General features: G+C 47.8%; 59 protein-coding genes and 2 pseudogenes (2 of these 61 running past the window's edge). 16 read left to right on the plus strand and 45 right to left on the minus strand.

The features are described 5' to 3' along the window. Positions 1-205 carry the 3' portion of a YesL family protein gene (locus tag DW642_RS08870; RefSeq protein WP_242991158.1) on the plus strand. It extends 611 nt beyond the left edge of the window, so the window shows 205 of its 816 coding nt (coding positions 612-816); its start codon lies beyond the left edge, outside the window; its stop codon occupies positions 203-205. Positions 206-309: 104 nt separating this feature from the next. Here the strand turns inward: DW642_RS08870 and DW642_RS08875 are convergent, their stop codons facing one another. Both DW642_RS08875 and DW642_RS08880 read right to left on the minus strand, forming a co-directional pair. After that, positions 310-2,988 (minus strand): sensor histidine kinase, encoded by a 2,679-nt coding sequence (locus DW642_RS08875; protein WP_117509947.1) that lies wholly within the window; start codon positions 2,986-2,988, stop codon positions 310-312. 16 nt (positions 2,989-3,004) lie between these two features. After that, positions 3,005-3,700, minus strand: a complete 696-nt coding sequence (locus tag DW642_RS08880; protein WP_022461396.1) for a response regulator transcription factor — start codon at positions 3,698-3,700, stop codon at positions 3,005-3,007. A gap of 248 nt (positions 3,701-3,948) precedes the next feature. Here DW642_RS08880 and DW642_RS08885 point away from each other — a divergent pair, with 248 nt between their 5' ends. The 5 genes from DW642_RS08885 (at position 3,949) to DW642_RS08905 (ending at position 9,420) form a co-directional block, all read left to right on the plus strand. Beyond that, on the plus strand, positions 3,949-4,350 hold the full coding sequence (locus DW642_RS08885) for a GGDEF domain-containing protein (protein ID WP_179965882.1): 402 nt from the start codon (positions 3,949-3,951) through the stop codon (positions 4,348-4,350). A 419-nt stretch (positions 4,351-4,769) separates the two neighbouring features. Further along, the gene (gene mgtE, locus DW642_RS08890; RefSeq protein WP_022461398.1) at positions 4,770-6,164 is read left to right on the plus strand and encodes a magnesium transporter; all 1,395 of its coding nucleotides are present in this window, start codon (positions 4,770-4,772) and stop codon (positions 6,162-6,164) included. Positions 6,165-6,365: 201 nt separating this feature from the next. Continuing rightward, positions 6,366-7,754: an alanine/glycine:cation symporter family protein gene (locus DW642_RS08895; protein WP_055226893.1), complete on the plus strand. Its 1,389-nt coding sequence runs from the start codon at positions 6,366-6,368 to the stop codon at positions 7,752-7,754. Between the two features lie 60 nt (positions 7,755-7,814). Beyond that, positions 7,815-8,720, plus strand: a complete 906-nt coding sequence (locus DW642_RS08900; protein WP_117509949.1) for an alpha/beta hydrolase — start codon at positions 7,815-7,817, stop codon at positions 8,718-8,720. Position 8,721: 1 nt separating this feature from the next. Continuing rightward, positions 8,722-9,420 carry a sensor histidine kinase gene (locus tag DW642_RS08905; RefSeq protein ID WP_242991159.1) on the plus strand — a complete coding sequence of 233 codons (699 nt, stop codon included), beginning with the start codon at positions 8,722-8,724 and terminating at the stop codon, positions 9,418-9,420. Positions 9,421-9,591: 171 nt separating this feature from the next. Here DW642_RS08905 and DW642_RS08910 read toward each other — a convergent pair whose 3' ends face one another. Beyond that, a complete protein-coding gene (locus DW642_RS08910; protein ID WP_199596437.1) occupies positions 9,592-10,089 on the minus strand; it encodes a phosphoesterase PA-phosphatase in 498 nt (165 codons plus the stop codon). Positions 10,090-10,231: 142 nt separating this feature from the next. After that, on the minus strand, positions 10,232-10,858 hold the full coding sequence (locus tag DW642_RS08915) for a GNAT family N-acetyltransferase (RefSeq protein ID WP_117509950.1): 627 nt from the start codon (positions 10,856-10,858) through the stop codon (positions 10,232-10,234). A gap of 682 nt (positions 10,859-11,540) precedes the next feature. Here DW642_RS08915 and DW642_RS08925 point away from each other — a divergent pair. Beyond that, positions 11,541-12,275 carry an ATP-binding cassette domain-containing protein gene (locus DW642_RS08925; protein WP_117509952.1) on the plus strand — a complete coding sequence of 245 codons (735 nt, stop codon included), beginning with the start codon at positions 11,541-11,543 and terminating at the stop codon, positions 12,273-12,275. 227 nt (positions 12,276-12,502) lie between these two features. After that, a pseudogene (locus tag DW642_RS08930) lies at positions 12,503-13,108 on the plus strand (ATP-binding cassette domain-containing protein); the annotation flags it as partial. 109 nt (positions 13,109-13,217) lie between these two features. Here DW642_RS08930 and DW642_RS08935 read toward each other — a convergent pair. The 4 genes and pseudogenes from DW642_RS08935 to DW642_RS08950 form a co-directional block, all read right to left on the minus strand. Further along, positions 13,218-13,823: an NUDIX hydrolase gene (locus tag DW642_RS08935; protein ID WP_055219153.1), complete on the minus strand. Its 606-nt coding sequence runs from the start codon at positions 13,821-13,823 to the stop codon at positions 13,218-13,220. A 26-nt stretch (positions 13,824-13,849) separates the two neighbouring features. Then, positions 13,850-14,107: a hypothetical protein gene (locus tag DW642_RS08940; protein ID WP_055265559.1), complete on the minus strand. Its 258-nt coding sequence runs from the start codon at positions 14,105-14,107 to the stop codon at positions 13,850-13,852. A gap of 103 nt (positions 14,108-14,210) precedes the next feature. Beyond that, a pseudogene (locus tag DW642_RS08945) lies at positions 14,211-14,639 on the minus strand (glycoside hydrolase family 3 N-terminal domain-containing protein); the annotation flags it as partial. 30 nt (positions 14,640-14,669) lie between these two features. Continuing rightward, positions 14,670-15,308 carry a bifunctional 4-hydroxy-2-oxoglutarate aldolase/2-dehydro-3-deoxy-phosphogluconate aldolase gene (locus tag DW642_RS08950; RefSeq protein ID WP_117509954.1) on the minus strand — a complete coding sequence of 213 codons (639 nt, stop codon included), beginning with the start codon at positions 15,306-15,308 and terminating at the stop codon, positions 14,670-14,672. A gap of 204 nt (positions 15,309-15,512) precedes the next feature. Between DW642_RS08950 and DW642_RS08955 the strand changes: the two genes are divergently transcribed. Beyond that, positions 15,513-16,388: an AraC family transcriptional regulator gene (locus tag DW642_RS08955; protein ID WP_055265553.1), complete on the plus strand. Its 876-nt coding sequence runs from the start codon at positions 15,513-15,515 to the stop codon at positions 16,386-16,388. Positions 16,389-16,442: 54 nt separating this feature from the next. Then, on the plus strand, positions 16,443-16,706 hold the full coding sequence (locus DW642_RS08960; RefSeq protein ID WP_055219147.1) for a hypothetical protein: 264 nt from the start codon (positions 16,443-16,445) through the stop codon (positions 16,704-16,706). 147 nt (positions 16,707-16,853) lie between these two features. On the opposite strand, the gene DW642_RS08965 is transcribed toward DW642_RS08960, so the two are convergent. The 3 genes from DW642_RS08965 to DW642_RS08975 form a co-directional block, all read right to left on the minus strand. Continuing rightward, positions 16,854-17,810 (minus strand): D-2-hydroxyacid dehydrogenase, encoded by a 957-nt coding sequence (locus tag DW642_RS08965; protein WP_022461361.1) that lies wholly within the window; start codon positions 17,808-17,810, stop codon positions 16,854-16,856. A gap of 175 nt (positions 17,811-17,985) precedes the next feature. Then, on the minus strand, positions 17,986-18,771 hold the full coding sequence (locus DW642_RS08970; protein ID WP_117509955.1) for a hypothetical protein: 786 nt from the start codon (positions 18,769-18,771) through the stop codon (positions 17,986-17,988). A gap of 490 nt (positions 18,772-19,261) precedes the next feature. Further along, positions 19,262-19,960, minus strand: coding sequence for a 5'-methylthioadenosine/adenosylhomocysteine nucleosidase (locus tag DW642_RS08975; RefSeq protein ID WP_022461363.1), 699 nt, complete (start codon positions 19,958-19,960; stop codon positions 19,262-19,264). A gap of 304 nt (positions 19,961-20,264) precedes the next feature. Between DW642_RS08975 and DW642_RS08980 the strand changes: the two genes are divergently transcribed. Continuing rightward, positions 20,265-20,507, plus strand: a complete 243-nt coding sequence (locus DW642_RS08980; protein WP_022461364.1) for a TIGR03905 family TSCPD domain-containing protein — start codon at positions 20,265-20,267, stop codon at positions 20,505-20,507. Positions 20,508-20,691: 184 nt separating this feature from the next. Here the strand turns inward: DW642_RS08980 and DW642_RS08985 are convergent, their stop codons facing one another. The 3 genes from DW642_RS08985 to DW642_RS08995 form a co-directional block, all read right to left on the minus strand. Then, positions 20,692-22,314 (minus strand): MBL fold metallo-hydrolase RNA specificity domain-containing protein, encoded by a 1,623-nt coding sequence (locus DW642_RS08985; RefSeq protein WP_117509956.1) that lies wholly within the window; start codon positions 22,312-22,314, stop codon positions 20,692-20,694. Positions 22,315-22,965: 651 nt separating this feature from the next. After that, complete coding sequence (locus DW642_RS08990; RefSeq protein ID WP_117509957.1) at positions 22,966-23,463, minus strand: DUF6147 family protein; 498 nt, start codon at positions 23,461-23,463, stop codon at positions 22,966-22,968. A gap of 58 nt (positions 23,464-23,521) precedes the next feature. Continuing rightward, entirely contained in the window at positions 23,522-24,475 is a 954-nt protein-coding gene (locus DW642_RS08995) for a DUF4367 domain-containing protein (RefSeq protein ID WP_117509958.1), read from the minus strand. 83 nt (positions 24,476-24,558) lie between these two features. Between DW642_RS08995 and DW642_RS09000 the strand changes: the two genes are divergently transcribed. After that, positions 24,559-25,626: an undecaprenyldiphospho-muramoylpentapeptide beta-N-acetylglucosaminyltransferase gene (locus DW642_RS09000; RefSeq protein WP_117509959.1), complete on the plus strand. Its 1,068-nt coding sequence runs from the start codon at positions 24,559-24,561 to the stop codon at positions 25,624-25,626. A gap of 3 nt (positions 25,627-25,629) precedes the next feature. Here DW642_RS09000 and DW642_RS09005 read toward each other — a convergent pair whose 3' ends face one another. Both DW642_RS09005 and DW642_RS09010 read right to left on the minus strand, forming a co-directional pair. Next, entirely contained in the window at positions 25,630-26,181 is a 552-nt protein-coding gene (locus tag DW642_RS09005) for an RNA polymerase sigma factor (protein ID WP_055226618.1), read from the minus strand. Between the two features lie 32 nt (positions 26,182-26,213). Then, on the minus strand, positions 26,214-26,630 hold the full coding sequence (locus tag DW642_RS09010) for an HIT family protein (RefSeq protein ID WP_172680766.1): 417 nt from the start codon (positions 26,628-26,630) through the stop codon (positions 26,214-26,216). 203 nt (positions 26,631-26,833) lie between these two features. On the opposite strand from DW642_RS09010, the gene DW642_RS09015 reads away from it, so the two are divergent. Then, positions 26,834-27,517, plus strand: a complete 684-nt coding sequence (locus DW642_RS09015; protein ID WP_055219129.1) for a two-component system sensor histidine kinase NtrB — start codon at positions 26,834-26,836, stop codon at positions 27,515-27,517. On the opposite strand, the gene DW642_RS09020 is transcribed toward DW642_RS09015, so the two are convergent. The 16 genes from DW642_RS09020 to DW642_RS09095 form a co-directional block, all read right to left on the minus strand. After that, the gene (locus DW642_RS09020) at positions 27,492-28,166 is read right to left on the minus strand and encodes a rhomboid family intramembrane serine protease (protein WP_226906363.1); all 675 of its coding nucleotides are present in this window, start codon (positions 28,164-28,166) and stop codon (positions 27,492-27,494) included. The genes DW642_RS09015 and DW642_RS09020 overlap by 26 nt on opposite strands. Positions 28,167-28,473: 307 nt before the next feature. After that, entirely contained in the window at positions 28,474-29,967 is a 1,494-nt protein-coding gene (locus DW642_RS09025) for a DUF6382 domain-containing protein (protein ID WP_117509960.1), read from the minus strand. A 16-nt stretch (positions 29,968-29,983) separates the two neighbouring features. Next, positions 29,984-30,409, minus strand: coding sequence for a TadE family protein (locus DW642_RS09030; RefSeq protein WP_256359694.1), 426 nt, complete (start codon positions 30,407-30,409; stop codon positions 29,984-29,986). A 2-nt stretch (positions 30,410-30,411) separates the two neighbouring features. After that, a complete protein-coding gene (locus DW642_RS09035) occupies positions 30,412-30,843 on the minus strand; it encodes a prepilin peptidase (RefSeq protein WP_022461943.1) in 432 nt (143 codons plus the stop codon). A 100-nt stretch (positions 30,844-30,943) separates the two neighbouring features. Next, positions 30,944-31,681, minus strand: coding sequence for a hypothetical protein (locus DW642_RS09040; RefSeq protein ID WP_147326115.1), 738 nt, complete (start codon positions 31,679-31,681; stop codon positions 30,944-30,946). A gap of 166 nt (positions 31,682-31,847) precedes the next feature. Then, positions 31,848-33,380: a DUF5702 domain-containing protein gene (locus DW642_RS09045; RefSeq protein WP_117509962.1), complete on the minus strand. Its 1,533-nt coding sequence runs from the start codon at positions 33,378-33,380 to the stop codon at positions 31,848-31,850. 156 nt (positions 33,381-33,536) lie between these two features. Beyond that, entirely contained in the window at positions 33,537-33,704 is a 168-nt protein-coding gene (locus DW642_RS09050; RefSeq protein WP_022461946.1) for a Flp1 family type IVb pilin, read from the minus strand. A gap of 50 nt (positions 33,705-33,754) precedes the next feature. Beyond that, on the minus strand, positions 33,755-35,053 hold the full coding sequence (locus DW642_RS09055) for a type II secretion system F family protein (protein ID WP_055226608.1): 1,299 nt from the start codon (positions 35,051-35,053) through the stop codon (positions 33,755-33,757). Between the two features lie 71 nt (positions 35,054-35,124). Continuing rightward, a complete protein-coding gene (locus DW642_RS09060; protein ID WP_055265537.1) occupies positions 35,125-35,925 on the minus strand; it encodes a type II secretion system F family protein in 801 nt (266 codons plus the stop codon). Then, positions 35,922-37,100 carry a CpaF family protein gene (locus DW642_RS09065; RefSeq protein ID WP_117509963.1) on the minus strand — a complete coding sequence of 393 codons (1,179 nt, stop codon included), beginning with the start codon at positions 37,098-37,100 and terminating at the stop codon, positions 35,922-35,924. Before DW642_RS09065 ends, DW642_RS09060 begins: the two co-directional genes overlap by 4 nt. Next, complete coding sequence (locus DW642_RS09070; RefSeq protein WP_226906364.1) at positions 37,097-38,134, minus strand: hypothetical protein; 1,038 nt, start codon at positions 38,132-38,134, stop codon at positions 37,097-37,099. Before DW642_RS09070 ends, DW642_RS09065 begins: the two co-directional genes overlap by 4 nt. After that, complete coding sequence (locus DW642_RS09075) at positions 38,131-38,658, minus strand: A24 family peptidase (protein WP_022461951.1); 528 nt, start codon at positions 38,656-38,658, stop codon at positions 38,131-38,133. Before DW642_RS09075 ends, DW642_RS09070 begins: the two co-directional genes overlap by 4 nt. A gap of 339 nt (positions 38,659-38,997) precedes the next feature. Continuing rightward, complete coding sequence (gene ybaK / locus DW642_RS09080; RefSeq protein WP_117509964.1) at positions 38,998-39,480, minus strand: Cys-tRNA(Pro) deacylase; 483 nt, start codon at positions 39,478-39,480, stop codon at positions 38,998-39,000. Continuing rightward, on the minus strand, positions 39,480-40,352 hold the full coding sequence (locus DW642_RS09085; protein ID WP_055226602.1) for an alanyl-tRNA editing protein: 873 nt from the start codon (positions 40,350-40,352) through the stop codon (positions 39,480-39,482). The genes ybaK and DW642_RS09085 overlap by 1 nt, the downstream gene beginning before the upstream one ends. Positions 40,353-40,371: 19 nt before the next feature. Further along, positions 40,372-40,899: a cysteine hydrolase family protein gene (locus tag DW642_RS09090; protein ID WP_117509965.1), complete on the minus strand. Its 528-nt coding sequence runs from the start codon at positions 40,897-40,899 to the stop codon at positions 40,372-40,374. A 27-nt stretch (positions 40,900-40,926) separates the two neighbouring features. Continuing rightward, positions 40,927-41,748 (minus strand): alpha/beta hydrolase, encoded by an 822-nt coding sequence (locus DW642_RS09095; protein WP_022461955.1) that lies wholly within the window; start codon positions 41,746-41,748, stop codon positions 40,927-40,929. A gap of 207 nt (positions 41,749-41,955) precedes the next feature. Here DW642_RS09095 and DW642_RS09100 point away from each other — a divergent pair, with 207 nt between their 5' ends. Then, on the plus strand, positions 41,956-42,216 hold the full coding sequence (locus DW642_RS09100) for a DUF1292 domain-containing protein (RefSeq protein ID WP_022461956.1): 261 nt from the start codon (positions 41,956-41,958) through the stop codon (positions 42,214-42,216). 142 nt (positions 42,217-42,358) lie between these two features. Here DW642_RS09100 and DW642_RS09105 read toward each other — a convergent pair whose 3' ends face one another. Together DW642_RS09105 and DW642_RS09110 are read right to left on the minus strand one after the other, a co-directional pair. After that, a complete protein-coding gene (locus DW642_RS09105; RefSeq protein ID WP_117509966.1) occupies positions 42,359-42,811 on the minus strand; it encodes a GNAT family N-acetyltransferase in 453 nt (150 codons plus the stop codon). A 16-nt stretch (positions 42,812-42,827) separates the two neighbouring features. Then, entirely contained in the window at positions 42,828-44,162 is a 1,335-nt protein-coding gene (locus DW642_RS09110) for a carboxylesterase/lipase family protein (protein ID WP_117509967.1), read from the minus strand. A 326-nt stretch (positions 44,163-44,488) separates the two neighbouring features. Here DW642_RS09110 and DW642_RS09115 point away from each other — a divergent pair, with 326 nt between their 5' ends. Continuing rightward, the gene (locus tag DW642_RS09115) at positions 44,489-45,547 is read left to right on the plus strand and encodes a benzoate/H(+) symporter BenE family transporter (protein WP_117509968.1); all 1,059 of its coding nucleotides are present in this window, start codon (positions 44,489-44,491) and stop codon (positions 45,545-45,547) included. A gap of 26 nt (positions 45,548-45,573) precedes the next feature. Continuing rightward, complete coding sequence (locus DW642_RS09120; protein WP_117509969.1) at positions 45,574-46,143, plus strand: phosphoribosyltransferase family protein; 570 nt, start codon at positions 45,574-45,576, stop codon at positions 46,141-46,143. 87 nt (positions 46,144-46,230) lie between these two features. On the opposite strand, the gene DW642_RS09125 is transcribed toward DW642_RS09120, so the two are convergent. The 11 genes from DW642_RS09125 to DW642_RS09175 all read right to left on the minus strand — a co-directional run. Then, positions 46,231-46,554: a branched-chain amino acid transporter permease gene (locus DW642_RS09125; protein WP_117509970.1), complete on the minus strand. Its 324-nt coding sequence runs from the start codon at positions 46,552-46,554 to the stop codon at positions 46,231-46,233. Then, complete coding sequence (locus tag DW642_RS09130; protein WP_117509971.1) at positions 46,509-47,087, minus strand: AzlC family ABC transporter permease; 579 nt, start codon at positions 47,085-47,087, stop codon at positions 46,509-46,511. The genes DW642_RS09125 and DW642_RS09130 overlap by 46 nt, the downstream gene beginning before the upstream one ends. Before the next feature lie 128 nt (positions 47,088-47,215). Further along, positions 47,216-48,910, minus strand: coding sequence for an AAA family ATPase (locus tag DW642_RS09135; protein WP_117509972.1), 1,695 nt, complete (start codon positions 48,908-48,910; stop codon positions 47,216-47,218). A 67-nt stretch (positions 48,911-48,977) separates the two neighbouring features. Beyond that, on the minus strand, positions 48,978-49,496 hold the full coding sequence (locus DW642_RS09140; protein ID WP_117509973.1) for a VanZ family protein: 519 nt from the start codon (positions 49,494-49,496) through the stop codon (positions 48,978-48,980). A 395-nt stretch (positions 49,497-49,891) separates the two neighbouring features. Next, the gene (locus DW642_RS09145; protein ID WP_055219311.1) at positions 49,892-51,181 is read right to left on the minus strand and encodes a glycoside hydrolase family 125 protein; all 1,290 of its coding nucleotides are present in this window, start codon (positions 51,179-51,181) and stop codon (positions 49,892-49,894) included. 111 nt (positions 51,182-51,292) lie between these two features. Further along, positions 51,293-52,744: an ABC transporter substrate-binding protein gene (locus DW642_RS09150; RefSeq protein ID WP_117509974.1), complete on the minus strand. Its 1,452-nt coding sequence runs from the start codon at positions 52,742-52,744 to the stop codon at positions 51,293-51,295. Positions 52,745-52,839: 95 nt separating this feature from the next. Next, the gene (locus DW642_RS09155; RefSeq protein ID WP_117509975.1) at positions 52,840-53,772 is read right to left on the minus strand and encodes a carbohydrate ABC transporter permease; all 933 of its coding nucleotides are present in this window, start codon (positions 53,770-53,772) and stop codon (positions 52,840-52,842) included. Positions 53,773-53,784: 12 nt separating this feature from the next. Further along, complete coding sequence (locus DW642_RS09160) at positions 53,785-54,672, minus strand: ABC transporter permease (RefSeq protein ID WP_055265684.1); 888 nt, start codon at positions 54,670-54,672, stop codon at positions 53,785-53,787. A 55-nt stretch (positions 54,673-54,727) separates the two neighbouring features. Next, positions 54,728-55,783 (minus strand): LacI family DNA-binding transcriptional regulator, encoded by a 1,056-nt coding sequence (locus DW642_RS09165; protein WP_117509976.1) that lies wholly within the window; start codon positions 55,781-55,783, stop codon positions 54,728-54,730. Positions 55,784-56,173: 390 nt separating this feature from the next. Further along, on the minus strand, positions 56,174-56,401 hold the full coding sequence (locus tag DW642_RS09170; protein WP_117509977.1) for a hypothetical protein: 228 nt from the start codon (positions 56,399-56,401) through the stop codon (positions 56,174-56,176). Positions 56,402-56,876: 475 nt separating this feature from the next. Further along, positions 56,877-56,909: the 3' end of a hypothetical protein gene (locus DW642_RS09175; RefSeq protein ID WP_117509978.1), read on the minus strand. It continues 534 nt past the right edge of the window; 33 of the gene's 567 nt are visible here — the last part of the coding sequence; its start codon lies beyond the right edge, outside the window; it ends in the stop codon at positions 56,877-56,879.

The raw sequence follows: 56,909 nt of genomic DNA on the forward strand, positions 1-56,909 counted from the left end.
CTATATGCCTGAGGAAGAAAACAAGGTTCTGACACCGGAAGAAGAATCCTTGCGGGCACTGGAAGCAATGGACAGACCAAGCCCGCTGACTGAACGTTCCGATGACGCTGCTCCGGCTGAAACTACCGATGCTGCAGAAACTGCTTCGGAAGAGGAATCTGCAAGCCCGGCTGAACAGACAGAAACAGACGAAACAAACGAATAAATAAACTGCATTTCATAAACAACTCCCCGCCGGGAACCGCATCTGCTGCGTGTTTCCCGGCGGGGAGTTGTCGTTTTCTATTCTCTTTTATTTTTCAACACTTCTCAGGCATCCTGCTGTGCTTCCTCCTGTACCGCTTCCGGTACGATCATCGGAGGCATCGGTTTTTTCTCCTTTACAGCTTCATCAAACGTAATCGTAACCTTGAACAGGTCGCCGTCCAGATAAATGTTGAAGCTTCCATGCTGCAATACCGTCAGGTTCTTTGCGATTGAAAGACCCAGGCCGCTGCCCTCGGTGCTCCGGCTGACATCGCCGCGGATAAAACGCTCCGTCAGTTCATCTGCCTGGAAGTTCAGCGGGTTCTCGGAAATGTTCTTAATCGAGAGCTGAATCTTTCCGTCTTTTTTGATGGCATCCACATAAACCCGTGTTCCCGGCATGGCATATTTGCAGACATTTACGTACAGGTTCTCAAGCACGCGCCAGATGCGGCGGCTGTCCGCACGGATCAGAAGCGGTTCCGGCTGGAGAATACAGATCAGGTCGAGATTGCGGCCTTCGAACCGCTCCGCAAATTCTCCGTTCACCTGCTGTACCAGTTCATTCAGGTTCAGGTTCATGAATTCCAGTTTAATATTTCCGGAGCTGATCTTCGATGCCTCGACAAGGTCCTCCGTCAGCTGTTTCAGGCGCTGTGATTTTTCGTCGAGTACGCGGATATAATCTTTCGCTTTCTCGTTTTCAATATTTTCCCGTTTCAGCAGATCGACATAATTAATAATAGAAGTAAGCGGTGTCTTGATATCGTGGGATACGTTGGTGATCAGATCCGCTTTTAAGCGCTCGCTCTTCATCTGCTCCTGCACTGCCGCTTTCATTCCCTCTCCGAGCGAATTGACAATTCCGGCAAGCTGAAGGTTGTCTTCCCCCTGCAGCTCCGTCAGGTCAATCTTGTAATCCAGATCGCCCGCAGCAATCTCTTTTAAGCCATGTTCAATCTGTTTTCTTCCGGATGCCTCGCGCAGCAGAAGAAGCAGCACTGCGGCATCCATCACCAGGGTAAGGAATACGCCGAACATTCCGAAGCCGCAGCAGAGAATGATCTGCACGCCGCAGAAAACGCAGAACATAAGGATCGTTCGCTCCGACTCCTGTCTGCCTTCATAGAAGGTTCTTCCGGCAGACACGATCCGGTGGCCGACGCAGTACAAAAACGACTGTTTCCAGACGTTGCGTGCTTTGATCCGGCGCACCAGTGAGCAGTACGGAATCAGTGTGATCAGAAATCCGGCGAGGATGCCCGATGCGGCCACCAGGCTTCGCCATGTATCTGCTTCATTTCCATAGGATCCGCTGTAGATGTAGTTTCCGTCAAAATTCTGGATATAATGAACGCCGCCGTAGGAAAGTTCGATGCAGACAGCAACGATTCCAACTGCTCCCATCACAATCAGGATGGCGGCTGCAGCTGCGATTTCCGTGTACCACTGATCGAAAAAGTAAAGGCGGATTTCTTTGTTTTTTCCATTTCTTCCTGCCTGCAGTGTGAACAGGACCAGGCAGACCAGCGTTCCGATTCCGCCAACTGCAATCATCAGAAGAAGGAGCTGCATTTTCGGAAGCCACTGGCTGTAGATCTCACTGTACTGGGAGAAATAGTCGCTTGCTGCCAGATCCGGATCCAGTGCAACAAAGATCTTCTGATAATTATCTGCAATCTGATTGTTCAGTAGATAGCTTCTCGCTGCTTCCACGGCCGGGCTGTTTTTTCTTGTTGCATAAGAACGGACTTTGTCGGCACCGCCGGTCCGGTCAACAGCAAAGGCGAACGGATAGGGCGATTTCTGCGCAATGGCTGTTGTGTAACCATTTTTCCAGGAATCCACATTCGTATAGATATTTCCTTCTTTATCCTCCAGACAGTACCAGAGATTGGCATCGTCCGCATCGACGCTGATGCCGCTCTCCTGGTTTTTAAAAGCAGCAACTTCTTCCGTGACCCCGGAAAGTGTCATATACAGATCGCGGATGGATACCTTTTTCAGATTTGCCGCCGCGTACTCATAGAGGTACGTTCCCGCTTTCGTTTTCTGCGTTTCCAGGCTCATTCCCTGATCGTATAGATACAAAAACTGGGAGGAAACATCAGCAGGATCAATTTTTTTCTCTTTCAGGCTTTTCACTGCATTATCGGAAGGAAAGTAGACCTCGCCGTCCGGGGAAAAGCTGTCAAACGTCTCTGCATCTGCCGCGCTCACTTCTTCGGTGAGTGCGGCTACATCCGTCTCTTCTGTTTCCTGGCTCACGTCAGTTCCATCTTCGTATGCAAGATAGGCTTCTTTGTCAATTCCGGCATCGTTCGTCGCATAATTGTCCGCAGTATACGCTGCCACCTCATTGAGGTCTGCGCTGCTGCCGTCATCGTACATCTTGACAAGCTGGTCAATGGTGTACGTTGTACTTATCCCGCCGCTTCCCTCTCCATCGGTTGCAAAGGCACGGTAATCAATCTCTTTTGTTCCGTCGTATCGACCGTTTGTGCCGAATTTACTCATATCATTATAGTAGCTCATGACGTTATGAAGCTGCCGCTGCACCAGTGTGCCGCATGCGGTGGTTTCTTCAAACGCATACTTTTTTGCTGCCGCATTCGGCGTCAGGCCGACGCTGGAAAGCATCAGTGTCTGAATGCCCCCGAACAGCGCACTGGCGGCAAAAACGATCAGCAGAAGAAAAACGATCAGCTTCCCCGTCAGGCTGTAGAGTTTTCGTTCTTTCACAATTATTCACTCCTTATTATTGTTTCTCAATCTTATACCCAATTCCCCATACAACTTTCAGATAGCGCGGCTCCTTCGGGTTGATTTCGATTTTCTCGCGGATGTGACGGATATGAACCGCAACTGTATTATCCGCACCAATCGCTTCCTCGTTCCAGATACTCTCATAAATCTGCTCAATCGAAAATACCTTGCCTGGATTTTTTACCAGCAGCAGGAGAATGTTGTATTCGATCGGGGTCAGTTTGACTGGTTCGCCCTCGACGCTGACTTCTTTTAAATCGTCATTGACGAGAAGCCCGCCGACCTGATACACATTTTCTCCGTCGTCCGCCGGAAGATTTCCAAGTTTCGTGTAGCGCCGCAGCTGAGATTTCACCCTCGCCACCAGCTCGAGCGGGTTGAACGGCTTCGTCACGTAATCATCCGCGCCGATGTTCAGTCCCAGAATTTTGTCTACGTCCTCTGATTTCGCAGACAGAATAATGATCGGAATACTGCTCTTTTCTCTGATTTTCAGCGTCGCACGGATGCCGTCCAGTTTCGGCATCATGACGTCGATAATCAGCAGCTGAATCTCCTCCCTCTCGAGCATCTGGATGGCCTGCATGCCGTCATATGCTTTAAGCACATGATAGCCCTCCTGGGTCAGATAAATCTCAATGGCGTCTACAATCTCTCTATCATCATCACATACTAAAATGTTGTACATTTCTTCTTTCTCCACCTTTCATTTTTTCTTTTCCGGCACTTTTTTTCCGCGCCGGACCTCCCACATGATTCAAAGATGATTGTACCGCAAATTCCCTCAAGTTGCCAGATGTCTTTTGTTTTCATCCTTACTGTACCAAAGGAATCTTTAGGTCCGCAAAGGAAAATCTTAAGTTTCTATAAAGTTTTGTCTGTGAATTCAGAGCTCAAACATTTTTTAGACAATTGCAATTATTTTCTTAGCACATCCTGCTTGCCGTCTATGCGGATCTCAATAATTTAAAGATCATCAACGACCGATACGGGCATGAAGAAGGGGACTTCTCCATCCGCCTTGTCGGACAGTTTCTGCAGGATTCCATCGGCAAACGCGGTGTCTGCGGACGCATCGGCGGCGATGAATTCGCATGTCTTGTTCCGTGTTCCGACGAAACAATGTCCAGGGATCTGTACCGGACGCTGCACTCCGCATTCGACATTTTTAATAGAACGAACGAAAAAGCATATAATATTACCGTTTCCACCGGCTTTTATCTGCTTCCGAAAGACATGGATTCCACACTTCCGGAGATGCTCGCGCATGCGGATGCAATGCTTTACGAGGAGAAACAGAAACGAGATAAGAATGTTGCGAAAATTTTACCAAAATAGGAATTGATTTTTTTCTGGAAAGCAGTTAGAATACTTGAGGGATGATTTTTGAATCCCGTATTTCAAGCGAAACAGACCGGCAAAAACGGCTGTTTGATCAAAAAATTTCTAAAAAAAGGCAGGTGAACAGAATGGATAGTTGTGATTCTCATGGGCGAAGTACCAGCATAGGACGGGAACCGGAAAATATGCAGGATGACGGCCATCCTTCTGTCCTGCTTTAATCTTAAATATTTTCCCTTCTTATCCTATGAAAACCCGAAGTAAGACACATGATCCAAACCAGTTTTGAAACGTAATTCTCTGGTTCTTTTTTCGTGTGCTTTTACTGCCCTGTGAGGGTTCCAACATGCTTTTTCGCACCGACAGCACGCATGTTTTTTTCTGCTGTCAAAAAAAGAATGGAGGATAACGAAAAAATGGAAAAACGAGTACAGGATTATACCCAGGAGATCCTGGATACAATCCGCAGTAACTCTTCTCCGGCTGTCATGGGCAGCCGCCTGGAAGATTACCACGAAAATGACCTGGCAGATGTTCTGCCGCTTTTAACGGTTCCGGAGCGATGCAAACTGTACCGCATTCTGGACACGGACATGCTGTCCGATATTTTTGAGTATGCTGAATCCGACAACGTAGCCGAGTACCTCGAAGAGATGGATGTCAAAAAAGCCGCTTCCATCCTCTCCAAAATGGAGACCGATGCACTGGCCGAGGTTCTGCAGAAACTCGACAAAGCAAAGAAAAAACTTCTGATCGAACTGCTCGATCCGGAAGTACGCCACGATATTGAGATGATCGCCTCCTTCGATGAAGATGAAATCGGTAGCCGCATGACGACAAACTGCATCATCATCCGCGAGGATCTGAATGTCAAACAGGCGATGAGCAGCCTGATCGATCAGGCCGCAAAGAACGACAACATCTCTACCATCTTTGTTGTCAATGCGCAGCAGAAATTTTACGGAGCGATCGATCTGAAAAACCTGATCATCGCAAGACGCGACGAGACGCTCGAGGATCTGACCGTAACTTCTTACCCGTACGTATATGCAGAGGAGCCGATCAACGAGTGTATCGAAGAACTGAAGGATTATTCCGAGGATTCTATTCCGGTCCTCGACAATGACAACCGCCTGCTCGGTGTCATCACATCATCAAACATCATCGACCTGGTTGATGATGAGATGGGTGAGGACTACGCGATGTTCGCAGGTCTGACCGCAGAGGAGGATTTAAAAGAGCCGTTAAAAGACAGTATGAAAAAACGTCTTCCATGGCTGATCATCCTGCTCGGTCTTGGCATGCTGGTTTCTTCTGTAGTCGGTATTTTCGAACAGGTTGTCACAACCCTTCCGATCATCATGACCTTCCAGTCCCTGATCCTCGACATGGCCGGAAACGTTGGTACCCAGTCCCTGGCTGTTACCATCCGTGTCCTGATGGATGAGTCCCTGACCGGAAAACAGAAATTACAGCTTGTTTTCAAGGAAATGCGCATCGGTTTCTGCAATGGTCTTCTGCTTGGTGTTCTGTCCTTTGCTGTCATCGGACTTTTCATCTTCTTATTCAAGGGAAAGACCATGATGTTCGCATTTTCCGTTTCCGCCTGCATCGGCATCGCACTGCTGCTGGCAATGCTGATTTCCAGTGCAGTCGGCACCTGCATTCCGCTGTTCTTCAAAAAGATCCACATCGATCCGGCGGTTGCTTCCGGTCCGCTCATCACGACGGTCAACGACCTTGTCGCTGTCGTTACATTCTATGGCCTGAGCTGGCTGTTCCTGATCGAGATGCTGCATCTCGCAGGCTGATCTTTTGATACGACTGAAAAATTTTTAAGAGGCAGATATCAACTTTTTCTGGTTTCGGAAAAAGCTGATATTTGCCTCTTATCTTTTCTCTTCCCTTCTTTACATTCCAAACAGAAACCGATATAATAGCAGGTAACGGTGCTTTTATGCTTTGACGTTTCACAGTGCCGCAAATATTTTGAAATGAGGGTTTTTGAAAACATGATTGTCAATCTCATCACCACAGTCTACAACTTTCTCTGGGGCGATCTTTTTACGATTCCGCTCCCGGGCGGCGGCAGTCTCGGAATCTCCCTTCTGATTCTTCTGCTGATCCCAACCGGCATCTATTTTACGATCCGGACACGTTTTCTTCCTATCCGTCTGTTCCCGGACATGATCCGTGCCCTGTCGGAAAAGAAAAATGAAAAAAGCAGCCTTTCTTCTTTTCAGACACTGATCGTTTCCACCGCAACGCGTGTCGGTATGGGAAATCTGGTCGGCGTTGTCGCTGCAGTCTCCGCCGGAGGCGCAGGTGCTGTGTTCTGGATGTGGGTGACGGCTATCATCGGCTCGTCTACCGCGTTTATCGAAGCTACGCTCGCACAGCTTCACAAAGAAGAAGATCCTCTGTACGGCGGCTACCGCGGCGGTCCTGCCTACTACATTCACGATCTGGTTGAAGACCACCTCAAGAAGAAAAAACGATACGTTCTGCCGGCTGTTCTGTTTGCCATTGCCGGTCTGATCTGCTGGTGCGGTATCAGTCAGGTAATCAGCAACTCCGTGGCTTCTTCTTTTAAAAATGCATTTTCCATTCCGCCGCTTTACACCAGTATCATGCTGGTGATTCTTTCTGCAATCATCGTACTGCGGAAAAATGCAACCGTAAAGGTGCTGGATTTTATAGTTCCTGTCATGGCAGTCTGCTATTTCTTTATCACACTGTTTATCATCGCAGTCAACCTCCGTCAGATTCCTTCTGTGTTTGCACGCATTTTTGAGGAAGCCTTCGGACTTCGTCAGATGGCAGCCGGCGGTTTTGGTGCTGTTCTGATGAACGGTGTAAAGCGTGGTCTGTTTTCGAATGAAGCCGGTTCCGGCTCCGCTCCATGCGCCGCTGCCGCCGCAGAATGTGACCGTCCGGCCAAAGCAGGCCTTGTACAGGCGCTCGGCGTTTTCGTTGACACGATCGTCATCTGCAGCTGCACCGCAATGATTATGCTGCTTGCACCAAAGGATCTGATTAATGGCCTTTCCGGCATGGATCTTTTGCAGACCGCCATGCAGTATCATCTGGGAAAATTCGGTGTGATTTTTATCGCACTTACGCTGTTTTTGTTCAGCTTTTCCACGTTCCTCGGCATTTTGTTCTATGCAAGAAGCAACGTTGCCTACCTGTTCGGTGACAAGTGGTGTTTCCAGACCGCTTACAAGGTTCTTGCACTTGTAATGCTGTTTATCGGCGGTATTGCCGCATACACTTTTGTGTGGGATCTTGGTGATGTCGGCATCGGGCTGATGACAATTTTCAACATTATTGCACTGTATCCACTTGCAGGTGAGGCGCTTTCCGAGTTAAAATCATATGAGGAGTCGAAGAAATTGTAAATCCTGTGGATTGCTGTTTCGGACCGAAAAAGGGGTTTTAGAAAAAGGAGGTTTTTACACATGATCATTGAACCATCAAACTACACGTATGAGACAATGCCGGACTACACAGACGCGGTAGACGGCGCCGTGGAAATTCCGGTGACCGGAGAGGAAATTGAGATCCGCTATGCGCATGAAGTTGTCTACGACGAGGCGCACAATCTTCATCTGGAAATTTTCACACCATTCCAGATGACGCACCCGGAGCGCACCTGGCCGTGCATCACATTTATTCAGGGATCCGCCTGGATGAAACAGTATGTCTACCAGAAGGTCGGCATGATCGCCCGTCTGGCGCAGCGCGGCTACGTTGTTGCAATCGTCGAATACCGTCACAGCGGAATCGCACATTTCCCAGCGCAGATCATCGACGCAAAAAATGCGGTACGTTTTCTGCGTGCGCATGCGGAGGAATACAAGCTGAATCCATCGCAGATGTTCCTGATGGGAGATTCTTCCGGCGGACAGGTTTCTTCCGTTGCCGGCATGACCGCAAAGAGCGGAAAACTTGACGAGCCGATCAATGAGGAAAGCTGCGAGGTATGCGGTATTATCGATCTGTACGGAGCTGTTGATGTGACACTGCCGTACGGCTATCCGATAACGCTGAACCATCAGAAACCAGACAGCCCGGAGGGCATGCTGATGGGCTATGACATTACCGAGCATCTTGAGGAGGCTAAGGCAGCCTGCTCCAAAACATACGTGAACGAGGATTTCCCGCCGATGCTGATCGCACACGGCACCAAGGACACGATGGTGTTCTGCCAGCAGAGTGTCGATCTCTACCACGCATTAAAGGATGCCGGAAAAGATGTACAGCTGTATCTTCTTCGCGGCGCAGACCACGGCGGTGCAGCATTCTGGACCGAGGAAATGATTACCGTTTACGATAACTTCTTCAAAAAATGTTTGGGTGAATAACATGAGAATTGCTTACTGCGAAGATGAACCGGCGCAGCGTTCCCGGATGGAAATGCTGCTCCGCACCTTTGCGGAGCGAAAAAATATTGAATACCGGAACCAGCTTCTCGCCCGCCAGGTCGAGGAGGTGCAGAACATCTATCTGACGATGCGCGGCTGGCGCCATGATTATCACAATCATCTGCAGCCGATGAAGGCGTATGTCGAGATGGGGCAGTATGATAAACTGCAGGAGTATCTGGGACTGCTGGAAAACGATCTCGATCAAGTCAACCAGCTCTGCGATTCGGGGAATGTCAATCTCGATGCGATTTTAAATTCCAAAATTTCACTCGCCGAAAAGAACGGCATCCGCGTGGATTACAAGGCAGCCTGCCCGGCCAATCTTACGGTGAGTGATATTGATCTCTGCGCGCTGATCGGAAATCTGATTGACAATGCGGTGGAAGCATGCGAGGGCCTTGCGGATCCCTATATCCGGCTTTATATTGGTGTGCTGAAAAACCAGCTGTATATTTCCGTTACGAATGCAACAAAGGATACTGTGCGGAAGCTGGACAGCGAGTATATCACCACGAAGCGCGGAAATCACGGGCATGGGATGAAACGGATCAATCTTGTTGTGGAAAAGTACGAAGGATATATCAACCGGCAGAATGGGCCCGGCGTTTTCGTGACGGAGATTATGCTGCCGCTGTAAAAAGCTCTTTCCAGGATTTTTTGATTTTGTCCGATGATTCTACAGAGAAATTTTGCAGAACGTGAACACTTTTTTTGCTGTTCGGGGTTTGTCAAGTTTTTTGTGTAAGTTTTGAAAAAATATTTTGGGGAGGGAAACCTCCCCATTCTTATGCTGAGCTACTTTCTGGAGTTAATTCATTAAAGCGTTCTTTAAAAGTTCTTCCATCTCATCGTTCAATTCTCGTGCTTCTTGATAAGCAGCAATCAGGCGCTCATATGGATAAGACGCCTCCATAAATCCTTCAATGAGTATTGGTCTGTAATTGATTGGTATCATTTCAAAAATCAGATACCCAAAAACTACTAAAACGTAATATATCCCTAAAAGAATAATATCATAGTCCACTTTAAACAAACTTCTTCCTTTCATCAATTGAACACAACCAATCCCACCAAATATCATACAAATAAAAATCGGAACAAGTCCTAACCAGTCTGTGATAGTATAAATTTCCATATGCACACCAGTTAATTGATGAAACCAGCAGTTAATTGTTGCAAAACCTATATCAGTCCCATTTACTCCCAAAGTCTGCACATCTACCCTTTGTATCAATACTGTCCAGATAACAAATCCTACAACGAATATACTTCCTATACCTAAAAATCTTTTTCCCTTTTCTTTCATTATTCGTAGTCCTTTCTCTTTTCGTTTTGCCTATCGGCTAATTTCAAAGTAGCAAAAGACTCCCTAAGCATAAAGAAACGCAGTGTCACATACGTGACACGATTCGTGTCACGCATGAAAACACTGCTTCTTACTCGTTTAATTAGAAAAGTTGTCCCGGAAGTTTTAGTTTCTCTTTATAAGAAAATCCTTTATCAAATTCTTCTGCTTCGTCTTCATCCACAAAATATCCTTGCGGTGGTGTATACTCACCCGTCACTCCACTTAAATATCCCGGAATCAGTTCCCTACAAAGGAAGAATGATGCATCTGCATCTTCAGGTAAATCATGATAACGAATACCAAACTCGCTTGCGAATGTAAATCCACTTTTTCCATAAAAGTTGATATCACCTTCAAAGCACAACGCTCCACAACCAAGTTCCGCTGCTTTATTCAAAGAATAATCCAACAATTTTTTTCCAAATCCCTGTCTTTTCAACTCTGGTGTAATGCAGATTGGTCCCATTGTCATAATAGGAATATCTCGTCCATCATCTGCTTTGATGTTTGCACGCATGAACATATTTTGCCCAATCAACTGTCCGTCCCTCTCCATCACAAAGTCGAGTTCAGGTACAAATGCCTCATCGTTTCTTAATTGATTCAGCACATAATGTTCTAAGCAGCCCGGACGATACACATTCCAAAAGGCTTCTCTTACTAAATTTTCAACTTCTCTGTATTCTTCTTCTCTTTCTAAACGTATAATATAGTCATTTTTATTCATTAATTTTTCCTCCTGATGATTGTTGACTGCAATGCTAGGAGGTTACGATTCGATTGTTATTCATAACCTCCCGGTTACGCTACAATCTCCAAGGTGTTGTTTTTTCTCAAACAGCAATCTCCTTAAAATATAATATTTATAATCAAGCCTTTCGGCTGGATTAACAGAAATGAAAATTCTAATTTATCGTTTTCTTTCAGTATATCATAATTATAATCTTTCCACAAAACAAAAAATTTTAATTCCTACGGATTTTTCTACAAAGCATATAAACACATATTATTACACTTCATCAGAAAAATTTTCTCAATCTATATTGAAAAATCGTAGCAGAATATCCGACATTCTATCTATCAATAGTTTCTCTTTAGTAAATATAATCTTAGTACGGTATCCTGTTCCATCCTGTGCAAATTTTACTATACTTCTTATAGCTTCAAAAGCAAACACACCAACTACTTTCTCACTAAAAAAGACTAGAAGAGACATTTTCCTCTAAGCCTTTATACTTTATCATAGAATACTTTTTACTTTTATATTTCCTCATGGTCACGAGGCTTTTTTCGCTTAAATCCTACCTTTTCAACACAGGATATTGCATGTAAAGATCTTACCCCTACTAAAGACTCTTACCTCACCTCATAAACAACCTTCACAAAAGCACCTCTTTTGTTACATCTATATGGGCGGATGGATTGATGGTGTCTACCGACAGATCAACAAACGATACCAGAAAATCCTGTTTCACATCCGCAGTGCCTACTTCGCGAACGATCTGCTGACCCTCACGCTGCAGCTTCTGCGCGACGGCATCTGCTATGGCTTTCTGATTTACCGCCTCGCACACGGAACCATGACTGTCTCCGGCTTTGTGCTGGTGCTCGGCGCGGTTTCCGGTTTTTCTTCGTATTTTAACGAGATTACTTCCAGTCTTTCGAAATCGGTACTCTGTCTCGAACAGATCCGGTGGATGCGGGAATTTCTTGATCTGCCGCTCCCGGCCGGCCACTGGGAGAAAATTGCAGGTCTGCCGCAGAAAGAGGAAACATATCTCGGCAAGGATATGACTGACGACGGCGTCACTCTCTCCGGCGGTGAGATGCAGAAACTCATGATGGCGCGGGCTCTCTACAAAAACTGCCGTCTGCTCCTGCTCGATGAGCCGACCACTGCGCTCGACGCAATCTCAGAAAATGAAATGTACGAAACCTACAGCACCCTGCTGAAAAATAAGACTGCGCTCTTCATCTCGCACCGCCTCGCGTCGACACGGTTCTGCGATACGATTCTGTTTCTCGAAAACGGAAAAATCAAAGAGCGCGGAACCCACGACGAACTGCTCGCCCTCGGCGGATCGTATGCGCATATGTTGGAAGTACAGAGCCAGTATTATCAGGAAACGGAGGAACACATCTGATGAAAATGAAAGAACGGTTTCATGCCGTCTGCCGCTTTTTAAATATGATCAGCCAGGGCAATCACCGCGTGCTGTTCTGGCTGTTCGGAAGCGCTTTTGCCGCTGCCACACTTCCGTATCTCTCCTTGTTTTTCTCAGCGCGGATTCTGAATCTGCTGCTTGCAGAATCGTACCGCGCCTGTCTGTATACCGTCGTCGTCTTTCTGCTCGTGCAGTATGGACTTGGGCTGTTTGAAAAGATCTGCCGCCTGTATGAGCCGACCTCAGGCTATATTACCTTAAACGGCATCGACATCCGCAAATACAATTACAAAGAGTACACCCAGGCCTTCTCCGTGGTTTTCCAGGATTTCCACCTGTTCTCCCTTCCGCTCGACGAAAACATCGCCGCAGGGACTACGATTGATGAAGCTGCTTTGCAATCCTCTCTTGCAAAAGTCGGTCTCACCGACCGTGTACAGCAACTCCCGCAGGGCGTCCGCACCCGCCTTTACAACAACAACGGCTCCGGTGTCGACCTTTCCGGCGGCGAGGCCCAGCGCACCGCCATCGCCCGCGCCCTCTACAAGGATGCCCCGTTCGTCATCCTCGACGAGCCGACCGCAGCCCTCGACCCGATCGCTGAGGCTGAAATCTACGAACAGTTCAGCCAGATGACCGCCGGCAAAACCGCTGTCTACATCTCCCACCGCATGAGCAGCTGCAAATTCTGCGACCGCATCATCGTCCTCGACCACGGCCGCATCGCCGAAGACGGAACCCACGACACCCTCCTCGCAAACCACGGCATCTACGCCAATCTTTACGAAACCCAGGCCCAATACTACACCTGAGTCCTCACCCTCCCGTCCCCCACAACGTAAATGGGAGTCAGAAAAACACAACCCCTGGCAGTTCGTGCTAAGAACTTCCAGGGGTTGTGTTTTTCTGGCTCCCCTCCACTTATTTCAGGAATGCAAACGGCTCCTCATCATGAATAAAATGCATCAGATGATAAGAACACATAATTGCTACATTTTCTTCCTTTAAGATTCTCTTTGCCTCCTCGCGGTCAGCAAGGACAACTTCGATCACTTCGCTCTCTTCGAGGTATTTGCGGCTGATCTCGCCCTCGCACCAGCCGTAAACGGCAGAGCATGCTTCATCGGTCAGGCCGATTGTGGTGAAGAACGGTTTCTCGTAGCAGGGATCTACTTTCAACGGGTGAAACGTAAGACCGGTCTCCTCATGCATCTCGCGCACGGCAGCCTCATGGAACTCCTCGCCCGGTTCCACCAGGCCTGCCGGGAATTCGTAAATGTAGTCATCAATGGAAACGCGGTACTGGCGCACCAGGACAATTTTGTCGCGCTTTTCCCCGTACAGACTGTACATCAGCACGCCGTCCGGCGTATTTTTTCTTGTTTTGATCTTCATCTGCTCGATGGATTTTGCGCGGGAAGCCACATAATAGCGGAAGTGATGGTTTACTTTGTTTGTTCCTTCCACCAGGTAAAGATTTACGAACGGATTTTCCGTCTGTTTTGTGATTTTTTCAACATTCGGCATAAGTAACAACCTCTTTCTTTTCTCTTTTACTGGTCAAAATCTGTCTCAAACACGCCCTCCGGGGTGCGCATCGTCAGCACGCCGAGGTTGAATTCATCATCCATCACCGTGATGTGGTACTCGAAAATCACATCATCATCAAATTTCGATAATACCACATAGGAACCGTTCTCTTTTCCCTCGATCTGGTCGCAGATGTCATCGTAAACATCGCTTCCCGAAATCGGCCGCGGATAGCCGGATTCTTTGATTTTCTTTTCAATCATTTCATATAATTCGTTCATGTTCTGCCCTCGTTTTTCTTTTTATCGGTTATGTTTCATTGTACCACGAAAAGACCCGCGGGGACAATCCATTGCGGCGATTCACCGTGAACTTTTTTTATTTTCATACATCTTCTGGTCCGCCTGTTTCATGATGACGGATTCCGAGATTTCCATGTTTTCCCGGACCATTCCGGCGCCGGCGGTGGTGGTTCCTTTCATGACCATGTTCAGGCGGCCCGACGGTGCCGTTGATTCTGTTGTACGCCGTCATGATGCCCTCTGCGCCGCTCTCCTCAATACATCTGCGGAACGGCTCGAGATACAGCTCATATTTATTCCGCGGGTCAATTGAAGAGTTCTTCCAGCCGCGGCCGACCTCGGTGTTGTTTCCATAGAAGTGTTTCAGGGTTGATGCACAGCGCAGATATTTTGGATCGTCGCCCTGCATTCCCTCGATGTAAGCGCCGGCCATTTTTCCGGTCAGCACAGGGTCCTCGCCGTAGCCCTCCTCGTTTCTTCCCCATCTCGGATCACGCTCGAGGTCAACGGTCGGTGCCCAGCGGCTGCGGGAAGGATGTCGTCACGTCCGGCTTTCCTTTACGATCTCAACCGCCTCTTTCACCAGCTCTTCGATGCGGTCGAATTCGTTGTTTTCAATCATCGTATTTTTTACCATCCAGCTTCCGCCGCATGCTGCGATGCGGTCGTATGCCAGGTATTCTCTTACATTCTGCGGGTTGATGCCGCCGGTCGGCATGAATTTCATCATGGTGTACGGTGCTGCGATGGCACGGATGTATTTCAGTCCGCCTGCCGGTTCTGCCGGAAAGAATTTCACCATGGTGAGCCCAAGACCGATTGCCTGCGCCATCTCAGTCGGGGTCACGATGCCCGGGATCACTGGTACTTCGTGTGCCTGGCACCATTTTACTACCTCCGGGTTGAGGCCCGGGCTGACGATAAATTTTGCTCCGGCTTTCACGGCGCGGTCCGCCTGCTCGGTTGTGAGCACAGTTCCGGCTCCCACCAGCATCTCCGGGAATTTTTCGCTCATAATGCGGATGGATTCTTCTGCCGCATCGGTGCGGAAGGTCACCTCGGCGCAGGCAAGTCCGCCCTTGCAGAGAGCTTCGGCAAGCGGCTCTGCTTTTGCTGCATCCTGTAAAACGACAACCGGCACAATGCCGTATGTTCCAAGCTGTTCGAGAATCTGATTCATGATAGCTGTTCCTCCGTTTTGATCTTTATCTGAAATTTATTCTGCATTCTGTTTTTATTTTATTCCCTTGTATCATAACCGGACAAGTTGTTTTTTTCTATTGTGCGAATTGCCGAATACATTGTAAAACTTGCTGTTTTGTGATATGCTGGGAATTGTTGCTATGGTTCAAAAATATCATTTTTTTGCAAGGATGCTTTTATTATGAAAGAAAAACTGCAGACGAAATTTGCCACCCGGCAGTACATGATTTCGGATACGTTTGAGTTATACTATTACAGCACCGACGATGTGCCCGGCGTAAAAGAACATACGCATACGCATTATGAGTTCTATCTCTTTCTCGAAGGGGCGATCTCACTGGAAATCGACGGAGTGCTCTACACACCGACGCCCGGCGATCTTCTTCTGATTCCGCCCGGCGTGCCGCATCATCTGGTGATGCACGACCTGTCTGTGCCGTACCGCCGCTTTGTGTTCTGGGTCAGCGCCGCTTTTGCAGAGCAGCTCCGCGCCCGTTCCGCCGACTACGTTTACCTGATGGAATACGCTGCCGAAAATCAGAAATATCTGTTCCCGCTCGATTCCGTCGAGTTCAACACGATCCAGTACCGCACCATCCGCCTGATCGAAGAAATGCGGTCCGATCATTTTGGAAAAGAGACGCAGATTTTTCTCTACGTCAGCGACCTGCTGATGCAGATCAACCGAACGGTGTATGAGCAGCATCACCCGCTCACCCGGAAAGCACAGCTCTCGCTGTATGAACAGCTCTGTTTCTATATTGATGAGCACCTGTCCGAGGATCTGTCGCTCGAACGGCTGGCGGCGGAACTTTTTGTGAGCAAATATCACATTGCACACGTTTTCAAGGATGAAATCGGCATGTCGATCCACCAGTACATTTCCAAAAAGCGGCTGGCAAGGTGCCGTGAAGCGCTGCTCGGCGATGTACCGGTCACGAAGGTGTATCTGCTGTTCGGATTTCACGACTATTCGAGTTTTTACCGCGCGTTTAAAAAAGAGTACGGGATCTCGCCGAAGGATTTTAAAGAACTGCATACCGTTACCAGCGATTAACACGGTCGTTCCAAATGCACTGTTTACTTTGTACTTTTCAGGAGGATTTTTAATATGTTTCAGATGTGGGGAAAATTAGTGGAAAACAATCATATTCTTCAGGATCTTACCGTCTGCATCGACGATGAGGATACCAGAACGCACAAGGTCTTCCGTGCGCTCGATGAAATCTGCGATGCCTGGAATCTGGCGAAGCCGATCTGGCTCGATACGAATATTTCGGAGTTTAAACGGAGATCGAAAACGCGGTTCACACAGGATAATTTTATTGAATCGCTGGAGTTTGATTATCTGGAAATTCAGATTACAGAGGAATAATGTTCTCTCGTTTTTGCAGCGAATAAAGCAAATGTAAAAGCCGGGCATCCGGCGGAACTTGGGAGCGGCTGTTCTTACAGCCCCCTCTGCGGTTCCGTCGGATGTCCGGCTCTTTTTATGTATTTTGTCCCTGGCTTTGTATCCCTTTTATACCACGCGGTTTTCCATGCCGCCTTCCAGGTACGAAGCAATATTTTTCTGCACCAGTCCGATCAGGCGCGTGCGGGCTTCCTTCGATGCCCAGGCGATGTGCGGCGTGATGTACAGGCGGTCGTCGTCCGCCATTTTCAGCAACGGACTGTCACTGCGGATCGGCTCGCTGGAAAGTACATCGAGCGCTGCTCCGGCGATCAGGCCTTCGCGCAGGGCACAGCAGAGGTCACGCTCATTCACGATCGAGCCGCGGCCGACGTTGATCAGAATTGCGTTCCGCTTCATGTTGGCAAACGTTTCGATATTCATCAGGTTCTCGGTCGCCTCATTTAACGGGGCGTGGATGGAAACCACATCAGAATCCTTCAGCAGACGATAGAGATCGACCCGCTCGTAGTCCGGATCGTCGTGTGCACCGGAGGTGGAGTAATAGATCACACGGCAGCCGAATGCCTGTGCAATCGAAGCCACTTTTCTGCCGATCGCGCCAAGGCCGATGATGCCCCACGTCTTGCCCTCCAGCTCGGTGAACGGTCTGTCCATGCAGGTGAAAAGGCTGCTGGCGGCGTAGCTGCCGTTTTTTACGTAATCATCGTAATAACGGAGTTTTTCTGCCAGATAGAAGTACATCGCAAAGGTGTGCTGGGCCACGCTGACGGTGGAATAGCCGGCGACGTTCGTCACGGCGATGTTGTGGCGCTTCACATAATCGAGATCGATGTTGTTGATGCCGGTTGCGGTGACGCAGATCAGTTTCAGGTTCTCCGCGCCGGACAGGGTGCGGCTGCACATGCGCACCTTGTTGCAGATGACGATATCCGCCTCCCGCACACGCTCCGGGCATTCCTCCTCCGTTGTTTTTTCATATACTGTCACTTCTCCAAAACGGGAAAAGCCGGACAGATCCATGTCCTTTCCCAGTGACTCTGCCTCAAGAATTACAAGTCTCATGTTGGTTCCTCCTTTTGCAGATGATGATTCTGCTTTATCCGGGAAAGCAGTGCCGCCTGTCTGTTTTGAAAGACGGCACTGCCTGAAATATTTTTATCTTAGATACCTGCGGACTGCCGATTCGGAAATATGGTCATGTCGATATGCCATGCTCCCCGGCCTGATCCCCTGGTATTTACACGTATTCGCTGATAATTTCCCTCATCAGCTTCTCTTCCTCGGGCGTCAGCATTCCGGCAAACCTGCTCTCGGCCGCGGCGGTCTGGCGGATGCCCTCCCTGACTTTCGAAATCCTCGCTTCTTTTTCCGGGTCTGCGAACAGTTCATTCCGCTCTTTGGCGGACTCGCTTCCCGCAGTCTGCGGTTTTGCTTTCGCCGCTCCGGTTCCTGCCTGTGCCATGGTTTCCGCCTGCACCGGCTGCCATTCGGTCTGCTGTACGGTTTCCAGCACCGCACTCTGTTTCGTCGCTGCAAACTCATTTTCCAGATAGTCTGTCCAGCCGTTCAGCAGAATTTCCTCTTTTCCGCCGAAATCCAGACAGAGCCGGAAAAAGACAAGGCCTCCGGCGAGCGCGATGCCCGTTCCGAGGTAGCGCATCAGCTCCGTCTCTCCATAACGGTATCGGTAGATCGCCCACAGCGAAAGAATCGACAGCGCCAGAACCGTGAGGATCATATTCTGGCTTCCGCGCAGAAGCGTCGGGACTGCCATTCCCGCTGACCTGCCCTGTGCAATCTGGCTGCGCATAAACGCCCCGGCATTCGAAAAGGGATGCGCTTTTCTCTGACACGTTTCCAGCACCGACCTGGTCCATTTCGACTTTGGTTCCTTCAGCCTTCCGAGATCGCGGATGGCCCGGGTGTAGAAACGGTTATTCCAGAACAGGCACCACACACCGGCGATTCCTGCTGCTATCATTGCGTATAAGAACACATTTTGTTTCACACAAAACTCCAGCATTCTTATTCCCCCTGATGATTTTTGAATTTGCCTGTCATGATCATATGCCGGTGCTTCCGTTGCGGTGCATCGGCGGATGCCGCGGCAGAATTTGCGCGCACAGGATTCTTCCGCTGGCATATCGGCAGTGGAGACGTGTTACAGTTCACAGGTACCTGGGAACTGTAACATTCGCAGCCCTCATTGAAAATTTTGCTTCGCAAAAGGAGGGCTGCTCACACCTGAATCACTTTCTTACGCAGCAAAACAGCAAGTGTTTTACTGCTGAGCAATCCGTAGTGAGCATCTTCTTGTTCCGATGTGCCACAGTATAGCACTGCCGGAAAAATTTGGAAACAAAAAACGTTCGTCAAATTCTTTGTGATTCTGTGCTTTTTCGCGTGAATTTTTATTTTTCGTTCCTTCAGGGGACTGCTTTCGTGCCGGTTCGCGTGGTTTCGCTGGTTTTCGCCTGTCCGTTTGTCGATTTTTTCTTCTTGCTTTTTTTAGATTACAGGCGTTTTACCATTTCCTGCAGCAGGTTGACACAGTGGCGGGCTGCCTCACTCTCAAAGGTCGGGTAGTCCATCGTTGCGCTGTCGTCTGCTTTGTCGGAGATGGCGCGGAGTACGACGTATGGAATCTTGTTCAGATAAGCGCCCTGCGCAATCGCAGCGCCCTCCATCTCGGCGCAGGAACCGTTGAATTCCTCGATCAGATGGTTTTTCACTTCTTTGCTGGAAATAAACTGGTCACCGCTGACCACGCGTCCGCGGAATACCTGGATTTCCGGATTGACTTCCTTGCAGACTTCCTCTGCCACCTCTGCGAGGTGCTCGTCTGCCGGGAAGCTTAAAACACCCATCTGCGGAATCTCGCCGAGCGGGTATCCGAAGATGCGCACATCCATGTCGTGCTGAACAGCATCGGTCGAAATGACGATATCGCCGATGTTAATTTCATTCCGCAGGGAGCCTGCAATTCCGGTGTTGATGACACAGTCCACGCCGTAATCATCTACAAGAATCTGGGTGCAGATACCGGCGTTTACTTTGCCGATTCCGCTGCGCACAACAACCACTTCTTTTCCGTTCAGGTAACCGTGGTTGAACTCCATGGATGCCTTCGTGCGGATTGTAACATCCGTCATCATTTCCTTTAAGCTTGCAACTTCAACTTCCATTGCACCGATAATTCCGATTAACTTCATGTTTATGATATCCTCCAATAACTTTACATGTACTCCCCGATTCTTTCTGTTCTTGCTTTTATGAAATCATTTTTGTCAGCGGTCAGCCGCTAAAGTAAGAACGGAAAACTCCGGGAGTCCATTTTCTTTTCCTTCTGGTTTCTTTGTAATTCCTGTTACAGTATACAATAAATTTGGGATCTGTGGTATCTTTTTTCTTTGCTGTTTTCGTAATCTATGATATAATAGCAGGAACCGAAGAATTATCGTGGCTGAAGTTCACGATAATGTTCTAATTTTTTATTCACAAAGGAGGATCCTATCGATGGAATATACAACAAAAGGTACCTGTTCCAGAAAAATTCTGTTTGAGGTAGAAGACGGTAAAGTACACAACGTACAGTTCGTAGGCGGATGCAACGGAAACACACAGGGTGTTGCAAGACTCGTTGAGGGCATGGACGTAAACGAAGCCATCTCCCGCATGAAAGGCATCGACTGCAACGGACGCGGAACATCATGTCCAGACCAGCTTGCAAAAGCGCTGGAACAGGCTATCCAGAAATAACTTTTTTTACGCTTGCTCTTTTTTATTATAATAACTCCCCGGGGAATGCTCACCCCGGGGAGTTTGTAATTTATCCACTTCTGTTTTTTCTTTTCTGATGCAGCACAGCTTCCCTGCCGCCTGCTTTCTTCCGGTTTTTCTTCTATATTAATAGCACAGTCTTTCTTCCAGCCACCGGACTGCTTTATCTGTCCCATTTGTCGCAGAGACTGTTGATCTGGTCAGCAAATTTGGAAAGATCTTTGTTGGCGCCGCCTTTGTTTCTTGTAATAACCGTAAGCAGCCGCTGACCAGCCGCAACGAGGCGGTCGAAGACGGCATTTCCGCTGCTTCTCGTGCGCAGGGTTCCTGCATTTGCGGCACTTTCTTTCTGGATCGGAATGCCGACAGTTTTCTCGATAAATTCATTTTCTTTCAGATCAAATACGGTTCCGGAGAACGGAGCCATCGCCGGATAACGGAATTCATCCCACAGTTTTTCTGCAAAAAGTTCCGTCACCTTATCCTCTCCGTGCGTCACGAAAACGCGGTCCGGTTTTGCCCGCAGACTGCCCGCCCATTTGAGCAGTCCTTCCTGATCTGCGTGGCCACTCATGCCCGGGAACTGGATGATGTGCGCGTTCACATGAACCTCTTCCTGGAACAGTTTCACTTCCTTCGCGCCTCCGATCAGCGCCCGTCCCAGTGTACCGACGGCCTGATAGCCGACGAAGAGAACCGTACTCTCCTGCCGCCAGAGGTTGTGCTTCAGATGATGCTTGATTCGTCCTGCATCGCACATGCCGCTTGCGGATATGATGACCTTCGGGGTTTCGTTGAAGTTGATGGCTTTCGACTCATCGGATGTAATCGAGAGCTTTAATCCCGGAAACAGAATCGGATTAATGCCCTGCGCAAGGAGCGCAGCTGCATCGGAATCGTAGCACTCTTTCTGATGATCGCGGAAAATATTGGTTGCCTCAACGGCAAGCGGACTGTCCACGTAAACCGGGAATTCGCCGTGGCCGTGAACCAGATGTTCTGCCTTAATTTCACGAATAAAGTACAGCATCTCCTGCGTTCTTCCAACAGCAAACGACGGGATCACGAGGTTGCCGCCGCGGTCGAGCGTTTCCTGAATGATTTTTGCCAGCTCCGGTACATAATCCGGTTTCGGACCGTGGCTCCGGTCACCGTAGGTGGATTCCATAATCACGTAATCAGCGCTCTCCGGGTACTCCGGGTCGTTGATCAGCGGCTGATGGATATTTCCGATATCGCCGGAGAAGAGCAGTTTTTTCGTCACACCGTCCTCTGTCAGCCACAGCTCAATGGATGCGGAGCCGAGCAGATGACCGGCATCGAGAAAACGGATCTGAATGCCGTCCGATAGTGTCACACGCTGATGATACGGAATGCCCTCCAGCAAGCGGATCACGCCGAGGGCGTCCTCCATTGTGTATGGTGTGACGTAATCTTCTTTTCCCGCCCGACGGTTCTTGCGGTTCCGCCACTCGGCCTCGGCGAGCTGAATGTGTGCACTGTCGCGGAGCATGATGTCCGAAAGCGCTACCGTCGCCGGAGTCATATAGATTGGACCGCGGAAGCCGTGTGCATACAGCAGCGGCAGATTTCCGGTGTGATCGATGTGCGCGTGCGTGATCAATACGAAATCCAGCTGGGATGCCGGAACCGGAATCGGCTTGTTTTCATAAATATTCGGTCCCTGCTCCATACCGCAGTCCACTAAAAACTTCTTCCCGGCAGCCTCCAGATAATAACAACTGCCCGTCACTTCATGTGTTGCTCCAAGAAATGTAAGACGCATAAGATGCCTCCTGTTCTCCCGTTTTGTTCGGGGACAAAATGTTGTCACTGCGGGTCAAAACACGCGTTATACGTTTGGCCCGTTATCGCGGCCAGCAGTCGTCAAGTTCCCATGCCAGCATGGTCTTTGACGCGTTGTCCGCGAAAATAATCTGAAATTCCTTTTGTATTTTATGCTTATTCTCTCTTTTTTGATTATTATAGCATAATATCTGGCAGATTCCAACGGAATTTTAAGGCAGATTGCACAACAATCTTGATATTTTTGTTCAATTATGGGCATCGGCTTGTAGAAACGTACAGAAAAGAGGCACCGGTATTCCTGCAGTAATACCGATGCCTCACTTATCGGGGTCAGCCGATGTTCCGTATGATCACTCACACGCTGAACATAGTAACACATGATGACTCAGATCTGTGTTGTGGTTGGAAAAAGGAATTTCGACGCGTTGAAAATCCTGAAAGATCTGCGTTTTCGTCTTAATATATTCATTGTTATAAGGTTTCTATAGGGGACTGGCCCCGGGATTTTTAAGGGGTGAGGGAGTTGCAAATTGCTGGGTTAAAAATCATTTCCGTTCATTTATGCTACTCTCTTGTGCTTGTATACATGATATTTCTTTTACTCGTTTTACTAATTTAAAAATAATGATTATCCAATGTAAATACCATCTGTTACACTACCGCCATTTTCAGTAACACCGCTCTTGGTACAAGAATGGTATCCTCTTAATCGATAGTAATAACCTTTTTCCACCTTAACTTCTTTACTCATATACAACGATGCTTCATTGTAATCTACATTTTCCCATTTTTTGTAACTATAAAAATTTCCGTCACCGCTTGAACGCTCTAAATAGACATTTAATTTTATGGTATTACAAAGAACATTGCATTCTGTTCCTCCAGCTATCCCAACATATCCATTTCCATTATTTGTGATTCTCACAAATCCTTGATGTAAATATGTACTTCTTGCCACACTCTGGTAATTTCCAAATGCTTCTGTTTCATTCGTCAAGACAGATCCATCTACTGTATTACCTAAGTTATCTAACGGTGCTGCCTGCGCACTTACTGTGCTTAAAGCAATTGATAAAGCGAGCATTGCACAAAAGAGTAAGTTTTTCAAATTAATAACCTTTTTCATACTTCCTCTTTCCCCTCGTCTTCATCTACATTATATATACGTACAATACTTCAACTAATTACAAGTTATACTGCATTTCACTTAAAATCTTCATCAACTCTTCTTTTTCTATTTGACCACTTAATTGATAATACGAATCTTTATATTTCCATTTTGCATAATAATTTTCTTCATTATTTTCGGACACGCTTCCCATTTCAACATCAATTACATCATCAAGCGTTTCTATTTGAACTTTTTCTTTATCTTTCCAATCACCTTGTGATAATTCTTTTTCATTCGCTGCCAAATGAAAATACACAAAATGGTCATTATATTGATATCGAATTATAGCCATTTGTGCTTCTTCCAATATTTGTACCTTATCATATTTCATTCCTGTTGGTATATAGTAAAATTCTGGCACTGCAATATGCAATATTTGACTTATTTTTTTTGTTTCTTCATCTAATTCACCTGATGAATATTCTCGATCCTCACCATTATTTGTTTTTACCACATCACCCGAATTCCGAACCCCACCAATCGTCTCCACCAACCGAATCCGATTCGCCTCGCTCGTCATACTGGCTCCAAAAACGCAAGCCCCCACAACCAACACAACACCAGCCGCTTTCGCCGTCCATACCCAGTGTTTTGTTGTTTTCGCTCTCTTCGCAATCTTCTTCTGTCTCTCCGCCTGCTTTTCGCGTTCTGCCTTTCTCTCCACGATCTGGCGGCGGATCTCCAGTGTTTTTTCTGTCGGATTCCCTTCCGTGTCCGCGAGTCCTTCCTTCTGGAGGCGCTGCTGGAAGCGCTCGTACATTGCGTTCAGTTCTTCCTCTGAAAGCGCAGGCGCAGCCTCCTGTTCTGTTGCTGTGTTTCCTTCCTCTGCCTTTACAACTGCCGATTCCCCTTCCACCGTTTTCGAATCCGCAGCCATTTTTTCTTCCATCGTCTGCTCCAGTTTCTTTTTCAGCTGTTCTTCTTTTTCTATCTTTTTCATCTTCTTCCGTTCCTCGGCATTTTCCATGTTGTAACCGCTCTTGACTTTTTTTCTTCTTGAGGGGATAATAAAAGCCAAATGATATTATCAAATTCCAGGGAGGAATTCTCATGAAGCATATTGTTCTGACAGGCGGAGGTACCGCCGGCCATGTTACCCCGAATATTGCCCTGATTCCAAAATTAAAGGAAGCAGGTTATAAAATCTCTTATATCGGTTCCTACGGCGGTATGGAGCGCAAGCTGATCGAAGATCTCGGCATTCCGTACTACGGAATTTCATCCGGAAAGCTGCGCCGCTACTTCGATCCGAAAAACTTTTCCGATCCATTCCGCGTCGTAAAAGGCTACTTTGAAGCAAAAAAACTGCTCAAAAAGCTGAAACCAAACGTTGTCTTCTCCAAAGGCGGCTTCGTTTCGGTACCGGTTGTCCTTGCCGCCAAAGCATGTAAAGTTCCGGCGCTCATCCATGAATCGGATATGACGCCTGGCCTGGCAAATAAACTGTGTATTCCGTCCGCTGCAAAGGTCTGCTGTAATTTCCCGGAAACCGTTAAATGTCTCCCGGAAAACAAAGCCGTTCTGACCGGAACGCCAATCCGCCAGGAACTGCTGTCCGGCGATGCACGGGAAGGCCTGAAGTTCTGCGGATTCAATGCCGCAAAACCGGTTATTCTCGTCATCGGAGGAAGCCTCGGTTCCGTCGCTGTCAATCATGCGGTCCGTTCTATTTTACCAGAACTTCTGAAAGATTTCCAGGTGATTCATCTCTGCGGTAAAGATAAACTGGATGCATCCTTAAATGGTACCGAAGGTTACGTTCAGTTCGAGTACATCAAAGATGAGCTCCCGGATCTCTTCGCCGCAGCAGATCTGATCATCTCCCGCGCCGGCGCAAATGCGATCTGCGAAATCAGTGCTCTGGCAAAACCAAACATTCTGATTCCGCTTTCTGCCAATGCCAGCCGCGGAGACCAGATTTTAAATGCGCGTTCCTTTGAGCGTCAGGGTTACAGTAAAGTTCTGGAAGAAGAATCCGTGAATGCGCAGACTCTTCAGTCCGCAATCCGTGAGGTTTACGAAAACCGTCAGACCTACATCAATGCGATGAAGAAGAGCAGCCACACCGATTCCATCGGCCGCATCCTTTCCCTGATCCAGGAATGCGAACGCAAATAGTAACTACAGAAATCCCCTTTCTCTGGCTTTGTCAGCAAAGTGCTGGCAAAGCCATTTTTTCGTCCGGGTCATTTTCACCCGCAGATTTCCGATGGTGATACCCATTTCGGATGCTACTTCCTTTTCCGAACGCTCATGCACCTTGATTTCACGCGTAATATAATAACCCGATTCATCATGATCTTTCAGTGCATCCATCACTTCCTGAAAAAAATGATTTCTCTCCTGCTTTTCTTCCTCTGCAAGCGTCGGAAGTTCCATCTCTTCCGCCCGAAGATCCTCATCCAGTTCGTTCCAGTCAAAACGTTGTGTTTTTCTTTGATAATCAATTCCCAGATTCTTTGCAGCGACACGGACCCAGCCTTCTACTCTGTCTTCATCCAGCGCATCAATATTCAGGTACAGTTTCACCATCGTTTCCTGTGCGATATCATCCGCATCGGCTTCATTGTGCACCACCTGCATTGCGGCTGAATAGGCTGTCATTACATACTTTTTATATATTTCTGAAAAGTTATTTTTGTCCATTGTTCTCCGCCCCTGTTCGTCTGTCATTGATTCTTTTTCTGGCTGCTGCCAGCCTTTTCTCAGGCCTTCAGCTCTGCCGTCACGCTCTCAATGATCTGCTCTTTTACCGCATCCTCGAGAGTTCCCTGCTTCCATGCAGCAATACCGGCATTGTCACCTTCATATCTTGGAATCAGATGCATATGAAAGTGGAATACCGTCTGTCCTGCTGCCTCACCATTGTTCTGTACCAGATTGAAGCCATCAGAATGAAGCGCTTTCGTCATGGCCGTCGCCATTTTTTTGCCGAGAATCATTGCTTTCGCTGCGGTTTCATCCGGAATTTCATAAATGTTTGCAAAATGCTGTTTTGGAAGAATCAGCGCATGTCCTTTCGTTGCCGGTCCCTGATCCAGAATGACACGGAACTCATCGTCCTCATACAATGTCGCGGTTGGAATTTCTCCGTTTGCTAATTTACAAAAAATACAATCCATGATCTTTTTCTCCTTTACTTTTTTTAATTCTTCTGTTGTTCCGAATCCCGTTCTGCACGGTTCCGAACAACTCTATTTTCTCACTATTTGTCGAAAAATGTCAAATAATGCAGAACGCTTTTTGTTGCGCGCTCCCCCTTTTCAATGCTAAACTTTTGCCTAATCAAAAATCATTACCTACGCATCATAAGGAGGATACGGCTATGTCAAAAGAACCAACAACCAATTCACAGGGCTTATCGGAAGAATGTCACGCTATGATTTCCCGGATTTCACATGAGGTTCGAAATCCTGTTGCGGTTATCCACAGCTTTCATCAGCTTCTTCTTTTAGCGCATCCGGAGCTTTCCAACGATCTCTATTTTCAGAAAATCCAGGAAAATATGGCTTTTCTGAACTCCCTGCTCGATGAGCTCTCCTGCTATAATCATTCATATCGGGCGGTACGCGCTTACGTGAATCCTTATCTTCTGCTCCAGAATCTCTGTGCCGATACCGGCGTTCTCCTCGAAAAACAACAGGTTTCCATTGAACTTGTCAAGGAATCTGCCATTCCGCGCTTTGCCCTTGATACCACGCAATTTCGTCAGCTTTTTCTGAACCTGATCCGAAATGCGGCGGAAGCAATGCCTTCCGGCGGAACGATCAAAATCTCTCTCTGTTTCGACGGTGACTTTCTGACCATCCGTGTGCAGGACACTGGCTGCGGAATCCCCGCCGAGGATCTGCCGACTCTCTTTGACCTTTTTGTCACACATAAGAAAAACGGAACCGGCCTTGGACTTGCCATCTGCAAGGAAATTGTAACCGCACACGACGGCACGATTTCCGTTTCTTCCGTTCCCGGGGAAGGAAGCACCTTTACGGTCGTTTTCCCCTTTTCCTGATCCTTGCCATTCCCGGATAGAGAACCGCCATCAGGACTGCACCTGCCAGAAAACCGCCGATGTGTGCGAAGTTGTCCACATTTGAAGACTGGAATCCGACCAGCAGCGAAAGGACAGCCATGACGGCCATCCTCCGGAAGGTGAGATCCTCCAGCCTTCCTTTCCGAAATGCCAGAAGAACAAGCATCGCTCCGACAGCAGAAAAAATCGCTCCCGAAGCGCCGGCGGAAACTGCCGGTGCTTCCCCTGTTTTCATCAGGGACAGTTCATGCAGATACGAGCACAGATTTCCGACGAGTCCGCCGCCCAGATAGATGACCAGATAACGGATCTTTCCAACTGCGCGTTCTAGGTAATCCCCAAGGAACAAAAGAAGCAGCATGTTGTTGATCAGATGCTGGATGCCAAAGTGAAGAAACATACTCGTAAACAGGCGATAGTATTCTCCGCTCTCAATCAGCGGCGCATACGCCGCACCGCAGTCCATCATATGTCTGGAGCTCTCTGTCCCTCCGGTCAGTGTGACTGCAAGGAATACCAGAATATTGCATACGACGATGACCAGATTGATGCTGTTTTTTGACCTCTTCCACATACGGTCCACGATATCTTCGTTCGGATCGTAACTGTTTTTCCTTTGTTCTTCCATTACATCATTTCCTTATCTGTGCTATTTTTTTATTATAATTTAATTCACTTGTAAATGCAAGAAATCGTCAAATTTTTTTCTTTTTTGATAAACGTTTTTCGACAATTATTGACGCTTCACGACGGCTTTCGACGTTTTATGACATTATTTTTTACATTATTTCTTTTTTTAATTTTATGCATAATTTTCTTTTCTATAATATTTTTGTTTCATTCGCATAACTTTTTTCTTTGATCATTCTGCCATATTAAAAATAACGCATCCAGCGCTTTCTCCAAATCGAAAAAGTGTAATGCGTCATTTTTCTCTAATTTCTGTTTTTCTCTCCCGCCTTATACCGGTATTTCTTCCCGGCAAATGAGATATCGTCTCCATCCTCCAGCTTCTTTTTTGTCTCGCCCATCAATGGAACGCCATTCACCGTTGTTCCGTTCCGCGAATTCAGATCCAGCAGATAATCTCCCTCTTCTGTACTGACCAGCTTTGCGTGAAGGCGGCTTACCGTACGGTATGGCAGAATTACATCTGCCGCCGCTGACAGTTTTCCAATCAATGTGCTTCCGCGTTCAATCGGAATCAGCGGAAGATCAATCGGATCTATCGGAATCAGATATGCCCTTCCCTCATCCTCCGGGCTGGTCAGCAGTTCCGTTTTTCCAAACAGATCCTCTTCATGCCCCTCCAATTCCATCAGGCTGTGCATCTTTCTGTTTTCCTGTTCTTCATTCTTTTCCCATGTTTTCTCTTTTTCGACTGAGGAATCCCTTTTCCATCCCTGCTGTTCTGTATCGCTTTTCGGATTCCATGTTCCATCTTTCTGTTTTAAGCCCTTCCGATTCTGATATTCCGAAAATACATCTCCTGTTTCTCCTTGTTTCCGGATTCCTGCGGCCTTCCCATAGCTTCCTGTTTCTGTTCCCGACTGCCGCTTTTTCCATCGGCTGGCAAGTTCCAATGCCAGACTTACAATTCCCACAACAGCCGCCGCTCCTCCCAGCACCAGATACCAAACAGTTTCGGCCTGTGTCCACCGCAGTGCCAGCACACCTCCCAGAAATCCGATGCAGATCACTGCTTCCACAATATTTTTCCAGCGTCCTTCATCCTTTTCTTCCTCCGCTTCCACAAAAAAATTTTCCGCCGCTTCCGCTTCTTGTTCTCCCCAAAGTGTTTCCTCCATCTGTACAGGCGGATTTTCTTCCCTAGGACGCTCTTTTCCCTCCTGCTCCGTCGTTTCTTTCTTCTCTTTCCCTGTCTGATATAAGAGTGCCTGAATCATCTCAACCGAAAAGATCTCCGCCGAAATCTCCCGATACAGTCCATACCCGAGTACCACCGCATCCTGCTCCTGGTGATCCAGCTTCGGCAGCAGATATTCCATCAGCTCCCGGATCTGCTTCTGAAAACAGCCTGTGTGTCCCTGCTTTCCCGGCAGATAACAGAAGGAAAAGTTCTCCAGATTTGCATCTGCAAAAACCAGCTCCGGCTGCAGAACGAGACCGTCCGGTGCAAGCAGGTACTGCCCCAGTTCTTCGAGAAGATCCAGCAGCTGTTCAAACAGTTTCCGCAGCGCCTCCGCCCCAATCGAGCGCTGTTCAAACACACTCTGAAGCGACTGCTTTGATGTCACCTCATAGTAAAACAATGTTTTATCATCCATTTTCCCGATTTTGCAGTCCAAAAGCCCTGGGATTGCGTTTGTCAGCAGCATACGAATCTGATACGACGCCGTGTCCGGCTCTTTTTCCTCCTGTAAAATAACATACGTATGGTTCAAATCTCTTTTATAATCAATCTGCATTTCTCCGCTTCCGTCCTTACTTCTGGTTCCAGATCTGTTTTACTGCCCGTATCTTCCGGATCGTTTTCACCGGATTGTTTCTCCTGCTTTCACTCAAAACCGAATATTCCCACGCGTTCCGGCTCCAGATTGGCAGAATGTTTCCTTCTGCTTTTATCTGAATCTCTTTTTCTCTGCACACCGTTTGTACGGTCACCGGTTCAGCCGGAAGCGGTATCTGGGAAATCCACCATTCCATCCGGCTTTGGGCGGCTGCCTCTCCTTTTTCCACAGACAGGCGGCCTTCACTGGCGGCAAGCATTGTGCTTTCATATGCCGCAAATGTATACCAGCTCCGTGCGTGCACAAAAAATGTCAGCGACAGCAGAAGAAAAATCACCATCAGAACAAGCGGCGTGACCAGAACTGCCTCTACCGTAATACTTGCTTTTCTCATTTTCACTTTCAAAGCATTCCGCACCTCCCCACAAATCCAAGCAGCAGAAACGGCACCAGCGGTATAGAATCCTGTTTCCGTATTTTCTTCCGCATCAGAAGAACTCCGCAGAGTACCGAACAGAGAATGAGTCCCAGCGTCAGAACGCCGAACGTCTGCCCAAATCCCAGCCAGATTCCAACCGTCAGAAGCAGAAGGCCGTCCCCGTATCCCACCTGTTCCCGTGATATATAACTGAGCGTCAGAAATCCCGCTCCCGGCAGCAGGGACAGCAGCCATTCCAGCCACGATGTCTGTTCCACCAGAATCTGCCATCCAATGCCTGCAAGGAATAAAACACCGGTCAGGACAAGGCTGATCTGCCGTTTCCTCACATCCATTCCGGCAAGAATCCCCAGATACAGCAATATAATTGCACTCTTTACTTCTTCCTGATACACAGCCGCGGCCTCCTTTCCGCAAACCCGAGTTTCTGTTTACCGTCCTTCTTTCCGGTCTCACCCGGAAAGAAGACACCTGCTCTGCTCATATCCGGCTTTCTTACGCCGCCTTTTTCGCGCATTTCGAGCACTGCGGCAGTCCATCCGTCTGTTCCAGTGCTACAAGTTTTACTTTACGTTTCAGCCCTTTGCAGGAAAGACTGTTATGATACCGGTTTCCGTATTTCGTATAGTAAACTTCCGCACCCGCAGCGCCATTTCCCACGCACTGTTCGCATTCCTTATATTTTTCTCCATCCTGATTCCGTTTCCACGCAAGCGCACCCGGTGAGGAAACCTGGATCGAAAGATTGATATGACTGCACGACGAATCGGTATGATACACACTGCCGTTCTCAGTCACCCACACCATCTGTTTTGCTTCGCCCTCTTCTTCATCCGCCTCCTCTTCTGTCTTTCCGCAGAACAGATGCACTTTCGCACACGCTGCAATTCCCCGGTTCCGCACCGGAACGAGGCGGTTTCCCATTTTCGGCCAGTAAATCGCTTTCAGTTCCAGCCATCCATTTTTCACACGGCTTCCTGCCAGTGTCACCATTCCATTTTCGCGGATTTCTTTTGGAATCTTTGCTTCTGCATAAGCAATGCACGCGGCCGTTTCCGGTATTTCATACGTTTCTTTTCCCGTCTCATCCACCGCGTAGGCACAGACGGAAAGATACCGCGCGGACTCCTGCAGAGATACCGTCAGCATTCCATGCAGCCGGTAAAGATCCACGATTTTTAATAACACAAGAACCGCGATCAGAAAAACAGGAAGTGCCAGTGAAGCTTCCACCGTCAGGCTTGCCCTGTTCCATTTTCGTTTTACAAAAGGCTGCTCTCCTGATCCGGATTTATAAAAATTCCCGGAAGAGTGGATAAGTTTTTTGATAAGGTTCCAGAAATAAATGTGCCGTTCAGAAGAACACCCTTTTGTATCCCTGCCGGAGTCATCCCATTTTTCAGGCTGCTCCCTGCATCTCATATCCATAATTTCTCGTAATCTCATACTCTCGTTTCCCAATTACCGCCGTAAAACCGGCTTCCAGTTCATCGACACAGCAATCCAGTCGGAAACCCGGCTGCTGCTGTTCTGTCCGCATATTGTATTCCACCAGATCCATCGCTCCAAACGTTACCGCTTTTCCCGATTTCTGCATCAAAAGCAGCCGCAGATAATCGGAATACTCCATGCCGCCCGGTGCATTTTTTCTGCTCTGATCCCCTGTTTCCAGCAGTTTCGGAAGCTGTTCCAGAGAAAGCTGCCACGATTCTGCCGTTTTGAACAGCGCTACTTTTCCACCATCCAGCAGTTCCCGCAGATCCAGAATGCTTTCTGCAAATGCCCAGCACACGGCAAGTGCCATTTTCACAACCGGCATCGCCGCCGGAACTCCAAACGACGCGGCAATTACCCCCGCCATTGCTTCCATCTCGCCCTGCTTCTGCGCATCTTTCGCCAGATACACCAGATTTGCCGCCTCCCGCAGCGCCAGCAGACGGTTCACGGTTCCCGCCAGATTATCCTGATCACTGTTTTTTCCGCAGAGCACATATTCCACCTGGCACTGCAGCCCTTCCTTCTTCTCCTTGCTGGTATAGCACGGAAATTTCCACAGAATATATTCGGACGAAAGTATCTTATCCACAAAGCTCAGTTCTTTTCCACACTCTGCCATGCCAAACCCGCTCTGCAGCTCCCGTTTTGATGCAAGAAACGATACATCCGTTTCCCCCTGCGACAGTGCCTGCCCTTCCGGGAGGACCAGTCCTAAAATTCCCATTTTCATTACTTTTTGAATGACCTCAATCGGATTCACAAAATCTTCCGGTACCGGCTGCTTCTGATCCGGTTCCGAAGGCGTGCCGTTTCCAGATTCTCCTTCACCTTTTGTTTTTTCTGTTCCCTCTTCTGGCTGTTTGGATTCTTCATACTGTTTTAAAACCTCCTCTTCCTCGTAACCGCTCTGTCCGTCCTCCTGACGTTTCACGGTTTCCTGTTCTCCTCTTAATTTCTGGGAAAGCTGCTGTATTCCATAAGTTCCAAGGCTGGCTTTCATTGCCTCACAGATCTGACGGGAGAAAGCACTTCCCTCCTCGTCTGTCGCAAGACGATAGCCGCCGAGATAAACTTCTGTAACCTGTCCGCCAGATAAACTGCCTGATAGAATTCCCATCCCCGATGCAGTGGGGGACAGAACTTCTCCCGCAGTTTCTGCGACTTTTCTGCTCATGGTTTCAGGTTTCCAGACACCGCTCTTATCCCCGCCGTTATAAAAAAACAGCTCGTACTGTCCCAGCAGTGTTCTGTCATACCCGGCAAACAGAGAATACAGTCCCTGTTCCATTGCGCAGGCCGTCATCACCCGTGCATGGGCATTTCGCACCGACGCAATTGTCCCGGAAATCAGGGAAAGCATCAGTATCAGAACGAGACACAAATATGCTGTTATGCTTCCGGCTGCCCATCTTTTCTGTCTTTCTGTTTCCCTCATGGGATACAGCTCCTTCCACTTTACTTTTACTTTTTCGAACTTTAGATGCCGTGGATCGGATAAAGGATATACCGAGACACAGATATGCAAATGACATATAGGTCCGTACCGGCTTCTAAATTTTTCTTTGGAGTTCCGTATTGGACATTTTCCCGTTTATACGGTGTTGCTCTGGTTTGTGACCTTCTCCATCAGACTGTTGACCAGACTCACAAGCTGCTTTTTAAAGATTAGTACGAGTCCAATCAGCACAACGAGAATCAGAATCACTTCCACAACACCCACCGCATCTTCCTCTTTCCAGAACTCCGATATCAGCTTCATAATTCCCACCTCCCTCTCTTTACCAGCTGTTGTGGGGATAAAAACATCCCCTATGCATAAAAGGACAAAAATGCCGGAACCGTGAGTATGACCAATACAACCGCAAGCATCATGCCCATCGGAAGAAGAAGCTTTGTCGATGCCTTTTCTCCTGTTGTTTTCGCCTGCCTTCTTCTCTCTTCAAAGGCCTCCTGCGATTCCTGTTTCAATAATTCCAGCAGTCCTTTACTGCCTTTTTTCAGATTCTGCGTCAGCAGAACAGCAAGGGAACGATACGCTCCGGTTCCCATACGCATTCCCATACGCTGGTACGCTTCCTGCTCGGAAACACCGTTTTCCATCTCCTGGCAGGTAAATACAATCTCTTCATAGGCAAAACGTTTCTGCCCGCCAAGCGCCAGATTTTTCCGGTAATCCACCGCAATCCGCTCGAGTACTTTCCGCATCCCAAGCCCGGCACCCAGAAGAAGAACCATTTTGCTGACAATTTCGGGATAATCCCGCAGCATCTGTTCTTCTCTTTTCTGCCTTGCTTTTTCTTCTTCCCTTCCTTTTGCCGCCCAGCAGACTGCTCCTGCCGCCGCGGCAAGTGCCATCAGCTCCAGACCTGTCAGATCCGGCACTTTTGACCATGTTACAGTTTCTCCGTTCAGTGTCTCCGGCAGATAATAGGCTGTTTCTTCGGGATGTGCTTCGTTTTCTTTTTCCACTGCTTTTTTCAGTGCCCTAAGAACCGCATCCCGCCCTTTTATCTCCGGTGGATAGACCTGAACCTTCCGTATATATTCTGTTGTTTCCCCCTGAAGTTCCAGTTCCGCTTTCAGCGTAACCTCCACTCCTTCTTCGGGAATCTCGTCTGACAGCAAACCCCGGCTGTCAATCAACAACGGCCTGTCTGTTTCCCAGCTAAGCGCCACCGGGCTTCCCGGTATTTCCGTAACCAGATCCATGTTTCTGTTTACCGTATGAAAAGACAGATTCTCACCTAAGATGATTTCATCCAGCGCCTCTATCGCCGCACTGAACGCCTCTTCTATCTCTTCTGCGCTGTAAGCTCTTGCAGGTACAGACAGTGTAATTCTTTCCGGTTTCTGATTTCCAACAGAAACCTCAAGTTTTTCCTCTGTCGGTTGGCTGCCTAAGGCACCCCGTTCCAGTTGAAGTTCCGCTTTTTCATCTCCTGAAACTTTTCGCACTCCGATCGGAAGGCAGAGTGCAGTGCCCGCTATAAACCCTGTCGCTGCAAGGCAGAAAATCCGTCTCACCAATTTGTGATCTTCCGCCTTTTTTCTCATCCGGAAATACCAGATGAACAGCCCCGCCCATGCGGTCAGACAAATCCACAACATTTGATTCCTCCCCTTTTTTGCGGACGAATCGTTATGATTCGCAGTCTTACTTTTTAAACTTCAATTGCTTCTTAAAACTCAATGTCCAGAATCTTCTTTCCAAGCACCCATGCCGCCAAATACACGGCAAGGCATCCGCTCATGAAGAAAACCCCGATTACATTCCCATACATCACACTTAAGAATTCCGGAAAGGAAAGCTGTACATATCCCAGAATTCCAAACGGCACAACACTCATAATATTCTGCTCGAACCGCCGGGAAGAAACGCCCGCACGGATTTCCCGCATCGTGTCAATTCTCGTACAGAAAATATCCCACGTATTCTGAAAGATCTCGCAGACATTTCCTCCTGTCCGCTTCGCAATCACCAGTACACTTGCAAACGTCGCAATATCGTCAATGCGGCTTCGCACCGCAAGATCCTGAAACAGTTGTTCCACCGGCACGGAAATCATCATTTTATGACGCATCCGGCGCAGTTCCTGTACCAGAATGTTTTCTTTTCCCAGCGACTGTTCCAGCTGTCCTGCCGCCTCCAGCACTGCATTTTCCATGGAATAGCCGGAACGCAGTGCCGTGTGCATCCACGCAATCAGATCCCGGAAGCTGTCGTACAGCTCCTCTTTCCGTCTCTGAATCCGGTTTTTCCGATACGTGTGAAAACATACGATTCCAACCGGAACCACAGCAATGCATGCCCACCACGCCCGGTAACAGAGCAGGTTCACAGCGGCGGCAATCCCAAGACTGATTCCCGCTATTTCGAGATATTCCCGACCGGTAAATTCCCAGGTCTGATAGTCGATCCCCTTCGTCTCCTTCTCCTCTGCCATGCCCGTCTTTGCCTGGCTTCCCGCACGTATTCTCATCCTGTTTTCCCCTCCAGTTTTTCTCTGTGTACCAGTTCGCCTGTCTTTTGCAGGCCTCTCCCATATTCTCTTCGAAACAAAGAAACCGTTTTGATTTCGTCCTCCTCCATCCCTGTGATCTCTGCGATCTCCTCCACCCGACGGCTTCCATCCTCCCCGCGTCCTAAATGCACGAGAATTTCGATTCCCGATGCAATCTGGCGGCGGATTGCTTCCAACGGGAGCTGCACTCCCATCAGCACCATCGTTTCCAGACGGGAGATCATATCTTTCACGCTGTTTGCATGTGCCGTGCTCAAAGATCCCGCATGCCCGGTATTGAGTGCGGATAATAATTCAAACGTTTCCGCTCCGCGCACTTCGCCGATAATTACGCGGTTCGGCCGCATACGCAAAGCTGCGCGGATCAGATCGCGGATCGTAATTTCTGTTCCTGATTCCAGATTTGCCTCTTTTGCTTCCAGCCGCACCAGATTCTCCACACCCTGGATCTGCAGCTCTGCATTGTCTTCGATGGTTATGATGCGCTCGCCCTTTGGAATGTAGGCGGAAAGCGCATTCAGAAATGTCGTTTTGCCAGATCCGGTCGCCCCGCCGATCATCATGCTGTAGCGGGTCCGGACGAGGGCCTGCAGAAACTCTGCCGCCTCTTTTGTAATACTCCCGATGGAGACCAGAAATTCCATCGTTACCGCCTGCTCCGGAAAGCGGCGGATGGTCAGAATCGGTCCGTTTAATGCGACCGGTTTCATGACAACGTTGACGCGGTCTCCATTTTCCAGCCGTGCATCCACAATCGGATTCTGTTCATTCACCACGCGGTTGCACCGGCCTACAATCTGCTGAATCACATCCTCCAGCTTTTCCGCGGAGGTAAAGCTTTTGCCGTATTTCTCGATTCTGCCGTTCCGTTCCACGAAGATATGCTGATAACCGTTTACCATAATTTCGGTAATTCCCGCATCTTCCAGCAGCTCCTGCAGGACATCGAGCCTCCGCACACTGTAGAACAGCTGTCTGCGCAGCTCCGCCTTCTGTGCCACCGGAAGATACCGTGTTTCTTCTTCCCCTAAAATCAGACGGTCAATCTCTTCGAGAACCTCTCCGTCATCCGGTTCGGATGCGATATCGATCCGCTCCATCAGTTTTCTCCGCAGAATTTCCGGCATTGTCATGTTTCTTCTCCTCTTCTGCCGTCCCGCAGAATCTGACGCACATAGTCGCCCAGCTCGCTCCAGACAAGCTCCTCAAAGTAGGCTTTTCCCGTCCGGTTTGCCGTGTGGAACGGAACGTGGATTTTCCGCATCTTGTCCAGCACCGACTGGCAGTCCCACCGGCGCAGCAAATTTTCAAACTGCTCCATTTTTGCCGCAGAAATCACATCATTCCTTATCGGAACGTAAATTTCATTGCAAAAATCCAGGATCTGATACAAATCCGCCACGCCATCCCCGAGGTCGAGAATCAGCACTTCATAACTGCTGTTCTTCTCAATCTCCTGAAACAGCCATTTCCATTCTTCATATTTTGCAGTCTGAATGTCCATCGGCGATGCGGCGGGCGGCAGATAATCCAGGTTCTGCATCGACTGGACCATTCCGCCCAGTTTGTAGATGATGCCCTGATTTTCCTGTCTCGCATAATACAGAATATCGCTCATCCCCCTGTCGTAGCTGCATTCCAGCAGCCGTTCAAATCCGGAATAGCTCTCCATATTGAGATACAGCACTGCCCGCTCCTTCGCCAGAATCTGCCCCATCGTCAGGGCAAACGAGGTCTTCTGCGTCCGTCCGACCGGCGAATAAATGCCGATAATACGCATTTCCTTTTTCGGCAGCAGTGCAGGCGATGTATCGACACCATTTTCTACGCCGTAGCACGCCATGACCTCGCGGATCACCTTTTCCGACGACTGGTATTTGTAGACCGCCGGATACTGATCCAGCACCGGACTGTGTACGCCCTCAGACAGAATGATAATCTGACGGATCGGATACCGGCGGATCTCTTCTTTCATCGCTTTATCCGAAATCAGAAGAATCTCTGTTTCGTTATTCTTTGCGAACTCCAGGAACATCTCTGCACTGGAAAACGCATGCACTTCGAACGGAATATTTCTCTTCTGGTTCAGATATTCCATAAAATTGCGTGCATATTCCATTTCCGTATCACAGACTGCAAAAACACTCTTTTTCTTTGCAGTATTCAATAAAATCCCCCAATCCAGAGCAGCACTCCCATCAGCACGGGAACGGAAAAATGGATGCACTCCATGCCCCACTTCCCATCGTAATAGGGAACCGGCTCTGTTTTTTTCTGGTATTTTCTTTTGGTAAAATAAGTTTGGAAATAATTGAAAAATTTGGTAAGACGCTGCGGTAAATTTCCGCAGACGAGAATGATTCCGATAGATAAGACCGCTCCAGACAGGAACGACACAATCATACATTTCAGGATCGCCGGTACACCGAGAAAGCCTCCAACAGCGGATAGGAGTTTGATATCTCCCGCGCCCAGCATATGAAAATAGAACAGAATGTAAAGTGCGAGTATCGGGAAAAGCATCCCAAAAAGAAAAATACCCGCTCCCGCGGCGCCATAGCGGATGAGCTGTGTAACCAACCCGGCGATCCATGCGGTGATAATCCATTCATTTGCAATTCTGCGTGTTCTTAAATCCATCCATACCGCCCCTGTCGCAACTGTCAGTACCAGACAGTGCTGCAAAGACATTTTGTCTCTCACCTCCCGTTTCGTTTGGGTCAACTTGATTGTGAGGTCATTATAGTTGCCTCTTTTCGATTTGTCCAGCGGTTTTCGGCAACTTTTTCCGGTTTGTGAATTGCCTCCAAAAACGGGATGAAAATTTCTCACACCAAAAAGAAAAATCGTGTGAAAGGTTTTCCGTTTTTCGCGGATTCGTAGAATCGTATCGCAATTTCGCCGCTGCTTTTTGGCTATTATTTTATGATCCTTTTTTGCAAGAAATTTTCCAGCCGCATCACAGCAAAAAGAAACAGACCAGAACTTTTTTCTTCGTTCTGGTCTGCTTCCATACAGTTTTTTCTGTTTTTACTGAATAAAATCCGCAAACTCCGCTCTGCTGACCTTCTTCAGATCCTCCGGCGCCATGCACAGCGTGGTTCCGATTCTTCCCCCGCTCACGTAAACCTTGTCAAAATTCGCCGCACATTCCTGAATCACGGTCGGATACTGTTTTTTCATTCCGATCGGGCTGCATCCGCCGCGGACGTATCCGCTGACTGCAGTGATATCTTTGACATGGATCATCTCGATGGATTTCTCCCCCACCGCTTTTGCGGCTTTTTTCAGGTCTACTTCCTCTGCAATCGGAAGCACCAGCACGTAATACTGTTTGCTTTTGCCCTGCGCCACAAGCGTTTTAAACGACTGCTCGACCGGCGCGCCGGTTTTCTCTGCTGTGTGAAGCCCGTCGATAAATTCATCGCATTCATATTGAAGAACTTCGTATTTGATTTTCTGGCGGTCCAGAATCCGCATTGCATTTGTTTTGATTTCTTTTTCTTTTGCCATTATTTTCTCTCCGGTGCTCCCTGCAGTGCATACAGTTCTTTTTTGAGCTGTTTGATTTCTTTTTTCATCTCAATATTTTTCTGTTTCAGCCGTACGACAGCATCCCCGGCTTCTTCCGGTTTTACAGAAAGTAAACGTGCAATGCCGAGGGTATTGATGTGTTTTAAGCAGTAATCCGCATACGCTTTTTCACCGGAAAGCATGGTCACGCGGACGCCGCCTTTGTATTTCTGGGCACTTAAGATTTTGATCAGACGGATTTCCCCTGTTTTTGCAACGTGGGTTCCGCAGCACGCACAGCTGTCGCAGCCTTCGATCGTCACAATCCGCACCTGGCCCTCGATCTCTTTTTTGCTCCGGTAATCCATGGTTTCCAGCTCTTCCTTTGACGGATAACTGATCGTAACCGGAACATTTCGAAGCACGGCTTCGTTTGCCTCCTGCTCCACATCGTAGAGCTGCTCCTCGGTCAGAACGCCGTCAAAATCAACGGTAATGACATCACTTCCCATATGGAATCCAACGTTGTTGAAACCGTAAATCCGATGCACGATACCTGACACGATATGCTCTCCGCAGTGATTCTGCATATTGGAAAAACGTTTTTCAAAGTCAAGTTTTCCAACTACCGTTTTGCCCGGCTCGAGCGGCGCTTCCACGGTATGCCAGATTTCGCCGTCGATTTCCTGTACATCCGTTACAAAAATCCCATCCAGTGTTCCCTCATCTGCCGGCTGGCCGCCGCCCTCCGGGAAAAATGCGGTCTGATCCAGCAGCACGCGGTACATGCCGCCCTCGCAGACGCTCCGTTCTACGGTTGCCTCAAATTCACCCAGGTACGCATCCTGATCAAATAATCTTGTTGTGCTCATAATTTTTCCTCTTTTCCGTCTATTCGTTTACAATGTCAATCTGGCACATTTTCATAGCTTCCAATGCATTTTTATGACTCTGCGGCGTTACGCCCGCGCACGCGGATGCATCGACAGAAATCGGCACTTCCGGATAAAATGCTTTCAGCAGCATGGCATTGGAAATCACGCAGATGTCGGTGCAGAGTCCCACGAGTTCAATGAATTCCGGCACGCCGCCTGCCAGTTTTTCGATCTCCTCCGGCAGATTTTTTGCACCGAAGGTGATTTTATTCATCACCACGGCCTGTTTTTTCTCCGCCATTTTCTGAATTGTATCCTGCAGTGCATGACCCTTCGTTCCTTCGATACAATGCTCTACCGGAAGTTTTCTGCCCTCGGACGTTTCCAGATAATCCGCAAAATGGGTATCTCTGGTGCAGATAACAGCTCCGTCAAACGAATCCATCACCTCTGCAACGCGGTCAACAATCCCGACCGCCTCTTTCGTGCCGAGACTTCCGTCGATAAAATCATTCTGCATATCTACTACAATTAATACTTTCATCTTTGTTCTCCCTTCTGGGACATTTTTTTATAAATGCTGCATCCAGCTCAGTGCCAGTGAAATCCAGCTCTGGCACTCTTCGCGTACTGCGTTCTGGTATTCATAGCTCTGTGTCTCCTCGCTTGCAAGGCCAAGGCCGTGGCCGCCGACCGGATAAATATGCATTTCTACCGGAATCTCCAGTGCATGCAGTGCAGTAAAGAACAGAATGGAGTTTTCTACCGGCACGCAGTCGTCCGGCGCGGTATGCCACAGGAAGGTCTTCGGCGTATCGAGGCTGACCTGATTCTCGAGAGACATCTCGTCTACCAGCTCATCGTACCGGTCTCCCAGCAGATTGGTGAAGGATCCGCGGTGCGCTTTCGGACCGGATGTGATAACCGGGTAGGATAACAGCAGACCGTTCGGACGAAGCTGCTCTGCGTCTACGCCAAGTTCTTCTGCAAGGAATGTTTTCTTTTTCCAGAACACACCGTACGATGCTGCCAGATGGCCGCCTGCGGAAAATCCCGCTACTACTACTTTGTTCGGATCAATATGATATTCTGCCGCATGCTCCCGCAGATGTGCAACGGTCCAGGCAAGCTGGCGGAGTGCCGTCGGATAGTGAGCTGCCGGAGCAACACTGTAATGCAGAACAACAGCGTGGTAACCGGCTCCGACAAACTTCAGCGCAATCGGCTCTGCCTCACGCTCGGACACCCATTCATAACCGCCGCCCGGGCAGATCACGATGACCGGACGCACGCGTTCCGGAGCAATCTCACGCGAGTTGTCCAGAAAATACGTATATAATTTTGCAGTTTCTTCTGTATCTTTTACTTTGACATCTAATACCTGATAATTCATAAGTTCTTCCTTTCACCCAATTTTTCCGGGTACGGCCACAGCCGCCAGTTTTTACTCTGTTGTCATTATACCGTATCGGCGCAAAATATCAAGCGTATCGCACCAGACACTTTTTTCTTTTCAAATCCAATTGCTCATAGTATAATAAATTTATATTTGCATGTTTTTGAGCGGCAAAAATAACACACAAAGGAGTATATTGCAATTATGGATTCCAATCTTATTGTCCTTACCGATCAGGACGGAAATTCTGTCCGTTTTGAGCTTCTGGATATCGTAGAATACAAGGAGGATGAGTACGCAGTTCTCTATCCGGCCGACGGCGGCGATGACGAACCGGTACACATTCTGCGCATCATTTCCGAGAATCTCGATGTCAACGAAGCCGAGTTCGAAGGCCTCGATGACGATGAACTGATCGACACCATTTATCAGATCTTCCGCGAGCGCAACGATCTGGACGACTGATTCTGCCACGCAAAAAGAGCAGCATTTTTACCTTTCACACGCCGGTAAAATGCTGCTCTTTCTTTATTCTAATTTTTCCTCTTTCTTTGAATATTTTTCCAATATCGCAGCCAGTGGAAAGAATATCTCTTTCTGAGGAACATTACAATTTATACTGCATAAAATTCCCATTGTGCACAAATCCAAAATCTGTATACAACTTAACGCCCATATCCGATGCCGTAATCTGTATTGTTCCGCATCCATATTCTTTTGCATCTTCTATCACACGGGACAGCAATTCTTTTGCAATACCTCTTCTTCGATACGCCGGATCTGTAAACATACTGGACAGTAATCCAATTCTGCCGCTCGGGCATCCAAAGTATGGAGGTTTTTCTACAAATGACATTCCACTTGTTGCGATGATGCTCTCTCCGTCAACAGCAATCCAAGATACAAAAGTACCATCCGCCATATGACGTTCATAGTAATCTTTTAACGCAGGTGCTAAATCAATTTCTTCTTTTGCCCCCTCTTCGCGAAGCTGATGGATTCTCATCTGAATGAAAAGATCCAGTTCCTTTTGAGTAAGTCTTTTATATTCGATTGCCATTTTTATTTCCTTCTGCTTATTTTCTCACATCCAGCACCTGCACATACGGGTCGTCCTTTGTGCATGGTTTCCAGTCGTCTTTTCCCTCTGCGTTCGGGTTTCCGGTTTTCATGAAATTGGTCCAGTCGTCCATCATTTCTTTGCTGAGGGCATAGTCGCCTTCGGTTTTCGGGCGCCAGCTTCGGCCCAGGGTTCCGAACATGTACCAGAGTTCGGAGGAATGGAACGCTCCGGCGTCGTCACCTAACAGGGCACGGGTGAAGTAGTAAACGTAAGCCGGTTTTCTTCCGAGTTTTTCCAGCGCAAGGCTCCAGTTGATGCATCCCTTATAGATGCCGCCGTGCTCGCCTTTTTCTTTCATCTCCGGGAACACGCCGATGTCGTCTGCGGTTGATCCGAGCATGTATGGGATGTCCTTGATTTTTCCTTCGGTTACTGCCTCGTTATAGCCGCAGGTCAGCAGGTGATTGTCGATGTTCGGCACGAAGCTCAGCATTCTCGATGGATTTACGCGGCCAAACTCCTCCTGCAGCTCCACAATTTTCTCAGCCGGAATCGCACGCAGTTCTTCCAGCGATTTTGCTCCGCTAAGCTCTACAAATTCCTGGCCGATGGTTTCCGCCTCAGAAAGCGGCATATCGCGGTTCAGTCCGGTGTCGTAGCCGCCGGCGCTCTGGAAAATGGCTTTGCTGATCCAGTTTTCAGTCAGCGGAGAACTGACGAGTGTCTGTACGCTCATGCATCCCGCGGACTGGCCGAATACGGTGATATTTTCCGGGTCGCCGCCAAATGCTGCGATATTTTCTTTTACCCATTTTAGTGCTGCGATCTGGTCGAGAATCGCGTAGTTTCCGCTTCTTCCGACACCGCTCTCCTCGGACAGCCACGGATGTGCCAAAAATCCGAAAGCACCGAGACGGTAATTGATCGTAACGAGAATCACTCCGCGTTCGCAGTAAGCAGCTCCATCAAATTCGGATTCGTGGCTGAATCCATGCACGAATGCACCACCGTGAATCCAGAAGGCAACCGGCAGTTTTTCATCCGCTGCATTTGCCGGTGTCCAGATGTTTAAGTACAGACAATCCTCACTCTGGTTCATACCAAATTCCGGATCGAGATAAAATTCTTTTCCATAGAAGGAGTCCGGCTCATGCTCGGTCTGCGGGCAGACACATCCGAAATGATCCGCCTTATAAACGCCCTCCCAGCATGCTGGCTCTTCCGGCGGGCAGAATCGTTTTTCGCCTACCGGCGGCTTTGCGTACGGAACGCCGCGGAATACCGTGTAGCCGTCTTTTTGCACACCATGAACCTGTCCATATTTTGTTTTTGTCTCTGTAATTGCCATAAGTAAAAATCCCCTTTCCATTTCTTATAACTGTGATAAAAACCCTCATACAGATTTAGTATAGCAAATCTTTTTCTTCGCTTCTATATGCACAATTCCAAATAATGGCACCCAGTTTTGTAACTATTGATTATTGGTTATGCAGACATTTAAAAATCCTCTTGATTTATTAGCACACAGAAATAATAATATTTTGTATATAAGATTGACTTATTATCACTGACAAAAACCTTTCATGACTGATCTGGTTTACTTTGACCGGTTTTGGTGCTACACTTTTCTTTGCTTCAAAACGACATATTTCATAGTGAGGAGGAGTATTTAGTATGAAAGCCATTTTAACAGATCTTCTGGCAATCATCGGCGTTGTGCTGAATGGTCTGCCGCAGGGTCTTCTTGCTCTGACGTTTGGATTTGCATCGGTTCCGACGGCGCTGGCATTCTTTGTTGGTGCGGTGGGCAATACGATTACGCAGAGTGTCGCACCAATTTCCTTCCAGGCGGAGACGATCACTTACGCCGGAACGGCTGGAAAAGACCGTTCGGAACGCTGTACGATGATTTTTATCGGCGGTGTGATTATGGCTCTGATCGGAGTGTTTGGACTGCTGACAAAAATCGTAAACTTTGTAGGTGAGGATGTTGCCTATGGAATGATGGCCGGTGTCGGTATCATTCTGGTAAAGGCCGCGATCGATATGATCAAGAGTGATGCCATTTCCGGCGGTGTTTCCCTGGCCGCAGCACTGATCACCTATTACTTTACCAAAGACAGTGCCAATACCCTGGTTTATACCATCGTCATTTCCGTTGTAGCATCCTGCATTGCCAATGCATTTTTCAACAAAGAGAAATCCAGCATTGTCGTAGAGGATGATAAATTTGTCCGCCAGAAATTTACAATCAATGCCAACGTAATTCTCGGCGCACTCGGTATGGTCTGCCTGAACATTGGTTCCAACATTTCCTTCGGCGGAATTACCGCAGGAATGGCAACCGGCGGAAATTACAACGTCGATAACCTGACCGTGATTTCTTCCCTGGCCGATATGTTTTCTTCCTTTTTCGGAGGAGCCCCGGTTGAGGCAATCATTTCCGCAACTGCCAATGCACCGCACGCTGTATGGGCTGGTGTCATCATGATGGTTGTGATCGGTGTAATTCTGCTTCTGAAACTGCTTCCGAAAATCGGAAAATTTGTTCCGTCTTCTTCGATCGCAGGTTTCCTGTTTGTACTCGGTATCTTCAAAACCGTTGTACTGGATGCGCCGTCTGCCTTCGCTGTCAATGCAGCCGTCGGCGGAACCACAATGGTTGTCACTGCAGTAACAAACCCGTTCCTCGGAATGCTGGCCGGTGTTGCTGCAAAACTGCTTGGATTATAAATTCAGTAACATAAGAGGAAAATCGTATGAAAGAATACAGCATGGAGCTCTGCGGAGTGAAAAGAACACTTCCATTTATCCCGATCAGTGAGGAGATGGCGTTTGCAAGCTTTGTTGTCCTTGGTGACACCGAGCTGGTAAGTGCATGTGCGCCGGAGCTGGCCGCAAAAATCGGAGAAGTCGATGCCATTGTCACCGCAGAAGCGAAAGGTATTGCCCTAGCGTATGAAGTAAGCAAAGAGCTGGGCCATAAAGAATTTATCGTTGCACGAAAAAGCACAAAATCCTACATGAAAGATGTGGTTTCCGCATCCGTTCATTCGATTACAACAGCGGGTGAGCAGCATCTTTATCTGGATGGAAAAGACGCAGATAAAATCCGCGGCAAACGTGTCTGCCTGCTGGATGATGTCATTTCCACCGGCGAGTCCCTGCACGCACTGGAATGCCTGATGGCGAATGCCAGTGCAGAGGTTGTAAAAAAAGCAGCGATCCTTGCTGAGGGCGATGCTGCTGATCGAAAAGATATTGTATTTCTGCAGAAGCTTCCGTTATTCAAAAAGACGGGCGACGGAGAGTACGAAGTCATCGAATAATTGCCAATCCTTCTAATGCATATAGAGAATAGAAAAACGGTGCAGTTCTGAATTTCTGCCATGAATTCAGAACTGCACCGTTTCTTTTTAAAAGAGACGCAGAAGCATCATATACGAAATGGTTCCAAGAAGGATGGAGACGAGGGTCTGGTGTTTCCATTTGTAGGTGATAAAAACGACCGCTGCTGCGAGCAGTTTCGGTACTGCGGCAGAGATACCGCCGGTGGGAATATCTTTCATACAGTAAATGATCAGTACCGCCATGATGGCAGACGGCAGTGCCTGGCCGAGTCGTTCGAGTGATGCGGGCATTTTACGGCTGCCGGAAAATGCAAGAAACGGGAGTGCACGGAGTCCGAAGGTGATCAGAGCGGAGACAGCGACAGCGTGTGCTTCTCTGCTTTTTCCCATTGGTCAATGAAGATAATGAGAAACAGGGCTGTCATACAGAAATCAAGGCCCGTCAGGTCAAATGGAACGATCTGGCCTAAAATGCCGCCAAGAACCGAACCAACTATCCAATAGCAGCGGCTGAACAGAGCGACGAGGAACATGGTGTCCTCTTTTTCTTTTTTCGGAAGATCTAAGGTACAGTTTACGGCGTATGTCTCATCGGTCATCGTGTGAATCATGTACAGCTTGCGGCGCCCCATCTGTTTGAATTCCTTCAGGAAGGTAATGCTGTAAAAACTCTGGCGGCTGTTCATCAGAAGTGCAGTGAGCGCAATGGTGATGAGGGAAGCGCCGCTAGAAAGAAACGTAATCAGAACGAACTGGAACGCGCCCGTATAGACCGTCAGACTTACCAACAGTGAATCATACCAGGGAAAGCCGGCGGATGCCATCATCATGCCGTAGGCCATGCTGACGAAAACGTAGCTGCAGAAAATCGGGATGGATTTTACGAAAGCAGTTTTTAAGGTAGTGGAAGAAAATCGTTTCATAGATAAAATATCCTCACGTAAAAATAAATTTTAAAAATTAAATTTATCATACTATCTATATCATAGTGAGTCAATAGGAATACCATTTTACGCCAAAAGAAACGGATGACCTTCATCACCCGTTTCTCTCATTCTGCTCCAATCAATACATTCTTCCCCGCAAATGCAAACCCATAATGCCGGATCCTTTCCTGCGGCACGCCAAGGGCCACCAGTTCTGCGTCGTATTTTTTATCCACGATCTGTTTTAAAGCCTCCTGCACCGCATCTTCCAGTGTCTCCTTTTTTACCCGGCTGCAGACTTTAAATTCAATAATAATCGCCGGATCTTTTTCTCTATTCTTCGGAATCATCATCACATCATACCGTCCAAATCCACTTTCCCGATTCGACCGGATCTGATAACACTCCGCACGCTCTGCCATCAGTCCCAGGACGAAGCCATGATAGAATCGTTCCGGCTCCAGACTTTCACTGTTCTCTCCGCCAACGTCAAAATGGCTGAAGGTTGCAAGTGACACTTTATTCATATAATAATTCATCGCTTCCAGATCGCCCTGCATCAGTGCTTTCACAAAGCTGCTGTACCCAGCTTCCGATGCTTCAAACCATCCGCGGAACATATCATCAAACATGCTCACCGTTTCCAGATTGGTGATACGGAGCTGATACCACGGCTTCAAAGTAATTCCACGATACTCCACCTCTTCCGCTTTCAGATAACCGCTCGCGAGCAGCAGACTCCAGATTGCATTTTCATTGTAATCCAGCTGTTCAAACACCATCTGCTCATCAAAGTTCACCGTGACTGCCTGTCCGTTCAGTAGATCTTCCATATACTCTTTGATTTCCGGCGAGGCGGTGCGGATCAGCTTTCCTGCCAGACCGTTCGAACTCGTATCTGCCCAGTACGGGCGCAGTTTCTTTTCTTTTAAATAATTGGTAATCGACCATGGATTGTAGATATCGCGGTGTCCGCCAAAGATAAATCCATCATACCACTGCTTCACAACGTCCTTTTTGTCTCCCATTCCGAACTCGTCCAGAGATGCAAAAACTTCCTTTTCGGTAAATCCAAAACAGTCCGCATACAGATCCGATGTCGTCGTCACCACACGCAGATTATTTAAGTCAGAAAAAATACTTTCTTTCGAAACCCTCGTGATTCCGGTCATCATCGCACGTTCCAGATAAGGATTCGTTTTAAACGTCGCATTAAACAGACTCCGCACAAACGTTGTAAATTCCGCCCAGTAGCCATGGACATACGCTTCCTGCATCGGCGTGTCGTACTCATCCAACAGAATAATCACTCTTCTGCCGTAATACCGCGCCAGATACATACTCATATTATTGAGTGCCGCTGCGGCCTCCGCATCGCCCATATGCAGATTGACCTCGTTGTATGCTTTCTTCTCATTTCCGCTCAGCAGATCCCCATCCAGAAGATACCGGTTTTCTTCATATACTCTCGCAATCTGCTGTTTGATCTGGATTTTCGCTTCCGAAAGCTGATCTGCTTTCACGGCTGCAAAACTCAAAAAGATCACCGGATATGTTCCCTGAAGTTCCCGATATTTTCCTTCTTCCCAAACGCCAAGTCCTTCAAACAGATCGCCCCGGACGGCATATTTATTAGAGAAAAAGCAGTCCAGCATGCTCATATTCAGTGTCTTGCCAAAGCGGCGGGGGCGGGTGATCAAGGTGATTTCATCCCCGTTTTCCCACCAGTCCTTGATGAAGTGAGATTTATCCACAAAGAAATAATGGTTTTCCCTTAAGGATGCAAAATTCTGTTTTCCTATACTGATTACTTTTTCCATCCATCACACCTGCTTTCGGAATTTGTCCTTTTCTCGATTATACACTATCCTTTCCTGAATTCCAATCTTAAAACATCCTATTCGCCGCAAACGTAAAAAACAATAACGCCAGAAACAGCACTTCCAGCACCGCTCCCAGAATGGTAATGATCTTTCCCGTCTTCTCTTTCCAGATTTTTTTCATCCCCAGATACAATAGAATTCCGATCACCGCGCCAAGCGTATTATCGATCACATCCGTAATATCACTCGCGCCGATCGCAAAAATATACTGCGTCACCTCAAAAAACAGGCTCAGTCCCGATGCAAGGAGAATGCGGTTCTGGATTTCGCTGTCCGGATAGAAGGCTGAGATGCAGAGGCCGAACGGCAGAAAGACCAGCATATTTTCGATAATTTCACTAATCTGCACTTTCCCGTTCACCACAACCGACGCCGCATACGGAATCAGATTAATCCCCCGCAGGTGCGGAATTTCTTCCGGGCGCAAGGCGAATTTGAATAAAATGCACCAGGCAAGCAGCGCCAGGTAAATGCCGAATACCACAAGTAATGCTTTTGATTTTTTCTCGTTTTTCCAGGTCATGTTCTTTCCCCTCTCATCTTCACTTGATAAGAGGATTCTACCAAAACATTCTTAGGATTCCGCTTCTTCTTTTCCAAAGAAATCCCTATAGATTTCCTAAGATTTTCTGATGCTCAGATTCTTTTACATTTCTTCATCATGCCAATTTATTATATCTTTCATATCAATTATATCTTTTACATATCGCAAAAAACTGTGTATAATACCCCGTGGGCAGAGAAAAGAAGCGGGATGAAAATCCCATATTCCCCTGGGACAGCAGTATTCTCCCCACTGCTGTCTCTCCTTTCAGTGAAGGCTGTCGCAGACAGTTTTCTGTGGTGTAGGTAAAAGAGGAGGCCGTGCACTGAGCACAGCCTCCTCTTTTCGTGTTTTTCATCTTTATTTTTTCATCTTTATTTCTTAATCTCATATCCGCAATACTGCATCACCAGCTCACAGAACATTGCGTTTGCCCAGGAGAACCACTCTCTGGTGTAAACGGTCGGATCATCTACGAAAACACCCTCGTGCATCAGTCCTGTACCGCCGTCGGTTGCCATCAGTTCGTGGATCATCTGATGTTTCTCCTCTTTTGTCGGTGCGGTCAGTCCCTCGATGGCTTTGGAGATGTGCCATACGTAGCGGACCGGTGTGTGCGGGCTTCCGATACCGGAAAGCTTCGTTCCTGCATAATAGAACGGGTTTGCCTCGCTTAAGATCAGCTTTCTTGTGTTGTCAGCCACTTCCTGGCTTTCCGGCTCGTAGCCGAGATAGCTCATAGCCAGAAGACTCGGTACATTGGCATCGTCCATCAGATTATACTGGCCAAAGCCGTCTACCTCGTAAGCATAAACATCGCCAAGTCCCCAGATATGGGTGGTACCGTAAGTCTCAATGGCCTGTTTTACGGTCTTTGCCATCTCTTCTGCTTTCTTCGCAATCTCCTCTTTTCCGCCGACGAAATCTGCGATCTCCTTCAGATAATTCAGAACGACAACCGCAAACATGTTGGACGGAATCAGATAACCGTAACGGCAGGAATCATCGCTTGGACGGAAGCCGGACCAGATCAGGCCGATGCCGGATTTTACCTGCGCACCTTTTCCATCGCGGGAAAGCGTATCGGTGTAGGAGCAGTTTTTACGGATGAAGCTGTACGGGGATTTCTCCTCGTGGTTCATTTCAGTCTCAAATACAGTCAGGATTTTGTCAACACCTTCCCAGAAAACCTCGTCAAACTGATCCGTTCTTCCGGTGTTCTTCCAGAACAGATAGGAGAACTGCAGCGGATAGCAGAGAGAATCGATCTCATACTTTCTCTCCCAGATCCACGGTCCCATATCGGTCTCGTCCTTCTCCCAGCAGTTGCCGTTCGGTCCTTCGTTGAATGCGTTTGCGTATGGATCAATGTTGATGCACATAAACTGGCGGCGGATCAGGCCTGCGATCAGGTCAGCCAGCTCCGGGTCGTTCTGCGCCGGAACAAGGTACGGGCGCAGCTGTGCTACCGAGTCACGCAGCCACATGGCCGGGATATCTCCGGTGATGACGTAGGTGCTGCCGTCCTCCATTTTCTTTACGGTTGTGTCGAGGGTATTGGAGTAGCATCGTTCAAACATATCAACGATTTCCGGCTCGTCTTTCAGTTTTTCTCTCAGGCTTAAAATCAGCTCCTGAATGGACTTTGGTAAGGTCTCTTTCATTCTTTTTTCATCCTTTCGCTCAATTTTTCTCATTTCCCGTTATTCTACAACAGGGCATCTCCGCAATCGAAAATGCCCTGTTGTAGTTCTTATAAAATTAATGTATCAGACTTATTTCTGTGCGTCAATCTGTTTCTGAGCTTCTTCGCGGATGGTCTCCCAGCCTGCGGTCTCAAGCTCTGCATCGATTGTTTTTACAAGCTCTCTCGGATCCTGTGCGCCGGTGAATAACTCAGAATAGTATTTCTCATATACGGCACGGCAGTTTGCAAGCTCTGTTTCGATGTTGGAGGTATCCAGGTTGAATCCAAGCATCTCAGACGGAGTTGCTTTCTCGTTCAGCTCTTCTACTTCATCCCACTGGTTGAAGTCAACATCGTCTGTCTGAGTTACGTTGAAGAAAGTACCCTGGGTATATCCGGCCATACCCCAGTCAGTGGTCAGGCGGTGTACCTTATTGTCATCGGTGTACTCGAAGTCTTTTCCTTCTGCTCCATAGTAGAACCAGTCACGTACTTTGGAATCCGTATTTACCAGGTTCAGAAGCTGAAGTGCTTTGTCCGGGTGCTTGCATCCGGAGTAAATACCATTGATGGAACCACGTACAGTTGTGTTGGAAACGACTGTGTTGCCATACTGTACTGCTGAACAATTGGCGATACCATTGTTCGGACCCCATGTTGTTTTTGCAGCGCCGCTCCATCCCTGTGCAACAAAGAACATTGCGTATTTGCTGGAATCATCTGCTGTCGGAGCGTCTCCGTTGATGATGCCCTCCTGATACATTTTACGAACGATATCCAGGTTGGAAAGGATTTCTTCGTCATCCAGCGGATTGACAACGGTCTTGCTGTCATCGCCGTATTTAACGCCGATTGCCGGAAGTCCGGAGCTTAAATCATCGTAGTTCAGGTTCAGCAGGAAGTTTGCACCATTTTTGGACATGAAGTACGGAGATCCGCCTTCGCCCTCTTTTACTGTCTTCAGAGCATCGTACAGAGTATTGAAATCTGTTACAGAATTTACATCAATGTTATATTTGTCTGCAATATCCTGATCCCATACAAAGTACTCGGAAAGGGAGCTGTCTTTGTAGGTCGGTACGCCGTAGATTTTTCCATTTACTTCTACTGCTTTCCAGTAATCTTCCGGAATCATGTCATACAGCTCGGAAGCGTTGTCTTTGAGCAGATCTGTAATGTCCATCAGTGCGCCGGTGTTCACCTCAGAAGAGTAACGGTTCTGGTCGGTGAACAGGATATCGAAATACTCGCCGGAGTTTGTGATAACGCTTCTTCTGTTATCCCAGTCACCCCACGGAACGATTTCCATGTCTACATTAACGCCGATTTTCTCCTCCAGATATGGGTTGATCTGTGCAAGCCACTCATCATAATCCTTCGGCATTCCGTTACCAACCTGAATCCATTTCAGTGTAACAACTTCATCTTTTGCATCACTCTTTGAAGAGCTGCTGCTTCCGTTGCTGCTTCCGCAGCCTGCCAGCATGCCACCGGCCATAACAGCAGAAAGTGCAAGAGCTAAAAACTGTTTCTTTTTCATTGTAGCATCCTCCTGATATAAAATATAGAATGTTGAAATTATCCTTAACCGAAGCCTTTTGCTTCAGTATGAGATCCATAAAGGTAAATGGTCGATCAGCCTTTTACCGCACCGACCGTCAGACCGGAAATGAAGTATTTCTGGAAGAACGGATAGCAGCATGCGATCGGGATGATGATGATGATTGCCATCGCCATACGGGCGCCCTCTTTTGGCATCGAGTTCATGTACTGTGCCGTGGTAACGCCAAGAGACGGGTTGTTTGCCATCACCTCAATATTTCTCTGTACGTGATCCAGCAGAGCCTGCAGGGAATACAGCTTGGTATCGCTGATGTACAGGGAAGACTGGAACCAGTCGTTCCAGTAACCGAAGGTGAGGAACAGGGCGATCGTTGCCATCAGCGGTTTCGACAGCGGCAGGGCGATCTTTCCGAAAATCTGGAACTGGGTTGCTCCGTCGATCTGTGCCGACTCAATGATGGATTCCGGAATGTTGGTCTTGAAGAACGTTTTACAGATAACAACGTTGAACGAAGAAACACAAAGCGGAAGGATCAGCGCCCAGATACTGTTTTTCAGGTTGAGGAACTGTGTGTTAACTACATAAGAAGAAATCATACCACCATTGAAGATCATTGGAATAAAAACGACCATGGTGAAGAATCCGTTCAGTTTGTAGGTGCTTCTGGAAAGAACGTAACCCATCAGCATCGTAAGGGCAACTCCGATTACCGTACCGATAACCGTTACCGCAACGGAAACGCCAAGTGCAGTCACAATCATCTGTCCTTCCCGAAGAAGGAATTTGTAGGAATCCAGCGAGTATGCACTCGGGATAAACTGGTAGCCATTCATCTTGATCGAATGCTCGGAAGAAATCGAGATCATGAAGATGAATACCACCGGGATAATGCAGGCCAGGGCAAGGATCACAAAAATAACATTGAAAATTGCATTTGTAGATCCCTGGATCTGATTTAAATGTGAAGAGGAAGCCAGATCAAGATCTTTTTTCTTTTTTGCCATTTTTGTACCTCCTTAAATAATCGCGCTGTCTTCATCAATCTTCTTCACAATGGCATTGGCAAGAAGGATGGTGATGCAGCATGCAACAGACTGGAAGAATGTTGCCGCAGAAGTCATTCCGATCGGAGTGGAAGACTGCAGTGCGTTGTATACATATGTGTCGATAGTTGCTGTCGTTTTGAAGATCGAACCGCTTGCTCCCTGAGAAAGCTGGAAGAACAGTCCGAAGTCGGAGTAGAAGACCTTTCCGACATTCAGGATGAACATCATGATGATGACACTCTTTAAGCAAGGCAGGGTAATGTGCCATACCTGCTGTCTCTTATTGGCGCCGTCCATAACGGCTGCCTCGTACAGTGTGGTATCAATACCGGAAATGCTGGACAGGTAGATAACCATGTTGTATCCGGTAGATTTCCACAGATACATGAAGATCAGGATAAATGGCCATACACCGGCACTCATGTACCACTGAATCGGTTCCTTGCCTGCATTTCTCATTATACTGTTGATCAGACCGTTGTCCTGGTTCAGGAATGCATCCAGGAAGTAGGAAGCTACAACCCATGACATGAAATATGGGAAGAACATCATCGTCTGATATACCTTCGACGCTCTTTTGTTGTGCAGCAGGCTGATCATGATAGCCAGTCCTACGGAAAATACCATACCAAGAACGATAAATGCAAGGTTATACAGGATTGTGTTTCTCAGGATGACGAACAGGTCGTTGGATCTGATCAGGAACGAAAAGTTTTTGAAGCCGGCCCAGTCACTGTGGAGCAGGTTATAAATGAAACTCTTTCCGCCGGTGATTTTGTAATTCTTGAACGCAATGATCAGACCGAACATAGGCAGGAAGCAGAACAGAATATACCAGATGGTGGTCGGCAGCGCCATGACGGTCAGCTCCGTGTCATTCTTGGTCCAGCGTCCTTTTTTCTTTTTGCTTGGTTTACTCAAGATTTTTTCCTCCTTCTCCCGATTGCTCGGGCTTATCACTTGATCCGTTTATCTTACAAACGGAATCCCGGTAAATAATCTTTCCGGGAATGCGGTATACCTCGCCGCTCTTTTTCTGCGGTTCATTCATATGTTTGATCATACGTTTTGCCGCAAGACGTGCAATCGCGTCGGTGTCAACCGCAACCGTGGTGAGCGACGGACTGCACAGTTGTGCATAAATGGAATCATCAAAACCGGTCACGGAAACATCCTCCGGTACGCAGATTCCACGCTCTTTTAATGCCTGCACTAATTTGAATGCGGTGGCATCGCAGTTACAGACAAATGCGGTGGGCAGCTTCTCCGGCAGCAAAAGCGGAATGGCAATGCCTTCATCGCTTCGGTCCGGGATTCTCCACTCATTTTTCGGGGAAATTCCCTCCTCCAGCATTCTCCGCAGATATCCGAGATATCGGTCGGAAATACTGGTTGTACTTCCTACGGTTCCGACAAATCCGATGTCTGTGTGGCCCTGCTGGATCAGGTAATTGGTCAGCTCATAGGAGCTGTAAATATTCTCGGTGATGACGGAATCGGATTTGTGGGTTTGATCGTAGATGTCCACATACACCTTCGGGAGATCAATCTGTGCAATCTGCTCCCGGACACCCTTATCGAGAATACCAAGAAAGATCAGGCCGTCGAACAGCCCTCTGGTCTGTATCGTGTTCATGTCCGACGGGAGTGTTGCTGTTGTCGGAGAAATCATGATACTCGAGCAGGATGCTCTCTGCAGCTCGTAGATGATCCGCTCGTACATTGCCATATAAAATTTTCCTTCGTCTCCGGAGCTGAACCGCGGACTCATGATGATACCGACTTTTTTGCTCTTCCGTTTTCCGTAGTCCGGAAGGACATAACCGGATTCTCTCGCAAGCGTAAAAATCTTTTCTTTCAGTTCTTCTCCCACGCCGTCTTTTCCGTTCAGCGCCTTGGAAACTGTTACTTTACTGATGCCCAGCTTATCTGCCAGATCCTGCATGGATACTGATTTTCTCTCTGCCATGTTACCAACAGCCCCTCTATTTGTTTCTTAACTTGTTTTTATATGTTAACATCCTTTAGAAAGATTGTCAATAGCCTTTTCGTTATTTTGTATATTAAAATTCTTATTTTCCAGTCCTAATTTGTATAGATCGAGGAGTATTCTTCTGTTTCTTTTGATTTTTTAGACAGAAAATCTGTGTTCTTGTGTTAAGTCACATAACATCTTAATATTAACGCAGTACTTTTTCGCCTGTTTTCATTTTTAACGAAAAAGCAGCGGAAAGTCTGACTTTTTCGTCTAATTGTCATACTCCCCGCTGTCTTTTTTCATCTTCTGCTGTTTTTCATACTACCGCCAGACAGCCATGGCCTCATTGCCTGACACCGCCGTAAAACCGCGGAACAATGATTACCCGCAAATAAAGGTAACCACACCCTTGTCATTATCTGACAGGCTTTCCATATCTTTCTCTGCGGTTCCCTGCTCCACAATCTCAACTCCATAGCGGAATTCACTGAATCCGGACAGGTCCATCTTGAAGTTTGTTTCCCATGTGTTATTCATAATCCAGCTGTAAACCGGCCGTTTATTATTCTCCTCTTTGTTATCGCACAGAAGGATTGGGTGGGATTCCATCTCCCCCATGTAAAGTAACGGTGTGTCAAAAGTATTAACCAGAATCGTCTGATCTTTTGTCCGGTAACGCGGTAAGAAAACTCAATTTTCGGAAGGTGCCGGTACATTTTCATCACAACACTGCTGTGATACGTTCCCTTCAGTGTAAAGATCAGTTCTACTTTGATAAACACCGGTCCGTGATCCAGAATTTTCACATTCGTAAGGTCACCCTGATACTGCTCTGCGTGAAGTCCGCGGATATTTCTTCTGATCAGACGGCGCTCCTCATAAACGCCTTTTCGGATCGTACGTGTTCACAATATCACGTACCGCTCTGCGCCTACCCAGGCAGTTCTGGTGAACAGGGTCCTGTTTTGCAAAACTTTGTGAAAACGCGATAATACGTTTTATGCACTTGGCGCAGAACGCAAAAAATCCCCTGTTTCCGGGGTTTTTTATACACTCCGGACAGAGGATTTTTCTTATTTTCTACTTATTTCAATACATTTTCCAATTTAACAAAAAG

The sequence above is a fragment of the Blautia sp. AM23-13AC genome, from assembly GCF_003435675.1.
In the GTDB taxonomy this organism is placed as follows: domain Bacteria; phylum Bacillota; class Clostridia; order Lachnospirales; family Lachnospiraceae; genus Fusicatenibacter; species Fusicatenibacter saccharivorans.

Excerpts from the sequence above, each read along its gene's own strand:
- DW642_RS08880 (WP_022461396.1), bottom strand. The coding sequence starts at position 3,700 with ATGTACAACATTTTAGTATGTGATGATGATAGAGAGATTGTAGACGCC.
- mgtE (WP_022461398.1), top strand. The coding sequence starts at position 4,770 with ATGGAAAAACGAGTACAGGATTATACCCAGGAGATCCTGGATACAATC.
- DW642_RS08895 (WP_055226893.1), top strand. The coding sequence starts at position 6,366 with ATGATTGTCAATCTCATCACCACAGTCTACAACTTTCTCTGGGGCGAT.
- DW642_RS08900 (WP_117509949.1), top strand. The coding sequence starts at position 7,815 with ATGATCATTGAACCATCAAACTACACGTATGAGACAATGCCGGACTAC.
- DW642_RS08905 (WP_242991159.1), top strand. The coding sequence starts at position 8,722 with ATGAGAATTGCTTACTGCGAAGATGAACCGGCGCAGCGTTCCCGGATG.
- DW642_RS08910 (WP_199596437.1), bottom strand. The coding sequence starts at position 10,089 with ATGAAAGAAAAGGGAAAAAGATTTTTAGGTATAGGAAGTATATTCGTT.
- DW642_RS08915 (WP_117509950.1), bottom strand. The coding sequence starts at position 10,858 with ATGAATAAAAATGACTATATTATACGTTTAGAAAGAGAAGAAGAATAC.
- DW642_RS08925 (WP_117509952.1), top strand. The coding sequence starts at position 11,541 with ATGGGCGGATGGATTGATGGTGTCTACCGACAGATCAACAAACGATAC.
- DW642_RS08935 (WP_055219153.1), bottom strand. The coding sequence starts at position 13,823 with ATGCCGAATGTTGAAAAAATCACAAAACAGACGGAAAATCCGTTCGTA.
- DW642_RS08940 (WP_055265559.1), bottom strand. The coding sequence starts at position 14,107 with ATGAACGAATTATATGAAATGATTGAAAAGAAAATCAAAGAATCCGGC.
- DW642_RS08950 (WP_117509954.1), bottom strand. The coding sequence starts at position 15,308 with ATGAATCAGATTCTCGAACAGCTTGGAACATACGGCATTGTGCCGGTT.
- DW642_RS08955 (WP_055265553.1), top strand. The coding sequence starts at position 15,513 with ATGAAAGAAAAACTGCAGACGAAATTTGCCACCCGGCAGTACATGATT.
- DW642_RS08960 (WP_055219147.1), top strand. The coding sequence starts at position 16,443 with ATGTTTCAGATGTGGGGAAAATTAGTGGAAAACAATCATATTCTTCAG.
- DW642_RS08965 (WP_022461361.1), bottom strand. The coding sequence starts at position 17,810 with ATGAGACTTGTAATTCTTGAGGCAGAGTCACTGGGAAAGGACATGGAT.
- DW642_RS08970 (WP_117509955.1), bottom strand. The coding sequence starts at position 18,771 with ATGCTGGAGTTTTGTGTGAAACAAAATGTGTTCTTATACGCAATGATA.
- DW642_RS08975 (WP_022461363.1), bottom strand. The coding sequence starts at position 19,960 with ATGAAGTTAATCGGAATTATCGGTGCAATGGAAGTTGAAGTTGCAAGC.
- DW642_RS08980 (WP_022461364.1), top strand. The coding sequence starts at position 20,265 with ATGGAATATACAACAAAAGGTACCTGTTCCAGAAAAATTCTGTTTGAG.
- DW642_RS08985 (WP_117509956.1), bottom strand. The coding sequence starts at position 22,314 with ATGCGTCTTACATTTCTTGGAGCAACACATGAAGTGACGGGCAGTTGT.
- DW642_RS08990 (WP_117509957.1), bottom strand. The coding sequence starts at position 23,463 with ATGAAAAAGGTTATTAATTTGAAAAACTTACTCTTTTGTGCAATGCTC.
- DW642_RS08995 (WP_117509958.1), bottom strand. The coding sequence starts at position 24,475 with ATGGAAAATGCCGAGGAACGGAAGAAGATGAAAAAGATAGAAAAAGAA.
- DW642_RS09000 (WP_117509959.1), top strand. The coding sequence starts at position 24,559 with ATGAAGCATATTGTTCTGACAGGCGGAGGTACCGCCGGCCATGTTACC.
- DW642_RS09005 (WP_055226618.1), bottom strand. The coding sequence starts at position 26,181 with ATGACAGACGAACAGGGGCGGAGAACAATGGACAAAAATAACTTTTCA.
- DW642_RS09010 (WP_172680766.1), bottom strand. The coding sequence starts at position 26,630 with ATGGATTGTATTTTTTGTAAATTAGCAAACGGAGAAATTCCAACCGCG.
- DW642_RS09015 (WP_055219129.1), top strand. The coding sequence starts at position 26,834 with ATGTCAAAAGAACCAACAACCAATTCACAGGGCTTATCGGAAGAATGT.
- DW642_RS09020 (WP_226906363.1), bottom strand. The coding sequence starts at position 28,166 with ATGGAAGAACAAAGGAAAAACAGTTACGATCCGAACGAAGATATCGTG.
- DW642_RS09025 (WP_117509960.1), bottom strand. The coding sequence starts at position 29,967 with ATGCAGATTGATTATAAAAGAGATTTGAACCATACGTATGTTATTTTA.
- DW642_RS09045 (WP_117509962.1), bottom strand. The coding sequence starts at position 33,380 with ATGAGGGAAACAGAAAGACAGAAAAGATGGGCAGCCGGAAGCATAACA.
- DW642_RS09050 (WP_022461946.1), bottom strand. The coding sequence starts at position 33,704 with ATGAAGCTGATATCGGAGTTCTGGAAAGAGGAAGATGCGGTGGGTGTT.
- DW642_RS09055 (WP_055226608.1), bottom strand. The coding sequence starts at position 35,053 with ATGTTGTGGATTTGTCTGACCGCATGGGCGGGGCTGTTCATCTGGTAT.
- DW642_RS09060 (WP_055265537.1), bottom strand. The coding sequence starts at position 35,925 with ATGAGAATACGTGCGGGAAGCCAGGCAAAGACGGGCATGGCAGAGGAG.
- DW642_RS09065 (WP_117509963.1), bottom strand. The coding sequence starts at position 37,100 with ATGACAATGCCGGAAATTCTGCGGAGAAAACTGATGGAGCGGATCGAT.
- DW642_RS09075 (WP_022461951.1), bottom strand. The coding sequence starts at position 38,658 with ATGTCTTTGCAGCACTGTCTGGTACTGACAGTTGCGACAGGGGCGGTA.
- ybaK (WP_117509964.1), bottom strand. The coding sequence starts at position 39,480 with ATGGCAAAAGAAAAAGAAATCAAAACAAATGCAATGCGGATTCTGGAC.
- DW642_RS09085 (WP_055226602.1), bottom strand. The coding sequence starts at position 40,352 with ATGAGCACAACAAGATTATTTGATCAGGATGCGTACCTGGGTGAATTT.
- DW642_RS09090 (WP_117509965.1), bottom strand. The coding sequence starts at position 40,899 with ATGAAAGTATTAATTGTAGTAGATATGCAGAATGATTTTATCGACGGA.
- DW642_RS09095 (WP_022461955.1), bottom strand. The coding sequence starts at position 41,748 with ATGAATTATCAGGTATTAGATGTCAAAGTAAAAGATACAGAAGAAACT.
- DW642_RS09100 (WP_022461956.1), top strand. The coding sequence starts at position 41,956 with ATGGATTCCAATCTTATTGTCCTTACCGATCAGGACGGAAATTCTGTC.
- DW642_RS09105 (WP_117509966.1), bottom strand. The coding sequence starts at position 42,811 with ATGGCAATCGAATATAAAAGACTTACTCAAAAGGAACTGGATCTTTTC.
- DW642_RS09110 (WP_117509967.1), bottom strand. The coding sequence starts at position 44,162 with ATGGCAATTACAGAGACAAAAACAAAATATGGACAGGTTCATGGTGTG.
- DW642_RS09115 (WP_117509968.1), top strand. The coding sequence starts at position 44,489 with ATGAAAGCCATTTTAACAGATCTTCTGGCAATCATCGGCGTTGTGCTG.
- DW642_RS09120 (WP_117509969.1), top strand. The coding sequence starts at position 45,574 with ATGAAAGAATACAGCATGGAGCTCTGCGGAGTGAAAAGAACACTTCCA.
- DW642_RS09125 (WP_117509970.1), bottom strand. The coding sequence starts at position 46,554 with ATGGGAAAAAGCAGAGAAGCACACGCTGTCGCTGTCTCCGCTCTGATC.
- DW642_RS09130 (WP_117509971.1), bottom strand. The coding sequence starts at position 47,087 with ATGAAACGATTTTCTTCCACTACCTTAAAAACTGCTTTCGTAAAATCC.
- DW642_RS09135 (WP_117509972.1), bottom strand. The coding sequence starts at position 48,910 with ATGGAAAAAGTAATCAGTATAGGAAAACAGAATTTTGCATCCTTAAGG.
- DW642_RS09140 (WP_117509973.1), bottom strand. The coding sequence starts at position 49,496 with ATGACCTGGAAAAACGAGAAAAAATCAAAAGCATTACTTGTGGTATTC.
- DW642_RS09145 (WP_055219311.1), bottom strand. The coding sequence starts at position 51,181 with ATGAAAGAGACCTTACCAAAGTCCATTCAGGAGCTGATTTTAAGCCTG.
- DW642_RS09150 (WP_117509974.1), bottom strand. The coding sequence starts at position 52,744 with ATGAAAAAGAAACAGTTTTTAGCTCTTGCACTTTCTGCTGTTATGGCC.
- DW642_RS09155 (WP_117509975.1), bottom strand. The coding sequence starts at position 53,772 with ATGGCAAAAAAGAAAAAAGATCTTGATCTGGCTTCCTCTTCACATTTA.
- DW642_RS09160 (WP_055265684.1), bottom strand. The coding sequence starts at position 54,672 with ATGGCGCTGCCGACCACCATCTGGTATATTCTGTTCTGCTTCCTGCCT.
- DW642_RS09165 (WP_117509976.1), bottom strand. The coding sequence starts at position 55,783 with ATGGCAGAGAGAAAATCAGTATCCATGCAGGATCTGGCAGATAAGCTG.
- DW642_RS09170 (WP_117509977.1), bottom strand. The coding sequence starts at position 56,401 with ATGGAATCCCACCCAATCCTTCTGTGCGATAACAAAGAGGAGAATAAT.